General features: G+C 70.5%; 53 protein-coding genes, 1 tRNA gene and 1 pseudogene (1 of these 55 running past the window's edge). 41 read left to right on the top strand and 14 right to left on the bottom strand.

Features of this window, described 5'->3' with window-relative positions; translation table 11 throughout:
* On the bottom strand, positions 1–449 hold the start of the coding sequence (locus EZM51_RS10125; protein ID WP_136708144.1) for an MFS transporter. It extends 1,042 nt beyond the left edge of the window; 449 of the gene's 1,491 nt are visible here — the first part of the coding sequence; the start codon lies at positions 447–449; its stop codon lies off the left edge, out of view.
* A 113-nt stretch (positions 450–562) separates the two neighbouring features.
* Between EZM51_RS10125 and EZM51_RS10120 the strand changes: the two genes are divergently transcribed.
* Both EZM51_RS10120 and EZM51_RS10115 read left to right on the top strand, forming a co-directional pair.
* A complete protein-coding gene (locus tag EZM51_RS10120) occupies positions 563–1,009 on the top strand; it encodes a helix-turn-helix domain-containing protein (RefSeq protein WP_136708143.1) in 447 nt (148 codons plus the stop codon).
* A 66-nt stretch (positions 1,010–1,075) separates the two neighbouring features.
* Positions 1,076–2,065 (top strand): 1,4-dihydroxy-2-naphthoate polyprenyltransferase, encoded by a 990-nt coding sequence (locus EZM51_RS10115; protein ID WP_248305580.1) that lies wholly within the window; start codon positions 1,076–1,078, stop codon positions 2,063–2,065.
* An 84-nt stretch (positions 2,066–2,149) separates the two neighbouring features.
* Here EZM51_RS10115 and EZM51_RS10110 read toward each other — a convergent pair whose 3' ends face one another.
* Positions 2,150–2,440, bottom strand: coding sequence for a DUF4229 domain-containing protein (locus tag EZM51_RS10110; RefSeq protein WP_169053860.1), 291 nt, complete (start codon positions 2,438–2,440; stop codon positions 2,150–2,152).
* Between the two features lie 74 nt (positions 2,441–2,514).
* Here EZM51_RS10110 and EZM51_RS10105 point away from each other — a divergent pair, with 74 nt between their 5' ends.
* From EZM51_RS10105 to EZM51_RS10095, 3 genes are all read left to right on the top strand, one after another.
* Entirely contained in the window at positions 2,515–2,949 is a 435-nt protein-coding gene (locus EZM51_RS10105; RefSeq protein WP_136708141.1) for a PLD nuclease N-terminal domain-containing protein, read from the top strand.
* Positions 2,942–4,780, top strand: a complete 1,839-nt coding sequence (gene menD / locus EZM51_RS10100; RefSeq protein ID WP_136708140.1) for a 2-succinyl-5-enolpyruvyl-6-hydroxy-3-cyclohexene-1-carboxylic-acid synthase — start codon at positions 2,942–2,944, stop codon at positions 4,778–4,780. The genes EZM51_RS10105 and menD overlap by 8 nt, the downstream gene beginning before the upstream one ends.
* Positions 4,781–4,958: 178 nt before the next feature.
* On the top strand, positions 4,959–5,816 hold the full coding sequence (locus tag EZM51_RS10095; RefSeq protein ID WP_248305579.1) for a polyphosphate kinase 2 family protein: 858 nt from the start codon (positions 4,959–4,961) through the stop codon (positions 5,814–5,816).
* 10 nt (positions 5,817–5,826) lie between these two features.
* Here the strand turns inward: EZM51_RS10095 and EZM51_RS10090 are convergent, their stop codons facing one another.
* The 3 genes from EZM51_RS10090 to EZM51_RS20545 form a co-directional block, all read right to left on the bottom strand.
* Positions 5,827–7,155, bottom strand: a complete 1,329-nt coding sequence (locus EZM51_RS10090; protein WP_248305578.1) for a chorismate-binding protein — start codon at positions 7,153–7,155, stop codon at positions 5,827–5,829.
* Between the two features lie 23 nt (positions 7,156–7,178).
* Entirely contained in the window at positions 7,179–7,472 is a 294-nt protein-coding gene (locus EZM51_RS10085) for a DUF427 domain-containing protein (protein WP_136708139.1), read from the bottom strand.
* A 117-nt stretch (positions 7,473–7,589) separates the two neighbouring features.
* On the bottom strand, positions 7,590–7,769 hold the full coding sequence (locus EZM51_RS20545) for a hypothetical protein (RefSeq protein WP_169053857.1): 180 nt from the start codon (positions 7,767–7,769) through the stop codon (positions 7,590–7,592).
* Between the two features lie 15 nt (positions 7,770–7,784).
* Between EZM51_RS20545 and EZM51_RS10075 the strand changes: the two genes are divergently transcribed.
* Positions 7,785–8,489: a class I SAM-dependent methyltransferase gene (locus tag EZM51_RS10075; RefSeq protein ID WP_136708138.1), complete on the top strand. Its 705-nt coding sequence runs from the start codon at positions 7,785–7,787 to the stop codon at positions 8,487–8,489.
* A gap of 96 nt (positions 8,490–8,585) precedes the next feature.
* Here the strand turns inward: EZM51_RS10075 and EZM51_RS10070 are convergent, their stop codons facing one another.
* From EZM51_RS10070 to EZM51_RS10060, 3 genes are read right to left on the bottom strand one after another with little or no spacing between them, the layout of a single operon-like run.
* Complete coding sequence (locus EZM51_RS10070) at positions 8,586–10,256, bottom strand: ABC transporter permease (protein ID WP_136708137.1); 1,671 nt, start codon at positions 10,254–10,256, stop codon at positions 8,586–8,588.
* Positions 10,253–11,224 (bottom strand): ABC transporter ATP-binding protein, encoded by a 972-nt coding sequence (locus EZM51_RS10065; RefSeq protein WP_136708136.1) that lies wholly within the window; start codon positions 11,222–11,224, stop codon positions 10,253–10,255. Before EZM51_RS10065 ends, EZM51_RS10070 begins: the two co-directional genes overlap by 4 nt.
* A gap of 41 nt (positions 11,225–11,265) precedes the next feature.
* Entirely contained in the window at positions 11,266–11,946 is a 681-nt protein-coding gene (locus EZM51_RS10060; RefSeq protein ID WP_136708135.1) for a TetR family transcriptional regulator, read from the bottom strand.
* 125 nt (positions 11,947–12,071) lie between these two features.
* On the opposite strand from EZM51_RS10060, the gene EZM51_RS10055 reads away from it, so the two are divergent.
* The 15 genes from EZM51_RS10055 (at position 12,072) to EZM51_RS09985 (ending at position 24,874) form a co-directional block, all read left to right on the top strand.
* Positions 12,072–13,193 (top strand): polyprenyl synthetase family protein, encoded by a 1,122-nt coding sequence (locus EZM51_RS10055; protein ID WP_136708134.1) that lies wholly within the window; start codon positions 12,072–12,074, stop codon positions 13,191–13,193.
* A gap of 48 nt (positions 13,194–13,241) precedes the next feature.
* Positions 13,242–14,621, top strand: coding sequence for an FAD-dependent oxidoreductase (locus EZM51_RS10050; RefSeq protein ID WP_136708133.1), 1,380 nt, complete (start codon positions 13,242–13,244; stop codon positions 14,619–14,621).
* Between the two features lie 26 nt (positions 14,622–14,647).
* On the top strand, positions 14,648–15,298 hold the full coding sequence (locus tag EZM51_RS10045; RefSeq protein ID WP_136708132.1) for an A24 family peptidase: 651 nt from the start codon (positions 14,648–14,650) through the stop codon (positions 15,296–15,298).
* A gap of 216 nt (positions 15,299–15,514) precedes the next feature.
* A complete protein-coding gene (locus tag EZM51_RS10040) occupies positions 15,515–15,709 on the top strand; it encodes a Flp family type IVb pilin (RefSeq protein WP_136708131.1) in 195 nt (64 codons plus the stop codon).
* A gap of 108 nt (positions 15,710–15,817) precedes the next feature.
* Positions 15,818–16,171 carry a TadE/TadG family type IV pilus assembly protein gene (locus tag EZM51_RS10035; protein WP_248305577.1) on the top strand — a complete coding sequence of 118 codons (354 nt, stop codon included), beginning with the start codon at positions 15,818–15,820 and terminating at the stop codon, positions 16,169–16,171.
* Positions 16,159–17,202, top strand: a complete 1,044-nt coding sequence (locus EZM51_RS10030; protein WP_136708129.1) for a pilus assembly protein TadG-related protein — start codon at positions 16,159–16,161, stop codon at positions 17,200–17,202. Before EZM51_RS10035 ends, EZM51_RS10030 begins: the two co-directional genes overlap by 13 nt.
* 53 nt (positions 17,203–17,255) lie before the next feature.
* The gene (locus EZM51_RS10025; protein ID WP_136708128.1) at positions 17,256–18,011 is read left to right on the top strand and encodes an RcpC/CpaB family pilus assembly protein; all 756 of its coding nucleotides are present in this window, start codon (positions 17,256–17,258) and stop codon (positions 18,009–18,011) included.
* Complete coding sequence (locus EZM51_RS10020; RefSeq protein WP_136708127.1) at positions 18,008–19,348, top strand: AAA family ATPase; 1,341 nt, start codon at positions 18,008–18,010, stop codon at positions 19,346–19,348. The genes EZM51_RS10025 and EZM51_RS10020 overlap by 4 nt, the downstream gene beginning before the upstream one ends.
* Positions 19,345–20,934, top strand: coding sequence for a CpaF family protein (locus tag EZM51_RS10015; protein ID WP_248305576.1), 1,590 nt, complete (start codon positions 19,345–19,347; stop codon positions 20,932–20,934). The genes EZM51_RS10020 and EZM51_RS10015 overlap by 4 nt, the downstream gene beginning before the upstream one ends.
* Complete coding sequence (locus EZM51_RS10010; RefSeq protein WP_136708126.1) at positions 20,931–21,881, top strand: type II secretion system F family protein; 951 nt, start codon at positions 20,931–20,933, stop codon at positions 21,879–21,881. The genes EZM51_RS10015 and EZM51_RS10010 overlap by 4 nt, the downstream gene beginning before the upstream one ends.
* 11 nt (positions 21,882–21,892) lie before the next feature.
* The gene (locus EZM51_RS10005; RefSeq protein ID WP_248305575.1) at positions 21,893–22,762 is read left to right on the top strand and encodes a type II secretion system F family protein; all 870 of its coding nucleotides are present in this window, start codon (positions 21,893–21,895) and stop codon (positions 22,760–22,762) included.
* Between the two features lie 70 nt (positions 22,763–22,832).
* Positions 22,833–23,885, top strand: a complete 1,053-nt coding sequence (locus EZM51_RS10000) for an alpha/beta hydrolase (RefSeq protein ID WP_136708125.1) — start codon at positions 22,833–22,835, stop codon at positions 23,883–23,885.
* Between the two features lie 60 nt (positions 23,886–23,945).
* The gene (locus tag EZM51_RS09995; protein ID WP_136708124.1) at positions 23,946–24,227 is read left to right on the top strand and encodes a type II toxin-antitoxin system RelE/ParE family toxin; all 282 of its coding nucleotides are present in this window, start codon (positions 23,946–23,948) and stop codon (positions 24,225–24,227) included.
* A 12-nt stretch (positions 24,228–24,239) separates the two neighbouring features.
* Positions 24,240–24,539: a HigA family addiction module antitoxin gene (locus EZM51_RS09990; protein ID WP_136708123.1), complete on the top strand. Its 300-nt coding sequence runs from the start codon at positions 24,240–24,242 to the stop codon at positions 24,537–24,539.
* 80 nt (positions 24,540–24,619) lie between these two features.
* A complete protein-coding gene (locus tag EZM51_RS09985) occupies positions 24,620–24,874 on the top strand; it encodes a type II toxin-antitoxin system prevent-host-death family antitoxin (RefSeq protein WP_211195879.1) in 255 nt (84 codons plus the stop codon).
* Between the two features lie 59 nt (positions 24,875–24,933).
* Here the strand turns inward: EZM51_RS09985 and EZM51_RS09980 are convergent, their stop codons facing one another.
* From EZM51_RS09980 to EZM51_RS09970, 3 genes are all read right to left on the bottom strand, one after another.
* Complete coding sequence (locus EZM51_RS09980; protein WP_349236063.1) at positions 24,934–25,659, bottom strand: NUDIX domain-containing protein; 726 nt, start codon at positions 25,657–25,659, stop codon at positions 24,934–24,936.
* An 8-nt stretch (positions 25,660–25,667) separates the two neighbouring features.
* Complete coding sequence (locus EZM51_RS09975; protein WP_136708121.1) at positions 25,668–26,156, bottom strand: YajQ family cyclic di-GMP-binding protein; 489 nt, start codon at positions 26,154–26,156, stop codon at positions 25,668–25,670.
* Between the two features lie 334 nt (positions 26,157–26,490).
* The gene (locus EZM51_RS09970; protein ID WP_136708120.1) at positions 26,491–27,513 is read right to left on the bottom strand and encodes a LacI family DNA-binding transcriptional regulator; all 1,023 of its coding nucleotides are present in this window, start codon (positions 27,511–27,513) and stop codon (positions 26,491–26,493) included.
* 247 nt (positions 27,514–27,760) lie between these two features.
* On the opposite strand from EZM51_RS09970, the gene EZM51_RS20540 reads away from it, so the two are divergent.
* The 6 genes from EZM51_RS20540 (at position 27,761) to EZM51_RS09945 (ending at position 33,478) form a co-directional block, all read left to right on the top strand.
* The gene (locus tag EZM51_RS20540; RefSeq protein WP_169053856.1) at positions 27,761–27,925 is read left to right on the top strand and encodes a hypothetical protein; all 165 of its coding nucleotides are present in this window, start codon (positions 27,761–27,763) and stop codon (positions 27,923–27,925) included.
* Positions 27,926–27,930: 5 nt separating this feature from the next.
* A complete protein-coding gene (locus EZM51_RS09965) occupies positions 27,931–28,749 on the top strand; it encodes a PH domain-containing protein (RefSeq protein ID WP_136708119.1) in 819 nt (272 codons plus the stop codon).
* 151 nt (positions 28,750–28,900) lie between these two features.
* A tRNA-Tyr gene (locus tag EZM51_RS09960) sits at positions 28,901–28,982 on the top strand.
* A 77-nt stretch (positions 28,983–29,059) separates the two neighbouring features.
* Positions 29,060–29,890: an inositol monophosphatase family protein gene (locus EZM51_RS09955; RefSeq protein ID WP_136708118.1), complete on the top strand. Its 831-nt coding sequence runs from the start codon at positions 29,060–29,062 to the stop codon at positions 29,888–29,890.
* A gap of 239 nt (positions 29,891–30,129) precedes the next feature.
* Positions 30,130–32,379: a peptidoglycan DD-metalloendopeptidase family protein gene (locus EZM51_RS09950; protein WP_136708117.1), complete on the top strand. Its 2,250-nt coding sequence runs from the start codon at positions 30,130–30,132 to the stop codon at positions 32,377–32,379.
* Between the two features lie 346 nt (positions 32,380–32,725).
* Positions 32,726–33,478 carry a DUF559 domain-containing protein gene (locus EZM51_RS09945; RefSeq protein ID WP_136708116.1) on the top strand — a complete coding sequence of 251 codons (753 nt, stop codon included), beginning with the start codon at positions 32,726–32,728 and terminating at the stop codon, positions 33,476–33,478.
* A 194-nt stretch (positions 33,479–33,672) separates the two neighbouring features.
* Here the strand turns inward: EZM51_RS09945 and EZM51_RS09940 are convergent, their stop codons facing one another.
* Positions 33,673–35,358, bottom strand: coding sequence for a glycoside hydrolase family 13 protein (locus EZM51_RS09940; RefSeq protein WP_136708115.1), 1,686 nt, complete (start codon positions 35,356–35,358; stop codon positions 33,673–33,675).
* 271 nt (positions 35,359–35,629) lie between these two features.
* Between EZM51_RS09940 and EZM51_RS09935 the strand changes: the two genes are divergently transcribed.
* From EZM51_RS09935 to EZM51_RS09920, 4 genes are all read left to right on the top strand, one after another.
* On the top strand, positions 35,630–36,862 hold the full coding sequence (locus EZM51_RS09935; protein WP_136708114.1) for a maltose ABC transporter substrate-binding protein: 1,233 nt from the start codon (positions 35,630–35,632) through the stop codon (positions 36,860–36,862).
* Between the two features lie 78 nt (positions 36,863–36,940).
* Positions 36,941–38,560, top strand: coding sequence for an ABC transporter permease subunit (locus tag EZM51_RS09930; RefSeq protein WP_169053859.1), 1,620 nt, complete (start codon positions 36,941–36,943; stop codon positions 38,558–38,560).
* Positions 38,560–39,546 carry a sugar ABC transporter permease gene (locus EZM51_RS09925; RefSeq protein ID WP_136708113.1) on the top strand — a complete coding sequence of 329 codons (987 nt, stop codon included), beginning with the start codon at positions 38,560–38,562 and terminating at the stop codon, positions 39,544–39,546. The genes EZM51_RS09930 and EZM51_RS09925 overlap by 1 nt, the downstream gene beginning before the upstream one ends.
* A 315-nt stretch (positions 39,547–39,861) precedes the next feature.
* Entirely contained in the window at positions 39,862–41,772 is a 1,911-nt protein-coding gene (locus EZM51_RS09920; RefSeq protein WP_136708112.1) for a glycoside hydrolase family 13 protein, read from the top strand.
* Positions 41,773–41,813: 41 nt separating this feature from the next.
* Here EZM51_RS09920 and EZM51_RS09915 read toward each other — a convergent pair whose 3' ends face one another.
* Both EZM51_RS09915 and EZM51_RS09910 read right to left on the bottom strand, forming a co-directional pair.
* On the bottom strand, positions 41,814–43,862 hold the full coding sequence (locus tag EZM51_RS09915) for a hypothetical protein (RefSeq protein ID WP_136708111.1): 2,049 nt from the start codon (positions 43,860–43,862) through the stop codon (positions 41,814–41,816).
* A 77-nt stretch (positions 43,863–43,939) separates the two neighbouring features.
* On the bottom strand, positions 43,940–44,257 hold the full coding sequence (locus EZM51_RS09910) for a PAAR domain-containing protein (RefSeq protein ID WP_136708110.1): 318 nt from the start codon (positions 44,255–44,257) through the stop codon (positions 43,940–43,942).
* A 172-nt stretch (positions 44,258–44,429) separates the two neighbouring features.
* Between EZM51_RS09910 and EZM51_RS09905 the strand changes: the two genes are divergently transcribed.
* From EZM51_RS09905 to EZM51_RS09860, 10 genes and pseudogenes are all read left to right on the top strand, one after another.
* A complete protein-coding gene (locus tag EZM51_RS09905) occupies positions 44,430–45,053 on the top strand; it encodes a response regulator transcription factor (RefSeq protein WP_136708109.1) in 624 nt (207 codons plus the stop codon).
* A gap of 141 nt (positions 45,054–45,194) precedes the next feature.
* Positions 45,195–45,845 (top strand): DUF4255 domain-containing protein, encoded by a 651-nt coding sequence (locus tag EZM51_RS09900; protein ID WP_136708108.1) that lies wholly within the window; start codon positions 45,195–45,197, stop codon positions 45,843–45,845.
* Position 45,846: 1 nt separating this feature from the next.
* Positions 45,847–47,898, top strand: coding sequence for an ATP-binding protein (locus tag EZM51_RS09895; RefSeq protein ID WP_136708107.1), 2,052 nt, complete (start codon positions 45,847–45,849; stop codon positions 47,896–47,898).
* Positions 47,899–48,015: 117 nt separating this feature from the next.
* Positions 48,016–48,681 (top strand): DUF4157 domain-containing protein, encoded by a 666-nt coding sequence (locus EZM51_RS09890; protein ID WP_136708106.1) that lies wholly within the window; start codon positions 48,016–48,018, stop codon positions 48,679–48,681.
* Positions 48,682–48,745: 64 nt separating this feature from the next.
* The gene (locus tag EZM51_RS09885; protein WP_211195878.1) at positions 48,746–52,723 is read left to right on the top strand and encodes a hypothetical protein; all 3,978 of its coding nucleotides are present in this window, start codon (positions 48,746–48,748) and stop codon (positions 52,721–52,723) included.
* 156 nt (positions 52,724–52,879) lie between these two features.
* Positions 52,880–54,439, top strand: a complete 1,560-nt coding sequence (locus EZM51_RS09880; RefSeq protein WP_136708105.1) for a phage tail sheath subtilisin-like domain-containing protein — start codon at positions 52,880–52,882, stop codon at positions 54,437–54,439.
* 33 nt (positions 54,440–54,472) lie between these two features.
* Complete coding sequence (locus EZM51_RS09875; RefSeq protein ID WP_136708104.1) at positions 54,473–54,919, top strand: phage tail protein; 447 nt, start codon at positions 54,473–54,475, stop codon at positions 54,917–54,919.
* Entirely contained in the window at positions 54,919–55,398 is a 480-nt protein-coding gene (locus tag EZM51_RS09870; RefSeq protein ID WP_136708103.1) for a hypothetical protein, read from the top strand. The genes EZM51_RS09875 and EZM51_RS09870 overlap by 1 nt, the downstream gene beginning before the upstream one ends.
* On the top strand, positions 55,395–55,553 hold the full coding sequence (locus tag EZM51_RS09865; RefSeq protein ID WP_136708102.1) for a DUF6760 family protein: 159 nt from the start codon (positions 55,395–55,397) through the stop codon (positions 55,551–55,553). The genes EZM51_RS09870 and EZM51_RS09865 overlap by 4 nt, the downstream gene beginning before the upstream one ends.
* Positions 55,554–55,556: 3 nt before the next feature.
* Positions 55,557–56,753 (top strand): annotated as a pseudogene (locus tag EZM51_RS09860) (hypothetical protein); the annotation flags it as partial.

The raw sequence follows: 56,753 nt of genomic DNA, 5'->3' as shown, positions 1-56,753 counted from the left end.
GGTCCGGCGACCGCGGCGAGGCCCGCCACGGCGCCGATGAGGCCGTACATCGGGGCGCGCTCGCGCGGCGTGAACAGCGCCTGCACCGAGGCGAGCAGCTGCGGCACCATGAGCGCCGCGAAGAGCCCCTGCGCGATGCGGGCGACGACGAGCGCGTCGCCCGACCATGCGGCTGCGGCGACGGCCGACGAGAGCGTGAACCCGGCGATGCCGAGGAGGAAGATGCGCCGGCGGCCGTAGAGGTCGCCGAGGCGACCGCCCGTGATGAGGGCAACGGCGAAGGCGAGCATGTAGCCGCTCACGATCCATTCCAGTTGCGCGTCGGATGCCCCGAGGTCGGCGCCGATCGACGGCAGCGCGACCTGCACGATCGTGACGTCGAGCAGGTCCATGAACGAGGCGAAGAGGAGGATGCCGATGGCGAGGCCGCGGCGTGGTGCGGTGGTCATGCCGGCCGCCCTTTCGTATGCTGAGGATGTCTCCGAGGCGGAACTGTCTCGGTATGGGATATTTTCAGTATGGGATAATCCCACAACGGGAACGATAAGGAGTCGGGCGAGGCATGTCAAGCAGGGCCGAGGTCACCGGGCGCATCGTCGGCCTGCTCCAGCTCGTGATCGCGTCATCGGTGATGACGAACGAGCGCATCGCCCGTTCGCTCGGGCTCAACGTCGTCGACCTGCAGGCGCTCGGCTTCATCGCGCGCAACGGCGCGCCGATGACGGCCGGTGAGGTCAGCCAGCAGACCGAGTTGCCCACCAGCACGACGACGCGCGTGCTCGACCGGCTCGAGAAGCACGGATACATCGAGCGCACGACCGATCCCGACGACCGCAGGCGCGTCGTGGTGCGCGTTCGTCCCGAGGCCGCGGCCGGCGTCGGACAGGGCGGCGAGGATGACCCGTACGGCACCATCCTCGAGGCAATGCGCCGCGTGCACGAGCAGTTCACGGTCGACGAACTCGAGGTGGTGGCGCGCTACCTCGACGCGGTGAAGGACGTGCGCTGAGGCATCCGCTCGACCGATCCGGCCCGGACCCACGCCCGCCTCGGGTGGCCTGACTAGCATGTCGGTGTGGCACGCCCGAAACCCCAGCGCATGAACCCCGCCGACGTCCGCGAGCACGCGCACCGGCGCTCCGGAAACCCCGCCAAGCGCTCCGCCGCGCCCACCGTCGCCCGCGGCCCCGCGACGGTCGCCGACTGGGTCGCCGGGGCGCGCCTGCGCACCCTGCCGCTGGCGATCGCGCCGGTCGCGCTCGGCACGGGAGCGGGGGTCGTCGCCATCCCGGACGGCCCGTGGCATCCGGCCCGCGCACTGCTCGCCCTCGTCGTCGCGCTCGCCCTGCAGATCGCGGTGAACTACGCCAACGACTACTCCGACGGCGTTCGCGGCACCGACGACCATCGCGTCGGGCCGGCGCGGCTCACCGGCTCGGGTGCCGCCAAGCCGAAGCACGTGCTGGCGGTCGCCCTCAGCTTCTTCGCGCTCGCCGCGATCGCGGGCCTCGCGCTCACCATCGTGACCGAGCAGTGGTGGCTGCTCGCCGTCGGCGCCGTGGCGATCGTCGCCGCCTGGTTCTACACGGGCGGCCGGCGACCCTACGGGTACTACGGCCTCGGCGAGCTGTTCGTGTTCGTGTTCTTCGGGCTCGTCGCGACCGCGGGCTCCGCGTACGTGCAGGCGCTCACCGTGAACCTCGAGGCCTGGCTCGGCGGCGTCGGCGTCGGGCTCATCGCGTGCGCCGTGCTCATGGCGAACAACCTGCGCGACGTCGAGCAGGACCGGGCGGCCGGCAAGCGCACGCTCGCGGTGCTCGTCGGGCCGCTCGCGGGGCGCATCCTGTTCACGGTCTTCATGCTCGTGCCGTTCGGGATCGCCGGCTTCTTCGCGCTGTTCTATCCCGCGGCCGTGCTCGTGCAGTTCGCACTGTTCATCGCGGTGCCCGCCTGCGCCATCGTGCTCTGGGGGCGGACCCCGCGCGAGCTGCTGCTCGCGCTCCAGCTGGCGAGCATCACGGCCCTGGTCTACGGGCTCGGGATGGGGCTCGTGTTCGCGCTCTGATCCCGAAGCTCGTGCAGGGGAATGGGACCCATCCCCGCCTGAGCCGCGACATCGAGGCGAATCGCCTGCACAAGCTCCAGGGGGCTACGCGGAGTGGTCGCGCCGCTCGGTCGAGGCCGCGTCGACCGCGGCATCCTCCACCTCGTCGTCGACGTGCACGGCCGGGGTCTCCCGGTGACGTGCCTCGTACAGGTCGCTCGCGATCGACTCGCGCTGGCGGCGCAGGAAGATGACCGACGCACTGAACCCGAACACGGCGGCGACGGCCGCTGACACCCACGGGTTCACGCCCGCGATGAGGAGCACGGCGAGCGGCACGGCGAACAGCAGGATGCGCAACGCGGTGTACCAGATCCAGACGGGCACGGACTTCACCCTCACAGTGTAGGTCGGCTTCCCCTGAGTACTCTCACAGCCGCGGGCCGGGCGTACGCGCCTAGACTGGGGGAATGGCCCGGCTGCTCTTCGGACTCGGCGTCGCCGCCGTGATCTTCACGATCTACGCCGTCGCCGACTGCGCGTTCTTCGACCGCACGCGCATCCGAGGCCTGCGTCGTGGCTGGTGGATCGTCGTCATCCTGTTCGTGCCGATCATCGGCGGCGTGCTGTGGTTCCTCATCGGGCGCGGGCGCATCGATCGCATCGGCGCGCGGCGCGGCGGAACGGTCGCCCCCGACGACGACGCGGAGTTCCTCCGCCAGCTCCGGGAGGATGCCGCGCAGAACGAGCGCATCCGCCGCATGGAGCAGGAGCTCGCCGAACTCGACGCCGACGACCAGCCGCGATTCGGCGACGCCGCCGGCACGAGCAAGGGCGAGGAGCGCAAGCGGCCCGACGCCCCCGATGCCGGCGAGACGGGACCTGCCGGACGACCGAATGGCTGATCCGGAGCCCCGAACGGCGCCCGACGCCCGACGGAGCCCCGCGAGCGATGCCGCGATGGCGCTCCTGTGCGCCTTCGTCGAGGCGGGCGTGCGCGATGTCGTCGTCGCGCCCGGTTCGCGGTCGCAGGCGCTCGCGCTCGCCGCGGCCGAACTCGAGCGGGTCGGCGCGATTCGCCTGCACGTGCGCATCGACGAGCGTGGCGGGGCGTTCCTCGCGCTCGGCACCGCCGTGGAGTCCGGTCGTCCGGCGATCGTGGTGACCACCTCCGGCACCGCCGTCGCGAACCTGCACCCCGCCGTGCTCGAGGCGCACCATTCGGGCGTGCCGCTCATCGTATGCACGGCCGACCGCCCGGCGGAGCTCCGGGGCATCCGCTCGAACCAGACGACCATGCAACCCGGCATCTTCGCCGGCGCGGTTCGGCTGGAGCGCGACATCGGCGCGCCCGAGGGCGAACCCCGAGAGACGGATGCCGCGGCCCGCCTCGCCCGCGACGCCGTCGCCGCGGCACTCGGTCGCGACGCGGCGGGCGAGTTCGTGCCGAATCCCGGTCCCGGCCCGGTGCACCTCAACCTGCAGTACCGCGAGCCGCTGTCGGCCGTCATCACGCTCGAAGCCGCACCCGTGGCGCCGGCGGATCTCGAGACGGGTCCGGCTGCGCCGGGCGGTCCTCGATCGGCGGAGGGTGCGGACCCCGCGGCGGCACTCGTCGAGCCCGGCCCGCGCACGGTCGTGGTCGCGGGCGCCGGCGCCGGACCGGTCGCCGAGGAGTTCGCACGCGACGGCGGCTGGCCGCTCATCGCCGAGGTCACGAGCGGCGCGCACTTCGGACCCAACCTCGTCGTGGCCTACCGGGAACTGCTGCGCGAGCCCGGCTTCGGCGACCTCGTCGAGCGCGTCGTGGTGTTCGGGCATCCGACGCTCTCGCGCGAGGTGCCCGCACTCGTGCAGCGCGATGACGTCGAGACCATCGTCGTGGCCCCGTCGGGCATCGAGTGGTTCGATCCGGGGCGGCGCGTCAAGCGCTTCGAGCGCGCGGTGCAGGCCGTGCGGCGGCCCCAGTCGGCCGAGGAGCGCGCCTGGGTCGGGCGCTGGGTGCACGCGAGTCGCGCGATCCTGGCCGAGGGGCTTCCGCCCGCGGCATCCGTGCACAGCGGCATCGACGAGACCGGTCACGTCTCCGACTTCGCGGCGCAGCGCGACTACATGCGAGCGCAGCTCGCGGCCGTGCGCGCGCCGGTGACGCGCCGCGTGCTCGTCGACGCGGTATGGGCGGCGACGTGGCCGCACGACCGACTCGTGCTCGGCGCCTCGAGGCTGATCCGCGACGCCGACCGAGCCGTGCCCGGCCGGCGCATCGCGGCCCATGCGAACCGCGGCCTCGCGGGCATCGACGGCACGGTCGCCACGGCGCTCGGCATCGCGATCGCCACTCAGTCGCCCGCGCCCGGCGAGGATCAGGCGACGGATGTCACGACGCCCCCGAACCCCGCCCGCGCCGGCGTCACTCGCGCCCTCGTCGGCGACCTCACGCTGCTCCACGATGTCGGGTCGCTCCTCCTCGGCGACGCGGAGCCGCGGCCGAGGATCCAGGTCATCGTGGGCAACGACGGCGGCGGAACGATCTTCGATGCGCTCGAGGTCGCGGGCTCGGCGTCGGCGACGGCGTTCGATCGGGTGCAGTTCACGCCGCAGCACGTGGACCTCGCCGCGCTCGCGCGCGCCTACGGCTGGGAGTATGCCCGCGCCGCGACGCGAGGTGAGCTCGACGAGGCGCTCGGAACGGCCGTGACGGGGCCGGCGATCGTCGAGGTCCCGCTCGCCCGGTGACCTCCGCCGGTCGAGGAGCGAGCTAGGGAGTGCAGAGCTGACGCCCGCCGGTCGAGGAGCGAGCGCGGCGTCTCGAGACCCCGCGAGGCATTGACGCGGGGAGGGGGCGTACCGACAGGATGGGGGAGCGGTGAACACCGGCGCGAGCGCGCGGCGGGTCCGCGACGAGGGGAGCAGCGTGGGTCTCGAGAAATACTGGGCGACGGATCCGTCGGACGTGCTGCGCGTGCGGCAGGGGTTCACCCTCGCCGACGTCGACACCCGGAGCACCCCCGGCTTCGACGGTGACAAGGCCGCCGCCGAGACCTCGCTCGCCGAAGGCGCGGTCATCCTCGCGGAACTGCAGGAGAAGCTGTTCGCGGGCAACCAGATGGGTGACGATCCTCGCCGGGTGCTGCTCGTGCTGCAGGCGATGGACACCGCCGGCAAGGGCGGCATCGTGAAGCACGTGATGAGCGCCGTCGACCCGCAGGGTGTGCAGTTCGCGGCGTTCAAGAAGCCCACGGAGGAGGAGCTCGCGCAGGACTTCCTCTGGCGCGTCCGCAAGCGCGTACCTGACGCGGGCATGATCGGCGTCTTCGATCGGTCGCACTACGAGGACGTGCTCATCGCCAAGGTGCGCGAGCTCGCGCCGTCCGAGGAGATCGAGCGTCGCTACGGCGCGATCAACGAGTTCGAGGCCGAACTCGCGGCATCCGGCACGACGATCATCAAGGTGATGCTGCACATCTCGATGGACGAGCAGAAGGATCGCCTGCTCGACCGGCTCGAGCGGCCCGACAAGCACTGGAAGTTCAACCCGGGCGACATCGACGAACGGCTGCTCGCGCCCATGTACCGGGAGGCGTACCAGGTCGCCTTCGAACGCACGACCACGCCGCACGCGCCCTGGTACGTCGTGCCCGCCGACCGCAAGTGGTATGCGCGGCTGGCGGTGCAGCACCTGCTCATCGAGGCGCTCGAGGCGATGCGGCTCGACTGGCCGCTGGCCGACTTCGACGTCGAGGCCGAGAAGGCGCGGCTCGAGGCGAGCTGACGCTCGCGCGCTACTCCACCGCCGGCGAGGGCGGCGAGGCCTCGAACGCCTCCACGATCGGCCGGAACTTGATGGTCGACTCCGCCAGCTCGTCGGCCGGCACCGAGTCATGCACGATGCCGCACCCGGCATATGCCGCCACCGTGCCGTCGGCATCGACCTGTGCGCACCGCAGCGCGATGGCCCATTCGCCGTCGCCGTCGCCGTCGATCCAGCCGACGGGGCCGGCGTAGCGCCCGCGATCGAACCCCTCGAGCTCGGCCAGCGTGCGCAACGCCACGCGACGAGGGGTCCCCGCCACGGCGGCGGTCGGATGCACCGCCTGCACGAGGTCGAGCGAGCTCGACCCGTCGCCGAGGGTGCCCTTGAGGTCGGTCGCGAGGTGCCACAGGTTCGGCAGCTGCAGCGTGAACGGCTCTGGGCTCGCGTCGAGCCTCGCGGTGTGCGGCGCGAGGCGTTTCACGGCGCTCGATACGGCCATGGCGTGCTCGGCGAGGTCCTTCGGCGATGACGCCAGCGCGGCGGCCCGTCCGCGGTCGGATGCCTCGTCCTCACCCCGTGACGTCGTGCCCGCGAGCACGCGTGCCGACACGGTGCCGTGGTCGACACGCACGAGCGTCTCGGGGCTCGCGCCGATGAGGCCGTCGACGGCGAACACCCAGGTGTCGGGATACTCATCGGCGAGCCGGTTGATGACGGCGCGCAGGCCGTCCTCCTCGTGCAACTCGCCCACGAGCTGCCGGGCGAGCACGACCTTCTGGAGTTCGCCGGCGTCGATCCGCCGCACGGCCTCGGCGACGGCCGCCTCGTACGCCTCGGGCGGCACGGCGCCCGGCGTGAAGGTCACGCGCGGCACCCGGCGCTTGGGCGACGGCTCGGGAATCTCGAGGGCGACGGAGGCCGCGGCATCCACTGCCCCGTCGGCGCCGTCGCCGTCCTCGCTCGCGAGCGAGATGCGCGTCACCCACGCGCGCCCCTCGCGACGCCCGAGCACGACCTCGGGCACCACCAGCACGCTCGTCGCGGCGGACTCGTCGGCGAACGCGAACGCGCCGAACGCCACGAGTCCGGTGCCGGGCAGGCCCACGCGGTCGTCGACGTCGGCGTCTGCGGCGAGCGACCGCCACGCGGCTGCGACGTCCTCGATGCGGGTCCGTCCGCTCGTCTCGATGCGGATCGTCTCGCCGAGGCCCACGATGCCCTCGCCGCGCCGCATCCAGAGGAGTGGATGCCGCGGGTCGGCGCGTGAGATGAGCGGGGCGAGTTCGTCGACCGGTTCGGTGCGCACGACGAGCCGCGTGCGAGCGGAGTGCGACGCCGAGGCATCCGTGTGGTTCACCGAACCAGCCTACGTCCGCGGGATCAGGCCGCCAGTCGCTCCCGCACCTCGACGCCGTGCCAGAACGCGACGTAACCGGCGATCTCGTGGGCGGCGATCGAGGGCGTCGGGTAGTACCAGGCGGCGTTCGGGTTGCGCGTGCCGTCGACCTCGACGTGGAAGTAGCTGGCCGTGCCCTTCCAGTGGCACACGGTGTGGTTCTCGCTGGGGACGAAGTAGCGCTCGTCGATCGACTCGCGCGGGAAGTAGTGGTTGCCCTCGACGACGATCGTCTCGTCGGATTCCGCGATCACCGCGCCGTTCCAGATGGCCTGCATGGTTCCTCCTCGTCGGGCGCATGCCCGCTCAGTCGTTGCCATAGGTCAACGGATGCCGCCACGGTTTCATTCCCATGCATACAAATCGAAGGGCATGGTCGCGGCGGGTTGCGGCCGTCATCCCGCGAGTCGGGGCACCTCCCAGCGCAGGCCCGGGAAGCGCGCGAAATCGCGGTCGAGCGTGATCCAGGTCGCACCGTGCTCGATCGCGATCGCTGACAATATGCGGATATGCCGGATGGCATCGTCGAACGCCGTGAGGTCGTCGGTCCCATCGGCTTCGGCCGCGACATCCAACCGTAGACTCGGAGGATGACGCGCGCAGACCTCGGCAAGGACCCGAGCCAGGTGTCGGCCATGTTCGACCGGGTCGCCGCTCGGTACGACCGCACCAACAACGTGCTCTCGGTGGGCAATGCGCCGCTGTGGCGGGTCGCCACGACGCGGGCCGTGGCGCCGAAGCCGGGGGAGCGGATCCTCGACGTCGCGGCGGGCACCGGCACCTCGAGCGCCAGCCTCGCGAAGTCCGGGGCATCCGTCGTCGCCGCCGACTTCTCGCCCGGCATGATCGAGGTCGGCCGCCGACGCCAGGCGGGCGTGCCGAACCTCGTCTTCGTCGAGGCGGATGCCACGAAGCTGCCGTTCGGCGACGACGAGTTCGACGCCGTCACGATCTCGTTCGGCCTGCGCAACGTGAACGAGCCGAAGCAGGCGCTCGCCGAGTTCTTCCGGGTGACCAAGCCCGGAGGGCGGCTCGTGGTGTGCGAATTCTCGCACCCGCCGCTCGGGTTCGTGCGCGCCGGGTACCACGCGTACCAGCGCTACGTCATGCCGCCGCTCGTGAAGCTCTCGAGCTCGAACGACACCGCCTACGAGTACCTCAACGAGTCGATCGAGGCGTGGCCCGACCAGCGCACGCTCGCGTCGTGGCTGCGCGATGCCGGCTGGGTCGACGTCGAGTGGCGCAACCTGACGATGGGCGTCGTCGCGCTGCACCGCGGCCGAAAGCCCGCCTGACAGGCACCGGCCGCGCCGCCGAAACGACGCGGCCGATGCCGACCGATGCTGACCGATGGGCGACCGATGCGACCGGTGCGGACCGATGGCGTCCGCTCAGGCGGTGACGAGATCGCGGTGCCGGAATCCGGCCAGCGCCGCCGCCGTGATCCCCGCGGCGATCGCGGTGAGCACGAGCATCGCGGTGACCGAGAGGTCCTCGGAGGGGTACTCGCCGATGTGCTCGTACGGCGAGGCCTGCACCACAGCGTCGGGGACGTCGAGCATGGGCCCGAAGAACCCGATGAGGAACGCGTACCCGAACACCGCCCACGCGAGCGGCACGAGGCGCGGCGTGACCGCGTAGAGCAGTGCGGCCATCGCGAGTGTCGTCCACACCGCCGGCGCGTGGGCCACATGCCCGAGCAGCACGTCGTTGAACAACTCGCCCTCGCCGGTGCTCGCCGCCGCACCGATCGCCTCGCCGAGGCCGGCGGCGAACAGCAGCCAGACGACGCCGAGCGCCGTGACCGCGGTCCACGAGCCGAGCCAGGCCGGCCGGCTCACCGCGGTCGCCAGCACGGGCTCGGTGCGGCCGTCGAACTCTTCGCTGCGGAGCGACTGCATGGCGAGGATCGCGAACACGGTCGTGAACATCGCGAACATGAGACCCATGAGCCCGAGGTAGCCGGTGAGCAGGTTCTCCTCGCCGCCGAAGAGCACGAGCAGCTCCGGCGGGGCATCCGCGAACCCGTCGATCATCGCCTGGGTGAACCCGCCGTATGCGAGGCCGGCCGCGAACAGCGACAGGCTCCAACCGACGAGGCTCGCCCGCTGCAGCCGGAACGCGAGCGCGAACGGGCTCGACAGCCACGACGGGGCGTACGCAGACCCACGACGAGCCGCCACGAGACCCGCGGCGAGGTCGCGACGAGCCGACAGCGCGTAGCCGAGTCCGGCGCACACCACGAAGCAGGCGACCGAGATCGCGAGCGGCCACCAGCGGTCGTGCACGTACGGCGCGGCCTGCTGCGACCACCCGATCGGGGTGAGCCACGAGATCCAGTCGAGTCCGCCGCCCTGCGCGGCCGACATGTCGCCGAGGCCGCGCAGCAGGAACCCGCCGCCCAGGACGGCCCCGGCGATGCCCGCCGCCGTGCGGGAGAACTCGGTGAGCTGTACGCAGGTCGCGGCGATGCCCGCGAAGGCGAGGCCCGCAGCGCCGACGCTCGCGCCGAACACGATCGAGCCCCCGGCGTCGAAGCCCATGCCGGCGAGCATCCCTCCCATGAGGATGGCGACCACGAGGTCCATGAGCACGGCGACGGCGAGCGCCGCCGTGAGCGGCGCGTACCGGCCGACGACGTTGGCGCGCACGAGTTCGGCGCGACCCGACTGCTCCTCGACGCGGGTGTGCCTCGTGACCGTGAGGATGTTCATGAGCGATGCGCCGATGATGAGGTACATCCCGTAGGTACCGACGAGGAACCGCTCGAGCGTGATCGCCTCGGAGCCGAAGCCGGGCCCCATGAGCAGGGCGGCCGCGGGGTTCGCGGAGAACGCCGCGAAGGCCTGCAGGTCCTCGGCGGTCGGGAAGACGACCTGCAGCACGTTCGCGAAGTACGCGAGCAGGAGCGTCAGCCCGAGCGTCCAGCCGAAGAACCGGATGCGGTCGCGCCGCAGCATGAACCGGAACAGCGAGCGGAACCCGGCGAGCGGGTGGCCGTCGAGTCGTGCGGGCAGCGGCGAGGGCGACGGACGGCGCGTGGGCACCGCGGTCGTGCTCATCGTGCCACCCCCGCAGGAGCCTTCGACCCGTTGCCGTTGCCGTTGCCGACGCCGGCCGCCAGCTCGTCGCCGTAGTGGCGGAGCAGGAGCTGTTCGAGGGTCGGCGGGGTGGCGGTGAGCCCGGTGACGCCGAGCGAGGCGAGCTCGCGCATGACGACGGGCATGGCCTCGCCGTCGACGTCGAAGGTCAGCTGCTCGCCGTCGTGGTGCGCCTCGTGCACGCCGGGCAGGGACGTGATCGCATCGGCCGGGTGCTCGGTCATCACCGACACGCTGGTGCGCGTCAGGTGCCGCAGTTCGCGCAGGCTGCCGCTCTCGACGACGCTGCCCTTGCGGATGATGGAGATGCGGTCGGCGAGCACTTCGACCTGCGCGAGGATGTGGCTCGACAACAGCACGGTGCGCCCGGCGGCGGTCGCCTCGCGGATGCAGGACTGGAAGACCGCTTCCATGAGGGGGTCGAGTCCCGCCGTCGGCTCGTCGAGCAGCAGGAGCTCGACGTCGCTCGCGAGCGCGGCGATCAGGGCGACCTTCTGCCGATTGCCCTTCGAGTAGGTGCGGCCCTTCTTACGCGGGTCGAGGTCGAACCGGTCGCACAGCTCGTCACGCCGGGCGCGATTGATGCCGCCGCGCAGCCGGCCGAGCAGGTCGATCGCCTCGCCGCCGGTGAGGTTCGGCCAGAGCTCGACGTCGCCGGGAACGTAGGCGAGCCGGCGGTGCAGGCCGACGGCCGACGCCCACGGGTCGGCGCCGAGCACGCGGGCCTCGCCGCCGTCGGCGCGCAGCAGGCCGAGGAGGATGCGGATGGTGGTGGACTTGCCGGCGCCGTTCGGGCCGAGGAACCCGTGCACCTCGCCCTGCTCGACGCGGAGGTCGAGCCCGTCGAGCGCCGTCACGGAACCGTAGCGCTTGCGGAGGCCGGAGATCTGGATCGCGGGCACAGCGGTGCCCTGTTTTGCGTTGGTCATGGAAGTCTCGCTCTTTCGATCGTGTCGGAATCGGAGTTCGGTCAGGCGACGACGCCTGAAGAATCCGTCGGCGGATCGGGCACGTAGAGCAGGTAGGCGTCGAGCATCGCCCGGTCGGTGAGGAAGCCCTCGGTGTAGACCTCGAGGGCTGGGAGCGTGAGGGCGTTGAGCGCCCTGTCCCAGAATTCAGCGCGCTCGATCGCGCTCGGGTCGGGCTCGGTGGCGAGTGCGAGGAGGAGATTGCCGAGGGTCGCGCCGATGAGGAACCGGATGCGGGCCTCTTCGTCGCGACTCGGAACGACGAGCCCGGCGGCGACGCCATCGGCGATGTACCCGAGGGCGTCCTCCACCATGTGGTCGATGAAGGACCGGGCCATGTCGCCGCCCGCCTGGATGGCGCGGAGCACGTAGGCGATGAGCGGCCGGTACTCGTCCATGCGCGCGAGCTGGCCGATGAACGCGCCGGGGGCACCCGACTGGGCCGCGATGACGGAACGCTTGCTGTCGCGGATGATCGCGAAGACGTACTCGTCGCACTCGGCGCGCAGCGCCTCCTTCGATCCGAAGGTCTTCACGACGGATGCGGCGCTCACCCCGGCGTCGTGCGCGATCGTGCGCAGGCTCGCGTCGAAGCCGTCGCGCCCGAACCGGGCGACGGCCGCGTGGCGGATCCTCGCGCGGGTCGAGAGGTCGCCCTCGGAGAGCAGTGGTCGCGAACGCATGTTCACCAGAGTAAACAGGCGTTTACCATGGGCGCAAGACCCCATCGGTGGGTTCAGGAGGCTGCTCGCGGCTGTCTCGCGGCCGTCCCGAAACCCGCCAGGACGGCACCGGTAGGCTGGAGGGCGTGAAACCGAGCCACCCGGTCGCCCGTCGAGGCTCCTCGCTCGCCGCGAACCTCGGCCTGAGCGAGCGTGTCTTCGCGACATCCGCCGATCGGGCGATGGCGAAGGCGATCGACGCCGGCATCGAACGGGTCGAAGCCGGGCTGATGCGCGAGGTGAGCTTCGCCGATTCGATCGCGGATGTCTCGACGCGCTACCTGCTCGAAGCGGGCGGCAAGCGCGTGCGGCCGATGCTGACGCTGCTCACCGCCCAGCTCGGCGCGGGCGTGACCGACGACGTGGTCACGGCGGCGGAGGCGATCGAGATCACGCACCTCGGCTCGCTGTACCACGACGACGTCATGGACGACTCCGAGCGCCGTCGTGGCGTGCCGAGCGCGCAGACGGTGTGGGGCAACTCGGTGGCCATCCTCACGGGCGACCTGCTGTTCGCGCGGGCGAGCCAGTTGATGGCGCAACTCGGCGAGCGGGCCATCCGCCTGCAGGCCAACACGTTCGAGCGCCTCGTGCTCGGCCAACTGCACGAGACGGTCGGCCCGGCCCAGGGCGAAGACCCCATCGCCCACTACATCCAGGTGCTCGCCGACAAGACCGGATCGCTCATCGCGGCCGCCGCCCGGTCGGGCGTCGTGTTCTCGGGCGCCGACCCGGGCTTCGAGGACCCCATCGTCGAGTTCGGCGAGAAGATCGGCGTGGCGTTCCAGCTCATCGACGATGTCATCGACCTGTCGCCGCAGCCCGAGGAGACCGGCAAGGTCCCCGGCACCGACCTGCGCGCGGGGGTCGTCACGCTGCCGTTCCTGCGGCTGGCCGAGCTGGCGAAGACGGATGCCGCGTCCGCCGACCTGCTCGCCCGGATCAGGCGCGACGTGATCGTCGCGCAACCCGTCGAGGCCGGCGATCCGCTCGACACGAACACGCTCGCCTCGCGGATCGTGCCGTCGCGCGCGATGGTCGATGCGATCGTCGCCGAGTTGCGGGAACACGAAGCCACGCGCGCTACGCTCGCGGAGGCCCACCGCTGGGCTCGCGACGCCGTCGCGGCGCTCGCCCCGCTACCCGAGGGCAGCGTGAAGAAGGCACTCACGCGATTCGCCGAGACGATCGTGGAGCGGCAGAGTTGACCTGCACAGGTTTGACAGTGACGACGAGTTGATGGAGAGACCACGCACGTGACGAGGAACAGACTGCGACTCGCGATCGTCGGCGCCGGCCCGGCCGGCATCTACGCCGCCGACATCCTGTTGAAGGCCGAACGCAACTTCGACGTGTCGATCGACCTGTTCGATCAGCTCCCCGCGCCGTACGGGCTGGTGCGCTACGGCGTCGCCCCCGACCATCCCCGCATCAAGGGCATCATCACGGCGCTCCGCGAGGTGCTCGACCGTGGCGACATCCGCATCTTCGGCAACGTGCGCTTCGGCACCGACATCACGCTCGCCGACCTCAAGAACCACTACAACGCGGTGATCTTCGCCACCGGCGCCGTGCGCGACGCGTCGCTCCACGTGCCCGGCGTGCACCTCGACGGGTCGTACGGCGCGGCCGACTTCGTGAGCTGGTACGACGGGCACCCCGACTACCCGCGCGAGTGGCCGCTCGACGCGAAGGAGGTGGCGGTCATCGGCAACGGCAACGTGGCGCTCGACGTGTCCCGCATCCTCGCGAAGCACGCCGACGACCTGCTGCCCACCGAGATCCCACAGAACGTCTACGAGGCGCTCAAGCAGTCACCGGTCACCGACGTGCACATCTTCGGACGTCGCGGCCCGACATCCGTCAAGTTCACCCCCCTCGAACTGCGCGAGCTCGGCGAGCTGCGCGACGTCGACATGATCCTCTACGACGAGGACTTCGACTACGACGAGGCCGCTCGCGCTGCAGTGTCGGGCAACAAGCAGGTCTTCGTGATCGACAAGGTGCTGCAGCAGTGGCGACAGCGCGAGGTGGGGAAGGCGTCGCGGCGCCTACACCTGCACTTCTTCGCCAAGCCGCTCGAGATCGTCGACGACGGCAACGGGCACGTCGGCGCCTTCCGCTGGGAGCGCACCGCGCCCGACGGCGAGGGCGGCGTGGTCGGCACCGGGGAGATCCGGGAGCTGCCCGTGCAGGCCGTGTACCGTGCCGTCGGATACTTCGGGTCGCCGCTGCCCGGCATCCCGTTCGACAAGAAGTTCGGCGTCATCCCGAACCACGAGGGCCAGGTGCTCATCCACGACAAGGAGACCGGCGACGCGCGCCAGATGTATGGCGTCTACGCGACCGGCTGGATCAAGCGCGGGCCGGTGGGCCTCATCGGGCACACCAAGTCCGACGCGATGGAGACCATCAAGCACGTCATCAACGACCTCGGCAACTGGTGGCGGCCCGAGGCTCCCTCGGAGGAGTCGGTGATCGAGATGCTCGAGTCGCGGGGCATCGAGTGGACCGACCTCGACGGCTGGCACCGCCTCGACGAGCACGAGCAGGCCCTCGGGTCGGCCGAGGGCCGCAAGCGCATCAAGGTCGTGCCCCGCGACGAGATGGTCACGATCTCGCGCGGCGAGGCGTAGCCGCTCAAGCCGCTACGCTGCACCTCATGCCCGTCGCCCACGTCCTCTTCACCCTGGGCGCGGCGATCGTCGGCGCCGTCCTCGGCTGGTGGCCCCTCGCCGCCTGGACCCAGCGCTCGATGAAGGGCGAGCGGATGCCCCTGCGCACCGTGCGCATCGTCGGCGCCGCGCTCACCGCGCTCACGTTCGGCGTGCTCGCGCTGCGGTTCGGGCTCTCGTGGATCCTCCCCGCGCTGCTCGTCTTCGCGGCATCCGCGACCGTGCTCACCCTCGTCGACCTCGCCGAGAAGCGGCTTCCGAACGCCGTCGTCTTCCCGACGCTCGGCGTCGTCGGCCTGCTGCTCGTGCCGCCGACGTGGGCTGCCGGCACGTGGTGGCCGCTCCTCTGGGCGGTCGCCGGCGCCGGGGGGATGTTCGCGGTGTACTTCCTGCTCGCGTTCATCTCGCCATCGGCGATGGGGATGGGCGACGTGAAGCTCGCCCTCGTGATCGGCCTCGTGCTCGGCTGGTTCGGGCTGAGCGCGTGGCTCGTGGGCCTGCTCGCGGCGTTCCTGGTGGGCGGGGTTCTGGCCATCGTCGCGCTGTTGCTGCGGCGGGTGACGTTGCGCGGGTCGATCCCCTTCGGGCCGTCGATGCTCATGGGGGCGTTGATCGCGGTGCTGTTCGTGGGCGGATAGATGGCCGGTCGGGTACCTGCCCCTACCCCAAAGTGGGTGACAGATGCTCAGTCGAGCCCCGAAATCATGCGGATCCGGTCTCGAATCTGAGGATTCCTGCGGATGCGTCCCCCAAATGGGGGCATGGCCTCAGGGTGGCCCGCGCCGATAGCTTCAAGCAGTCGCTGGCGGTCGCCGGTGGCGTGTCGTTTCCCCCGACCCCCGAAGGATCTACGCATGCTCAAGGCATACACGCGCGCTCGCGCGCTCATCAACTCGCTCCGTGCCGAAGAGGACGGCAACGCCGCTGAATACGGCCTGATCATTGGTATCGTCGCAGTCGGCATCATCGCTGCGCTCGGCTTCCTCGCCGCTGCTCTGGCGGGCGCCTTCAACGAGGTCACCACGGAGCTCGGCGGCGCCACCGAATAGCAGCCCCGGCGAGACCGGACATTGAACGCGAGGTCAGGGTGGCGTCGGACATCTTCCGGCGCCACCCTCGTTGGTAGCCGCCGTTCGAACGAGACGGGTGCGGCGGCGGTGGAGTTCGCCCTCGTCCTCATCCCGCTCATCGTGCTACTGCTCGGCATCATCGAATTCGGCTACATCTTCAACCAGCAGTTGACCGTGACGAATGCCGCCCGTGAGGGCGCGAGAGTTCTTGCAATCACACGCGACGCGGGTGACGCGACGGCTGCTGCCACGAACGCTGCGACGTCGCTCCAGAGCGTGCCGACGGTCACGACTCCGCAAGTCTGCTCAGTTGCCGGCGGTGGCGACGCGGAGGTCGTCGTCACGCTCGCCCTCGAAACGATCACCGGCCTCGAGGCCTGGGTTCCCGGAGTCGGGGCCATCACACTCACCGGAAGAGGAGTCATGCCATGCGGCGGCTGATGCGGCGCTTTCGCGATGAACGGGGGGCGACGGCAACCGTCGTGGCGTTCGCGCTCATCCCGCTGCTCGGGGCCGGTGCCATCGCGATCGACGTTGGCGCGTTGTACGCCGAACGCGCCAAACTTCAGAACGGCGCGGATGCGGCCGCGCTCGCGGTGGCACTCGATTGCGCTGCAGGCGACTGCGGAACCTATGTGGCCACCGCCGGCGGATACGCGAACGCGAACGATGCGAACGATGGTGCGGCCGAAATTCACGAAGTGAGGTTCGCGACGATCGACGGGGCGGATGTCGTTACGGTCACGACCAAGACTCGAGAAGCCGACGGCAGCAACGAACTGCGTCACCCGCTTGCCCAGCTCATCGGCATCGACGCGACGACCGTGGGAGCCACGGCCTCGGCGACCTGGGATGGCGTCGGAGGCGGCTACTCCTTCCCGTTCAGCGTTTCGGCGTGCCAAGCCGACCCGCTCGCCGACCCCGGGATCATCGGTGACGGCGTGCACTACACGATCCGTTTCGACACGGAACCCGAAGGCAAGACGTCGGAGCTCGACTGCGACATCGCGCACAACGGTCACGTCATCGACGGTGGATTCGGGTGGCTCGACCCGATCTCGAAAGACGATTGCCGCGCCTATACGAGCATCGAGGACGGCGCCGTCATCGAGCCGGGCAACGCCGTTCCGAACGGCTGCAAAGACGATCTGGATGCGGCGATCGACGAGGGGCGGATCGTCTACCTGCCCGTGCACTACGGCGAGCTCGCGCACAAGACCTACGACATCAGGGTCTACGTGGGCTTCCGTATCACCGGCTACAGCGTCTCGGGCGGCGAGCGGTTGGACCCCGAGGCGGTAGACCCCGTCCCTGCGTGCAAGGAGAAGGGCAACGACTGCCGCTTCCTTCAGGGAGAGTTCGTCGAGGTCACGACGACCGATCCCGGCGTCGAGACCGGCGGACCCGGCGGCGGCGCCATGGTCGTCAAGCTCACGCTGACGCCTGCGGAGGTCGACGACCTCATCAACTGATCGAGTCCTGCGGGCGCGACCCGCCGGCCTTCCCTACAGAAAGCTCCACCATCTTGAAGACTCGCATCATCGGCGCCGTCGTCGCCGTCATCCTGGCCGCGGCCGGTGGATTCGCCGTGTTGAACTACGTCAGTGGTGCCGATGCTCGTGCGGCCGAGGGCGCTGAGCTCGTCGAGGCGTACGTCGTCACTGAACCGGTGTCGCAAGGCGCCACGCTTGACGCGGTGCAGGCGGTGCTCGAAGTCGGCAATCTCCCGCGCAACGCCGTGCCCGAAGACGCCGTCACCGACCTCGCAGACCTCGAGGGGCTCGTCACCTCCGCCGACCTCTTGCCGGGCGACATCCTTCGTGAGGGTCGTTTCGTCGATCCCGCCGACGCGGCGGCGGGATCGGTCGCAGTGCCCCCGGGCATGCAGCTCGTGTCGTTCACCTTGCCGGCCGACCGAGTGGTCGGCGGCCAGGTCACTGCGGGCGATCGGATCGGGCTCGTGGGCACGGTTGACCCAGATGAGCCGGGTGGCGAAGAGGATGTCATCAATCCCATCACGCGATTCGCGTTCCACGGAGTGCTCGTGACACGCGTGCAGGGTGTGGCTCGTGTCGATCCCGAGACCGGCGAGGAGATCGACCAGAGCTCCGACGCCAACGTGATGGTCACCATCGCGCTCTCGGCACACGACGTCGAGCGCTGGGTGTGGTTCACCGAGGGTGAGTCTGCCGACTACGCGCAGATGTGGCTCACTCTCGAGAACGATGCCACAGACAACAGCGGCACTTCTCCCGTCGACGGAAGCAACGCCTGGCAGTGACGCGTTACCTCCTCGTCAGCAGAAGCGCAGAGTACGAGACCCGGCTCCGCCGGCTCTTCCGCGCCCGCCTGCAGACGCTTCCGGGGGAGTACCTCACCTTCGGCGTCGACGAGGCGGTCGACCGCGTCAGGGAAACCCCAGCGATCGCCCTGCTCGGTCCGCTGCTGACACTCGATGAGACCAAGTCCCTCTCGGTCGCCCTCGGCGAACAGCACCCGGGTATCGGTGTCGTCGTCGTCCGCGAACAGCGCTCCGACCTCGAGGACTGGGTCGAGGAGGTCGGCATGCACGCGGTGCTGAGCCCCGAGGCGACGGATGCCGCGACGGAGTCGCTCATCGGTCGGCTCGACGAATGGCTGGTGACGGCCGGCAGGGCAGTGCCGCCCGAGACGACCGACGACGTGGCCGATCCGTCCGACGGAGAGGCCACCATCTCACTCGTGGACCTGCGCATCGAACCCGAGGCGACATCGGCGGAGCCACCTGCCGCGGAGGCGGTGGTCGAGGCATCCCCCGAAGCGGTTGCCGAGCCGGCCGAACCCGAATGGACACTGCCCGACGTCGAGGGGGTGCGTACCGAGGTCATCGCCGTCGCTGCGCCCAAAGGCGGTCAGGGTAAGACCACGATGGCGGTGAACCTCGCGACAGGACTTGCCGAGGTCGCGCCGCACTCCGTCGTGCTCATCGACGCCGACCTCCAGTTCGGCGACATCGCGAACGTGCTCGATCTGACTGCGACGCGTGGCCTCGTCGAGGCGGTCGACGCGGCCGATGACGAGGTGCTGATCAAGACCCTGCTCATCCGCCACGTCGACGACTTCTTCGTCATCCCCGCGCCGCGTTCGCCCGAGCTCGCCGACACGATCGACCCCCACCGCATGGGCGCACTCATCGACCGCCTTGCGACGATGTTCCGGTACGTGGTGATCGACACGACGCCCGGGCTCGGCGAGCACACCCTGACCGCCTTGGAGCATGCGACCGACGGCATCTTCGTGACATCCCTCACCGTCGCAAGCCTGCGTGCCTTGCGCACCGAGTTCGAGTTGCTCGTGGCACTCGGGCTCCTGCCGCAGAACCGGCACATCGTGCTGAACGCCGTCGAGAAGAACACCGGACTGGTCGTTGCCGACGCGGAGCCGATCATCGGGGCAGCCCCGGACATTGTCGTGCCGAGATCGTCGGGCGTGCTGCTCGCGGCCAACGCCGGGGTTCCCCTCATCCACAACGATCCCCGTGATTCGGCGGCCAAAGCGGTGCGCACGCTCGTGCAGCGAATCGAACCCACGGCGTATCCGACCCGTCGCCGCATCCACAGGAGGAGACGATCCCAATGAGCCTCAGTGATCGCCTGAATCGGCGCGAACGCATCAACGCCACGCACGCTGCGGAGATGCCCGATGAGATCGCCCCGTCGCTGGCGGAGCTCCTCGGGTCCGGCGCGGCCGACGGCTCCGACGGATCGGGGGTCTCGACGCGCCCTCAGGCATTCGATCTTCCGGGAGACCAGGTTGCAGCGATCGCGGCGAAGTCCCACTCGAGCGGCCCCGCCGGGACCGAGGGGCACACGTCCACATGGCAGGCTGTCGCCGGCAGCGGCGTTCCGCACACACCGGCGACGATCGACCCGTTCGCCGAACTCAAGGAGCGCGCCGCGCAGGAGCTCTTCGGCCGGATCGGCGCCCGACTCAACGACCCGACACTCTCCGAGGAGAAACTGCACGGCATCGCCCGCGAGGAACTCGGGCGCATCATCGAAGTCGAGCAGGTCGCACTGACACCGGCCGAGCGCAACCGCCTCATTGCCGAGATCGGGGCCGACGTGCTCGGCTTCGGACCGCTCGAGCCCCTGCTCGACGACCCGGGTGTCAGCGAGATCATGGTCAACCGCCACGACCAGATCTACGTCGAGCGCAACGGCCGACTGTACGAATCGCCGAGCCGATTCTCGGGCGAGGCGCAGCTGCGCCGCGTGATCGAACGGATCGTCTCACGTGTCGGCCGTCGCATCGACGAGTCGTCGCCCCTCGTCGACGCCCGCCTCGAGGACGGATCTCGCGTCAACGCGATCATCCCGCCGCTCGCGGTCGACGGCTCCTCGCTCACCATCCGCAAGTTCGCGCGCACCCCGTTCACGGTCGACGATCTCATCGCCTCGGGCACGATGAGCAGCGAGATCGCGACGGTACTGGATGCCGCGGTGCGGGCGAAACTCAACGTCCTGGTGTCGGGCGGTACCGGCACCGGTAAGACCACGCTCCTCAACGTGCTGTCGGGCTTCATCCCCGGCGACGAGCGCATCATCACTATCGAGGATGCGGTCGAGTTGCAGCTGCAGCAGGAGCACGTGGTACGCCTCGAGTCCAGGCCCGCGAACATCGAGGGCCGTGGCGAGATCACGATCCGCGACCTCGTGCGCAACTCGCTTCGTATGCGGCCCGACCGCATCGTCGTCGGCGAGGTGCGTGGGGGCGAGAGCCTCGACATGCTGCAGGCGATGAACACCGGCCATGAGGGGTCGATCTCGACGATCCACGCGAACTCTCCGCGGGACGCGCTGTCGCGGCTCGAGACGCTCGTGCTCATGGCGGGAATGGACCTGCCGCTGCGGGCGATCCGTGAGCAGGTGTCATCGGCGATCGACCTCATCGTGCAGATCGCACGCCTTCGCGACGGCACTCGCCGGGTCGTCAGCCTCACCGAGATCCACGGCATGGAAGGCGATGTCGTCACCATGCAGGACGTCTTCGCATTCGACTATGGCGCCGGTCTTGATGCAGAGGGCCGCTTCATGGGTCGCGCCGAGCCGACCGGAGTGCGCCCGCGATTCGTCGAGCGCTTCGCGGAGGTGGGTATCTCGGTGCCGACCGAGGTGTTCCGCTACCAGCCGCGGCCGGGATCGCTGCTCGGGGAGATCCGATGACGGTCTTCGCCGTCGGCGCGGTCTGCGTCCTGCTTGCGCTCTTCGCGCTCGTATTCCTCGTGATCGCGCCGCCGCCGAAGCGTGTGGCCGTCGAGCGTCGCATCGCGCCGGGTGCCGAACACGTCTCGGCACTGCAGAAGGCCACCCGCCGCGCGGTCGAGACGATCGAGCAGGCGGCCGGCCAACGCGACCGTCGCATGTTCGGTAGCGAGCGGCTCGAGCTCGCCGGCATTCGCTCCGAGCCGTCGGCCTTCCTCATCATCGTGTTCGCAGTTGCCGCCGTGCTCGGCCTCATCGGCGTGCTCATCGGGTTCGGGACGTTCTGGGCGGTCGTGCTCGGCGTCCTGTTCGCTGCAGCCTCGCCGCTCCTGGTCTCGGCCTACCTGAACATCCGAACCGACCGGCGCCGAGCCCGGTTCGCAGACCAGCTCGACGACACCCTGCAGCTCGTGGCTGGCAACCTCCGGGCGGGCCACGGCCTGCTGCAGGCAGTCGACTCGGTCGCCCAACACGCCGACTCCCCGACGACGGAGGAGTTCGCGCGGGTCGTGAACCAGACACGCATCGGTCGCGATCTGGGCGAGGCGCTCGCCGACACCGCCGAACGGATGCGCTCCGACGACTTCTCGTGGGCGGCTCAAGCCATCCAGATCAACCGCGAGACCGGAGGCAACCTCAGCGAGACGCTCCAGCGCACCGCGGCCACGATCCGCGAGCGCAACCAGATCCGGCGACAGGTGAAGGCACTGAGCGCCGAGGGTCGTCTGTCGGCGACCGTGCTCATCCTGCTGCCCATCGTCGTGGTCGCTGCGGTACTGATTCTTCGGCCCGACTACCTCGCGCCCTTCGTGGAGTCCCCGCTCGGCTGGTTCGCGATCATCATCGCGATCGTGCTCATGGCCGTCGGCACGTTCTGGATGTCCGCCGTCGTCAGAGTGAAGTTCTAAGGAGCCCGCCGGTGACCCTCGTCGTCTACCTCGCCATCGCGGCCGTCGCGGTCGGCATCGGTGTGCTCGTCTTCATCGCGATCAGCGCCATCCCCTCACGGGCGGATGTCGCCGCCGTCGTCGCGCCGCCGACCGAGTCGGAGCGCATCCGCGTCGAACGGCGCACGTTCGCCGAGTCGCTGAACGCCGTCATGCCGCGCGGGTACACGGGATGGATCCAACGGAAGATCATCCACGCGGGCAAGTCGCAGCAGTGGACCGTCGGGGGGTTCCTCGTGCTCCGGCTCGCCCTGGCGGTGGTGGCCGTGTTCGTCATGGTCGCGACGATCGCGCTCTCAAAGGCTCCGCTCCAGACTGCGCTCGGCATCGTGTTCGCCGTGCTGGTGCTCGTCGCGCCCGACGTGATCCTCTCGAGTCGTGCCGACGACCGGCAGAAGGCCATCCTTCTGGCGCTGCCCGACACCCTCGACCAGATGACCATCGCCGTCGAGGCCGGCCTCGGCTTCGAATCGGCGATGGCGAAGGCGGCCCGAAACACCACCGGCCCGCTGTCGGAGGAGCTCGTTCGCACCCTCCAGGACATGTCGATCGGGCGCTCCCGGTTCGACGCCTACGCGGCACTTCTCACCCGCACCGACTGTGACGATCTCAAGCGGTTCATCCGGGCTGTGCAACAGGCCGACCGCTACGGCATCGCGATCGCCGACGTCTTGCGCGTGCAGTCGTCGGAGATGCGTGTGAAGCGTCGGCAGCGCGCCGAGGAGAGCGCGATGAAGGTGCCGATCAAGGTCGTGTTCCCGCTTGTCTTCGCGATCCTGCCGGTCCTGTTCATCGTGCTGCTCTTCCCAGCGGTCCTCGGCATCATCGGGGCGTTCTCCTGAGCTGAGCGACGAGCCCCGCGACTGGGGCGAGCCCCCTTCCGTAGGCTGGGACCACGAGCAGGGGGGTGCCGTGGCCGAGCAGCGCGTCGAGGGATGGCGCCCCGACGTGCTCGGCGACGGATACGAGCAGCTCACGCTTCCGCTCGGCGCCGACGACGAGGGCGAGGTCGTTGCCACGCTCGTGCGGTACCGGCCGAAGCCGCGGCCCTGGTACGAGTGGCCATGGAAGCCACGGCCCGCAGGCGAGGCATCCGGAACCGACGTCCTGTACGTGCACGGCTGGAGCGACTACTTCTTCAACCACGAGCTCGCCGAGTTCTGGGCCGGCGCCGGTGCGCGCTTCTTCGCGCTCGACCTGCGCAAGTACGGCCGCAGTCTCCGACCCGGCCAGACGCCGGGCTACATCACCGACCTCGCCGCCTACGACGCCGACATCGAGGCGGCGCTCGAGGCGATGGGGCACGGGGCACCCGCAACACGCACGTCGACGGATGCCGCAGCGGCGGCATCCACCAGGCCGCTCATCCTGCTCGGTCACTCGACCGGCGGCCTCACGCTGAGCCTCTGGGCCGCCCGGAACCCGGGGCGGGCCGCCGCGCTCGTGCTCAACAGCCCGTGGCTGGAGTTCCAGGGCAGCCGGATCGGTCGCGAGGCGCTCGCGCCGGTGGTCGGCTGGGGCGCTCGCGTGAATCCGATGGGGCCGATGCCGAACGTGGACCTCGGCTTCTACACCCGCACCATCGCGAAGGAGCAGGACGGCGAGTGGGAGTACTCGCACGAGTGGCGGCCGGATCCGAGTTTCCGGGTGTATCCCGCCTGGCTCACCGCCGTGCTGGCCGGCCACGCGACCGTCGCCGCCGGCATCGACGTTGGCGCACCGGTGCTCACGCTGCTGTCGGCGCGCTCGACCATCCAGCCGCGGTGGGATGACGAGATGTTCTCGAGCGATGTCGTACTCGTCGTCGACGACATCGCCGAGCGCACGCTCAGGCTCGGGCCGAACGTCACGGTCGCACGCATCGACGGGGCACTGCACGACGTCTTCCTGTCGCGCCGGCCGGTGCGGGATGCCGCCTACGGGGCAATCACGCGGTGGTTGCGCGGCTATGCGCCCAGTCGCTGACTGTCGGCTCACCGGTCCATAACGCTTGCCGATAATAACGCAGCGCGTTATTATTGCAGGGTGATTCGCTCGTTCGCCGACGATGCCACCAGACGGGTCTTCGAACGCGAGCGCGTGGCCAGGTTCGGCCACGACCTGCAGCGGATGGCACACCGCAGATTGTTGCTCATCGAAGCCGCCGATGAGTTGAACGACTTGCGGATTCCGCCGGGCAACCGGCTGGAGTCACTCAAGGGCGATCGCGCAGGGCAACACAGCATTCGCGTGAACGATCAGTACCGCATCTGCTTCAGATGGACGCCATCGGGAGCCGAAGATGTGGAGATCGTGGACTATCACTGAGGAGGTGCAGGAATGACGAAGGTGCACGATCCCATCCATCCGGGAGAGATCCTGCTCGAGGAGTTCCTCGAGCCGCTCGGCATCAGCCAGTATCGACTGGCGCTGACGATCGGAGTACCGCCTCGGCGCATCAACGAGATCGTCCACGGGAAGCGTGCGATCACGCCCGACAGTGCCCTACGTCTCTCGCGGGCGCTGGGAACGAGCGAGCGGTTCTGGCTCAATCTTCAGAATCGCTACGATCTCGATGTCGAGCTCGCGGCGCACCGACGAGACCTCGACGCGATCACGCCGCTCGTCGCGACAGCCTGAATCGAGACGCCGCGCTGAACGGCCATTCTGGCTAGCAAGGACGGCCAGGATGGCAGCGGGAGGAGGTCAGCATGGAGACGGTGAATGTGCTCGAGACGCGCAACAATCTCTCGCGGCTCGTCGCCGTCGCCGAAGCCGGGGGCGAGGTCGTGATCGCGCGACGGGGTAAGCCCGTCGCCCGCATTGTGCCCGTCGACGAAGATGGAGGCCGCTCGGCAGCGTCCTTTGCCGCGTGGCTGCTGCGCCACCACGTGCCCATCCGTGTGGCGCGGCCGATCGGTGCGATCGACCTGCAGATCGCCGAGGAGCGCGGCGCATGGAATGACCCCCGGTGATCTACCTCGACTCGTGCGTGCTCAGCAACGACGACCGGCCCCTCTGGCGAAACGCCGCGTCAGCGACCTGACGCGAACGGCCCGCGCAGCGCCGCCCACTGCAGCAGCATGATGGTCTTCGCATCGATGATGTCGACGCCGATGCGGTCGAGCGCTTCGTCGAACGGCACCTCGAGCACCTCGATGTCCTCGCCCTCGTCGGCGAGGCCGGTGCGCGAACCGTGCTCGATCGTGCCGCGCAGGTACGGCGCCGCGAAGAAGTGCAGCTTCTCGGTGACCGAGCCGGGACTCATGTACACGTCGAAGACGTGCTCGACCTCGCCGACCGGATGCCCCGTCTCCTCCTCGGCCTCGCGGCGGATCGCGGTCTCGGGGTCGTCCTCGTCGAGGAGTCCCGCCGCGGTCTCGATGAACATGCCGTCGGGGTGGTCGTTCACGTACACGGGGAAGCGGAATTGCCGTGTGAGCAGCACCGTGCGCGCGTCGACGTCGTAGAGCAGGATCGTGGCGCCGTCGCCGCGGTCGTACGTCTCGCGCTCCTCGGTCGTCCATCGGCCGTCAGCGTGCTGGAAGTCGAACGTCGTGGCCCGTGTCACGTACCAGTTCGAGGTGAGCACGCGCACATCGCGCACGCGCACGCGCGGGTTGCGGTCGAGGTCGCGTCCGACGAGGTCGAGGCCCGTGCGCCCGCGGCGGTCGGGCACGTCGACGCCGGGCTGCGCCGGCTGCGGCATCCGCTCGCTCGTCGGCGCGCCCGATTGCCCGAGCTCGGGCGCGTCGATCATGCCGTCGCTCAGCGGAAGTTCACGAACTGCAGCGCGACGTCGAGATCCTTGCCCTTGAGCAGCGCCATCGTGGCCTGCAGGTCGTCGCGGCTCTTCGAGGAGACCCGCAGCTCGTCGCCCTGGATCTGGCTCTTCACGCTCTTGGGCGCCTCGTCGCGGATGATCTTCGAGATCTTCTTCGCGTTCTCGCTGTCGATGCCGTTCTTGAGGCCCACCTCGAGGCGGAACTCCTTGCCCGACGCGTACGGCTCGCCCTCGTCGAGCGACCGCAGCGTGATGCCGCGCTTGATGAACTTCGACTCGAGCACCTCGAGCACGGCCTTCACCCGCTCCTCGGTGTTCGCCTTGAGGAGCACCTTCTCGCCCGACCACTCGACCGACGCGCCCACGTTCTTGAAGTCGTAGCGCTGCTCGACCTCCTTGCGCGCCTGGTTGACGGCGTTGTCGGCCTCCATCTTGTCGACCTTGCTCACGATGTCGAAGGTTGCATCTGCCATGCGCGCCAGTCTATCGAGGGGGCGGATGTCGCGGGCCGGCGGGTTTCAGCGGCGCAGTGGACGCCCCGGGCCGACGGGTTGCAGTGCAGCGGATGTCGCGACTCGACCCGCGAACGGCGCCTCGCGCCGGGGGCCGCGGATCGAGCGGGCGCGTCTGCAGGGTGCAACCCTGCATTCGCGACTTCTCGATTCCTCGACGATGGCGCGGGGGTGGCGGGGCCCCGCCCGCCCGGGGTGCCGTGGATCGAACGGGCGCGTTTGCAGGGTGCCACCGTGCATTCGCGACTTCTCGATTCCGAGCCACGGCGCACGGAACGCGGCAGCCTGCGCCGGCTCAGCCCGCGGGGGCCGGGCGTGCCGTCGACGATCGCACGATGAGCTCGTAGGGCAGCGGGGTCGCGGCGGGCGCGGCGGCATCCGCCTCGGGCTCCAGTTGCTCCATCAGGATCTCGACCGCCTTCTCGCCCTGCAAACGCGGGAACTGCGCCACGGTCGAGAGCCCGAAGAAGTCGGCGAGGTCGTGGTCGTCGATGCCGATGATCGAGACGTCGCGCGGCACGACGAGGCCGAGGTCGCGCGCCGCCAGGATGGATCCGATCGCCATCTCGTCGGATGCCGCGAAGATCGCGGTCGGGCGGTCGTGCGGCACGCCCAGCAGCTGCTTCGCGGCGTGGTATCCGCCCTTGATCGTGAAGTCGGCCGGAGCGAACAACCGGGGGTCGACCTCGATGCCGGCGTCGCGGAGCGCGGCCTCGTAGCCGAGCCGGCGGTTCGTGGGGAGGTGGAAGTCGAGGTCGAACTCGTGCTGGCCGCCGATGTGCGCGATGCGGGTGTGGCCGAGGCCGATGAGGTGCTCCGTCGCGAGACGCGCCACCGCGACGTCGTCGATCGTGAGCGTGCGGACGCCGGGAATGGGGCCGCCGACGCCGACGAGCGGCTTGCCGAGGTCGTGCAGCCGGGTGACCTCGCGCTCGGTGAGCTCGAGCGAGACGGCGATCACCGCGTCGACGCGCTGCCGCAGCAGGAAGTGCTCGAAGACGCTCACCCGCTCCTTGCCGTCGCCCGAGAGGTTGTAGAGCGTCAGGTCGTATCCCTTGCGGAGCAGCGCCTGCTGCGCACCCTCGAGCACCGAGGAGAAGAACCAGCGGTTCAGGAACGGGATCACGACGCCGACGTTGCGGGTGCGGCCCGACGCGAGGCTCGACGCGTTGGAGGAGACCACGTAGCCGAGCTGGGCGGCGGCCTCGACGACCTTCACCTTCGTCGCGGGCGACACGTGCCCCCGGCCGCTGAGCGCGCGCGAGACCGTCGCGGTCGAGACACCCGCGAGTTTCGCCACCTCTTCGATGCCGGCCATGTGCTCCCAATCGGTCGCACGCGCCGCGGAAATGCGGCCGCGGGCGACGTTCGATCCTATCGTTCGGGGCGTTACGGGACGGGGCCGGGGGCGCTCGGCGCTTCAGAATCGGCGGGCGGATGTCGCGGCATCCGTGGATTCGGCGAGTTGCCGCGCATTCGGGGGTCATCGTGGGGTAAAAAGGATGGTCAGGGTTGGCCCGAGGGGGCAGGCTGCCCGCCATCGCCGTAACGAAAGGAACGTTCGCGTGAAGTGGGTCAAGCGAATCGCAATCGGCTTGGTGGTGGTCTTCGCCCTGTTCTACATGATCACCCGGCCTGAGGATGCGGCGAACGCCGTGCAGGGAGCGGTCGGCGCCGTGTTCAACGCCGCCGAATCGGTGGGACGCTTCTTCACGTCGCTCGCGGCGTAGTCCTCATGTGGCGGCTGTTCGATCCCCGGGTCGAGCGCTTCCTCATCGCCGATGAGGGCGAGGTCGTGATCGACGAGGTGACCAAGCACTGGGCCGCGATGGTCAAGCCCTTCCTCGAACTCATGGTCGTGGTTCCGCTGCTCGCCCTCGTCTTCTGGCTGCCGCCGGCGCTGTACTGGGTCCCGCTGCTCGGCGCGCCGGTGCTCATCGGGCACGCGCTCTGGCGCATCATCGGCGTGCGCATGGACCGATTCGTCATCACCAACATGCGCGTGTTCCGCGTGCACGGCATCCTGTCGCAGCACATCGCGACGATGCCGATCTCGCGGATCCTCGACGTGTCGGTGCTGAAGCCGTTCGTCGGCCGCATCTTCGGCTTCGGGCACTTCATCTTCGAGTCGGCCGCCCAGGACCAGGGCCTGAAGGAGATCCGATACGTCGGCGATCCGAACGGACGCGGGCTGACCATCCAGCGGGTCATCCAGCGGTCGGGTGTGCGCGGTACGACCGTGCGGGAGCCGACGCGACCGACGTTCCTTCCCAAGGCGACCACGACGGGCGCGATGGCGGCGGTCTCGCTGCCCCCGACTTCGGGCGAATCGGGTGCCGCGCCCGGCGCCTCGGGCGAGCCGCACGCACACGTCGACCAGGACGACGTGCGAACCGGGCCCATCGAGACGGTTCTCCCGTCGGGTGGAAGGGCGGACACCTGGCCGGGGGCGGAATCCGTGGGCGTTCCGCCGGCGTCGTTCCATCCGAACCGGGTCTGGCCGCGGCCGCGGCGCGACATCCCCCAGCCGCCGGAGGATCCCGACGGCACGTAGCCGAGGGGTGGGCCGAGGCATCCGTCTCCTGCCGTGTTCCGGTCTCGGGATGCCGCGACATCCGCGACCCGGCGGCGATTTCTCGACACGCCGCAACGCGGGTATCCTTGACAGGCCCCCGGTTGTGTGAGGAACGCGGTCGGGTGCGATTGGCGAGTTACCCAAGCGGCCAAAGGGATCTGACTGTAAATCAGCTGTCTACGACTTCGGGGGTTCGAATCCCTCACTCGCCACGTTCGGGCCCCGGTTCAGCCGGGGCCCTCGTCGTTCGCCCCGACGGCGAGTTCGTGAGCGACGGTAGCGTGAGGGGATGACCCAGCACGAGACATCCGTCGCATCCGTCGCCCTGCTCGACCTGGCCCGCGATATCTCCGTACGGGCTGCGGAGTACTCGCTCGAGGCGCGACGCGCCGGAGTGAGCGTCGCCGCCACCAAGTCGACGCCGACCGACATCGTCACCGCCGTCGACCGCGACACCGAGACGCTCATCCGCTCGCTCATCCTCGACGCGCGACCCGACGACGGCATCGTCGGGGAGGAGGATGTCGCGCACATCGGCACGAGCGGCATCGACTGGGTCGTCGACCCGATCGACGGCACCGTGAACTTCCTCTATGGGATCCCGGCCTGGGCCGTGAGCATCGCGGTCGTCGAGGGAGCGGCGAGCGGCGACGTCGGCGGCACCACGCTCGCGGGCGTCGTGGTGAATCCGGTGAACGGCGAGCTCTTCGAGGCCAGCGCCGGGGGAGGGGCCCGACTCGCCGGTCGCGAGCTGGCCGTCAACGCGAACGTGCCGCTCGCGTCGGCGCTGATCGGCACGGGCTTCGGGTACGCGCCCGAGTGGCGCCGGGAGCAGGCGGCAGTGCTGCTCGAGTTGATGCCGCACATCCGCGACATCCGCCGGATCGGCTCGGCCGCGCTAGACCTGTGCGCGCTGGCCGCCGGACGGCTCGACGGGTTCTATGAGCGCGGACTCAACGTGTGGGACCACGCCGCGGGCGCGCTCATCGCTCGCGAGGCGGGCGCACGCGTCGGCGGGCCCGCGGGAGGGCGGGAGAACGCCGAGCTGCTCGTCGCTGCGGAGCCCGGCCTGTACGAGGAACTCGCGGGTGCACTGCGGGCGGCGGGCGTCGACGCGTGAGGCGAATGCCCGACCATCGGTGGAAAACGGCGATGCGCATGGCGCACGCCGACGAGAACGGTTAGTCTTTACCAACCTGTTATCTCGACAAGCCGGTCGAGATGCCCACCTCCCGGTCCGAAGCCCGTCCCCCAACGCCGAAGGTCCCATACGTGCTCGAGTCCCCCCTCGTGCCCGACGGTTCTGCGCCAGGCACCCAGGTCCCATTGCGGCCTGAGCGACCCCTGACCCGACGCGAGATGCGTGAGCGCGAGGCGGCCGCACTCCGGCTCGACGGTGAGCGGGCGGGAGCTCCCCAGGGCGGGGCCGCACACGGGGTGGCGCCGACAGGGGTTCCGCCGCAGGGCGGGGCGCAGTACGGCACGGCCTCGCACGAATCGGCCACGCAGGGCGTGACGCCGCAGAGCGTGGCGCCGCAGAGCGTGAGCCAACGCGGCGTGGCCACGCAGGGCGTCGACCGCCCCGTCACGTCCGAACCCGCGCGCGACGTGTTCGGCTCCGACCAGCCGAGGGCGCAGCGGCCGGGGTTCGACGACCTGTTCGCTGCGGCCGTCCCCCCGACGCCCGCCTCGGCCCCGAGCGCCGCGTATCCGACGCCCGCCGCGCATCAGCCGTTCGCCGCCCCTTCGCGTCAACCGACAGCCCCGTCGCATCAACCGACCGCCCCGTCGCATCCGGCCGTCGCCCCGTCGCATCCGATTCCCGGCACCGCTGCCGCCTCGCCTGCTCCCCTCCGGCGCACCGCCCACCAGACCCCGCTCCCGACCCCCGAGGCCGAGCAGACCGACCGCCCCGTCGGCCGCAGCTCGGCCTCCGCCGTTTCCCCCCGGCACGATTCCGATCCCGGCTTCGACGCGCTCTTCGCCGGCCTCGACGATGACGAGCCCGACGAGGCGCCCCGCGGCAACGGCAGCCGTCCGCCCCGTTCCGGGCGACCGAGCCGCGCCGACCGCAAGGCGGCGAAGGCCGAGAAGGGCATGAAGGCCGCCAAGTCGGCGAAGGACTCCAAGTCGGCCAAGCCCGCCAAGGGCGGCGCGGTCGGACCGCGTCGGACCGGCGCGATGCCGACCCCGCCCGTCGCGCCCGCGGCCGACCTCGCGGCACTCGTGGGCGGTGCCGCGACATCCGGTTCCGCCGCGTCGACGGCGGCGGTTCAGGCGACCGGTGCCGCCGCCGAATTCGCCGCGGCACTCTCCGCGGCGGCCGGCGTGCGCACCTCCGCGCCCACGCCCCCGTCGCCATCCGTGCCGCCAGTGGCGTCGGCCTCTCCCGCCAGGTTGCCGTCGGCCTCTCCCGTCTCGTTGCCGTCGGCCGCGCCCCCGCCGACGGAGTCGCGTCCACCCGCGCCGGCCCCGCTGACCTTCGACCTGCCGGCCCGCCGCGAAGCCGCCTCCGGGCAGATCGGTTCGACGACGGATGCCGCATCGGATCTGTTCGGCTTCACGGTCGAGCCGGCGGATGCCGCTGCCGATCTCTTCGGCTTCGCGACCGATCCCGCCGTCGAGCGAGACGGCGTCGAGCGTGCCGCCTCGACCGCGACCGCCGCCCCGACCGCGACCGCCGCCCCGACCGCGACCGCCGCCCCGGCCCCGGCCCGGCGGGCCGGCGCATCGCGCGCGCCGCGCGATCCGGGTTCCGCGCCGCAGAGTCCGTCCCGCGACGCGCGCAGCCTGCAGCGCGCCGCACGCGACGCCGCCAGGTCGGCGGGGCCGCGTACCAAGAAGGTGCGGGTGCGGATGCCTCGCCCGCAGTCGCGCCCCGCGACATCCGCCCCCGTTCGCCGCAGGGGAGGCCGCTTCCTGGGAAGCGTGGTCGCGATGAGCTTCGCCGCGCTGCTCGCCGTCGCGACGACGATCCCGTCGTTGTCGCTTCTGACGCCGGCCGATGTGCAGGCGCTCGCGATGTCGAGCACGTACGCGCCCGGGCCTGACGGCCAGCGCGTCGAGCTGAACGGCGACATCGTCGCGCAGAACGTGCAGCGCGAGGGCTACGCGTCGCAGACCATTGAGGAATACGCCAGGGCTGCCGGCATCCGCCCCGAGGCGACCTTCACGAACAACCCTGCGGGCACCATCCAGTGGCCGTTCGCGGTCGGCGTGCACATCGGCGACCAGTTCGGATACCGCGACTGCTGGGGCTGCTCCTCGAACCACGGCGGCCAGGACTTCAACCCCGGCCTCGGGGCCGAGATCCAGGCGATCGCCGACGGCGTCGTCTCCGTCTCGACCGACGCCGGCGGTTCCCTGGGCGTCGTGATGATGATCGACCACATCATCGACGGCGAGCTCATCACCAGCGTCTACGCGCACATGGAGTACGACTCCCGGCGCTTCGAGGTGGGCGACACCGTGTACGTCGGCGACGTCATCGGCACCACGGGCGACACGGGCATGTCCACCGGGCCGCACCTGCACTTCGAGATCCGCGTCGGCGGGGTCGACGGCACCAAGGTCGACCCGCTCGAGTGGCTCTACGCCAACACGAACTGATCGCCCGCCGGGCTTTCGGCGCACTGACGAAAACACATGAGAATCCGGTGTTCGAGCGCTGTGGCGACCCCATGACCCGGATTCTCATGTAGTTCTGCAGCGGAGTTCTCCACAGATCGCTCCACGCCGACGGGTGGATGCCTCGGCGGCGGCACACTCGACTCGTGCCATCGGTAGCCGACCACCTCCGCGCGAACGGCGGCGCACTGCCGTACGCGGTACTCGAACGCGCCGGCTGCACGCGGCAGGACGTGAGGGCCGAAGTCCGTCGCGGCCTGATCCTGCGCGTCCGAAGCGGCTGGTTCGCCGTGACGGCGCGAACACCGATGTCGTCCGCGCCGTCCGCGTGGGCGGAACGGCGACCGCCACGACGGTCGCACGCCTGCACGACCTCTGGGTTCACGACGACGGCCTGCTGCACGTGCGCGTGCCCCACACGACCGGGCGCCTTGCCGCGCCGCACGACCGCCACGTTCCCCTCGACCGTGAACAGCATGCCGTGTGCGTGCACTACAGCTCACGCGGCGGCTTCGATCGCGCCCGCGACCCGCTGACCATGGCGCTCGCGGAGATGTTCGCGTGTTCCAAGCCCTCCGAGGTGATGTCGGCCATCGACTCGGCGATCGAGAAGGGGGTGCTGCAGCTCGGCCATCTCGACCTCATCCGACGGAAGATGCCGCGATCCCGACACGGTTTCCTCGCCACCGTTGACCCCGACAGCCAGTCGGGGCTCGAGACGAGGATTCGACTACTGCTGCGGTCGCGCCGCATCCGCTTCCGCACCCAGGTCGAGATCGGCGGCGTGGGCCGCATCGACTTCCTCGTCGGGGAGCGCCTGGTCATCGAAGCCGACGGCCGGGCGTTCCATACGGGGGAGGCGTTCGAGGAGGACCGACGCCGCGACTTCGAGCTCGTCACGCGCGGGTTTGTCGTGCTCCGCCTCAGCTACCGCCAGATCATGAAGGACTGGGAGCGCACCCGGGCAGGAATCCTCGCGCTGGTCGAGCGGGGCGCGCACCGTTGGGCCGGGCGTGGGCCGTATGCGCCCGAACTCCCCGAATCAGCCCTCGTCCCAGCGGCCCGTGGCGAAAACACATGAAGATCCGGGTCATGGGTCGCGCACGGGCCGCATGATGCGGATTCTCATGTGTTTTCGCGCGCAGGCGTGTGTTTTCGCGCGCAGGCGGCGGCAGGCGGGCGGATGCCGCGGCGCGAGGCAGTGACGGCGGGCGGATGCCGCGGCGCGAGGCAGTGACGCTGGGCGGATGTCGCGACATCCGCCCGCCCGAAGCATTACGCGCGGAGCCACACCGTCGTGTCGGTGGGGAGCGTGCGGCCCTCGAGGTCGCCGCTCGCGAGGAGCACGTCGCCCGCGGGCAGCTCGACCGGCGAGGCACCCGTGTTCGCCACCACGACCACGGAGCCGTTGCGGAACGCGACCACCGCATCATCGAACCCGGGCAGCCACTCGAGCGTGCCGGCGCCGAGCGCGTGCTCGCGCCGCAGGCCGAGCGCCAAGCGGTACATCGACAGGGTCGAGCCGGGCACGCCGCGCTGGCGGTCGCGGGCGAGCTCACGCCACTCGTCGGGCTGCGGCAGCCACGGGTCGCCGGCGGGGCCGAAGCCGTAGTTCGGCGCGTCGGCCTCCCACGGCAGCGGCACGCGGCATCCGTCGCGTCCGTAGCGCTCGCCGCCGGTGCGGAACCACGTCGGGTCCTGACGGGCGTCGTCGGGCAGGTGGATGACCTCGGGCAGCCCGAGCTCCTCGCCCTGGTACACGTAGGCGGAACCGGGCAGCGCGAGCATGAGCGCCGTCGCGGCACGCGCCCGCCGCAGACCCGCTTCGAACGACGGCAGTCCCTTCGACTCCGGCCCGAGACCGTGGCCCTGGGGGTTCGCCTCGGTCACCGAGAGCCGAGTGGCGTGACGCACCACGTCGTGGTTCGACAGCACCCACGTCGACGGTGCGCCGACGTCGCCGAAGGCCTCGAGCGAGGCGTCGATCACGGTGCGCAGCGCCGCGGCATCCCACGGCGTCTCGAGGTAGGCGAAGTTGAACGCCTGGTGCATCTCGTCGGGTCGCACCCACTTGGCCACCCGGGGCAGTGGGTCGACCCAGGCCTCGGCGGCGAGGATGCGCTCGCCGGGGTACTCGTCGAGCACCGCCCGCCAGTCGCGGTAGATCTCGTGCACGCCGTCCTGGCCCCAGTACGGCGCATGGTCGCCGGGCTCATCGCTGATCTCGGGCTCCAGGGTGACGCCGGATGCCCCGGTGCCGCCGGCACCGCCCATGCTGCCCGCGTCGGCCGGGGGCGTCCAGTCGGGCAGGCCCTCGGCCTTGACGAGGCCGTGCGCCACGTCGACGCGGAACCCGTCGACGCCGCGGTCGAGCCAGAAGCGCAGGATGCGGCGGAACTCCTCGCGCACCTCCTCGTTCGTCCAGTCGAAGTCGGGCTGCGAGCTGTCGAAGAGGTGCAGGTACCACTGGCCGGGCGTGCCGTCCGCCTCGGTGACGCGCGTCCACGCGGGGCCGCCGAACACCGACTCCCAGTTGTTCGGCGGCACGTCGCCGTCTGGCCCGAGCCCGTCCCGGAACAGGTAGCGGGCGCGCTCGGCGCTGCCCGGCGCGGCGGCCAGGGCGGCCTGGAACCACTCGTGCCGGTCGGACGAGTGGTTCGGGACGAGGTCGATGATGACGCGGATGCCGCGGGCGTGCGCCTCGGCGAGCATGGCGTCGAAATCGGCGAGCGTGCCGAACCGCGGGTCGACGTCGCAGTAGTCGGCCACGTCGTATCCGGCGTCGCGCTGCGGCGACGTGAAGAACGGGGAGAGCCAGATCGCGTCGATGCCGAGCTCCTGCAGGTCGCCGAGCCGGCTCGTGATGCCGGCGAGGTCGCCCATGCCGTCGCCGTTCGCATCCGCGAAGGACCGGGGGTAGATCTGGTAGATCGCGGCGGTGCGCCACCACTCGGAAGTCATGACGAGAACTGTACGTCATCTCGACACATGATGGAAACGCTTGCAGTAGCAACTCGTCATGTCATGGTCACGAACCGGTATCGATACGAATCTTCCGGTTTGGCATTGCCGGTCTCGCAGGGTATACCTGTAATCGCTTGCACAACTGCGAGCACTCCACACGGAAGAACGGCCTTTCGGGCACGGTGCTCGGTTCCGCGATCCGGAACAGGAACCACAGCTCCCGCACCTGGCGAAGGCGTCGATCTCACACACTGGGAAGGGCACACCAATGAGGGTGAACAGGAAGAGCGTCCTCGCAGCCGGAGCCGTCGCGGTTGTCGCGACGCTCGGCCTCGCGAGCTGCGCGAGCGGCGGAGACAGCGGCTCCGACGGGGATGCCTCGGCGAGCGGCACGCTCACCGTCTGGGTCGACGCCGAGCGCGTCGACGCGCTGAAGGGGGCGGCCGAGTCGTACACCGAGAAGACCGGTGTCGAGGTCGAGCTCGTCGGCAAGGACAACGCCGACATCAAGGACGACTTCATCCAGCAGGTTCCGACGGGCAAGGGCCCCGACATCACCATGGGCGCGCACGACTGGCTCGGCGAGCTGTCGACGAACGGCGTGGTCGCGCCGATCGAGCTCGGCGACTCCGCGGGCGACTACCTCCCCGTGGCGATCGACGCGTCGACCTACGAGGGCACCGTCTACATGCTCCCCTACGCGGTCGAGAACATCGCCGTGCTGCGCAACGCCGACCTCGTCCCCGAGGCGGCCACGAGCTGGGACGACATGATCAAGAAGGGCAACGACGCGGGCCTCACCCAGCCGTTCGTGGTGGAGCAGGGCGCCGAGGGCAACCCCTACCACCTCTACCCCTTCCAGACCGCGTTCGGCGCCCCCGTCTTCGGCACGACCGACGAGGGCTACGACCCCACCGACCTCCAGCTCGGCAACGAGGGCGGCATCGAGTTCGCCAAGTGGCTCGGCGCGCACGGCAAGACCGGCACCGGCCACTTCAACACCGACGTCGACGCCGACATCGCCAAGCAGGCCTTCCTCGACGGCACGGCCGCCTTCTGGCTCACCGGCCCGTGGAACGTCGGCTCCGCGATCGACGGCGGCATCAACGTCGCCATCGACACGGTGCCCAGCCCCACGGCCGACCCCGCCTCGCCGTTCGCCGGCGTGAAGGGCTTCTTCGTCTCGGCCGAGTCGGAGAACAAGGTCGCCGCGAACGACTTCCTCGTGAACTACCTCGGCACCGAGGAGGTGCAGCTCGATCTGTTCGAGGCCGGCAACATCCTGCCCGCGCTGGAGGCCGCCGCCGAGACCGCGTCGAGCGACCCGATCATCGAGGGCTTCGCCGCGGTGGGCGCCGAGGCCGTGCCGATGCCGGCGATCCCGGCCATGGGTTCGGTGTGGCAGTACTGGGGCATCGCCGAGGCCGACATCATCAACGGTGCCGACCCCGTCGCCACCTGGGAGAAGCTGGCCGCCGACGTGCAGGCAGCGATCCAGTAGCGACCGAGCGAGACCGGGCCGGATGCCCCAGCGGCATCCGGCCCGGTTCCCTCACGTTCGACGGGAAGAGCGGGCAATATGAGCACCATGATCGACGACGAGGTCGGCACGGCACCGCCGAAGCGACCGACCAAACGGCAACGACAGGCCGCGAACATCGCGGACGCGGCATCCGGCGGCGTCAAGATGCTCCTCGTCAAGCTGCTCCTCCTCGGCATCCTCGACGCGGTCGCCGTCTACGCGGTATTCGTCCTCGTGACCGGCGGGCAGTGGCTGATCGCGGCGATCGTCGCCCTCGTGGCCGCCGTCGTGAACTGGATCTACTTCTCGCGACGCAAGCTGCCGGCGAAGTACCTGACGCCCGGCATCATCTTCCTCGTCGTCTTCCAGGTGTTCGTGCTCGTCTACACCGGGTACATCGCCTTCACCAACTACGGCACCGGCCACAACGGCTCCAAGGAGCAGGCGGTGTCGTCGCTCATGGCGTCGTCGCTCCAGCGCGTCGAGGACTCGCCCACCTACCCGGTCACCGTCGTCGACCAGTTCGGCACGCTCGGGCTGCTCGTCACCGACCCCGACGGCGACGCGTTCGTCGGCACCAACGACCAGCCGCTGCAGGAGGTCGACGCCGAGATGGAGGGCGGCAAGGCCGTCGCCGTCGACGGCTGGACGAGCCTGAGCTTCGCCGACGTGCTCGCCCGCACCGGCGAGATCACCGAACTCGCGGTGCCGTTCTCCGACGATCCGAACGACGGCGCCATCCGAACCCCCGACGGCTCGAACGCGTACCTCTACGTCTCGACGCTCGAGTACGACGAGGCCGCGGGGACGATGACGAACCTCAACACCGGCACCGTGTACTCCGACATCGGCACGGGCGCGTTCACGTCCGAGGACGGCGACGAACTCCTGCCCGGCTGGCAGATCACCGTCGGCTTCGACAACTTCGTGCGCGCCGTGACCGACCAGCGCCTCGCCGAACCGCTCATCTACGTCACGCTGTGGACCTTCGCGTTCGCCCTCATCTCGGTGGCGTCGACGTTCTTCCTCGGACTCTTCCTCGCCATCGTCTTCAACGACATGCGCATGCGGGGCCGCCGCTACTACCGCGTGCTCATGATCCTGCCGTACGCGATTCCGTCGTTCCTCTCGGCGCTGATCTGGGCGGGCATGATGAACGAGAGCTTCGGGTTCATCAACCAGGTGCTGCTGGGCGGGGCATCCGTGCCCTGGCTCACGGACCCGTGGATGGCGAAGGTCTCGGTGCTCCTCGTGAACCTGTGGCTCGGGTTCCCGTACATGTTCCTCGTGACCACCGGCGCACTGCAGTCCATTCCCGACGAGCTGCAGGAGGCCGCCACGGTCGACGGCGCGAGGCCGTGGGCGGTGTTCCGGCTCATCAAGCTGCCGCTCCTGCTCGTGAGCGTCGCCCCGTTGCTCATCGCGTCGTTCGCGTTCAACTTCAACAACTTCAACGTGATCTACATGTTGACCGACGGCGGCCCGCGCGACTCCAGCGCGCCGATCCCCGTCGGGTTCACCGACATCCTGATCTCGATGGTCTACAAGGTGGCGTTCACCGGCCAATCGCGTGACTACGGCCTCGCCAGCGCGTACTCGATCATCATCTTCATCGTGGTCGCCGTGATCTCGATCATCGCGTTCCGTCGCACCAAGTCCCTCGAGGAGCTGAACTGATGGCCACGCAGCAGCCCGTGCCCGGCAGCGAGACCGGCCTCGTGGCCGGCGAGATCGACGAGACGGCGGATGCCTCGGCGCGGGTGACGACGGCAGAACGCGAGGTGCCCCGAATTCGGGCGCGGCGCCCCTTCAACCTCCGTCGCTGGTTCTTCGCGACCGGCTGGCGCCACATCGTCGGCATCATCATGGTGGCGTTCGCGCTGCTGCCGATCGTGTTCGTGATCTCCTCGTCGCTCAACCCCCGCGGCACGCTCACCGGGTCGAACGCCCTGTTCTCGGCGATCGGCTTCGACAGCTACGTGCGCATCCTCACCGACCCGCAGGTGCCGTACCCGATGTGGTTCGCCAACACGATCCTGGTGGCGAGCGTCACCGCGATCGGCACCGTCTTCCTCGGCGCGCTCGCCGCGTACTCGTTCTCGCGCATGCGCTTCACGGGCCGGCGCGTGGGCCTGATCACCATCGTCGTGGTGCAGATGTTCCCGCAGCTGCTCGCGGTCGTCGCGATCTTCCTGCTCATGAGCGCGATCGGCGACTGGTTCCCCGCGATCGGCCTGAACTCCCACATCGGCCTCATCATGGTGTACCTCGGCGGCGCGCTCGGCGTGAACACGTACCTCATGTACGGCTTCTTCAACACCGTGCCGGCCTCGATCGACGAGGCGGCGAAGATCGACGGCGCGGGGCACGCGCGCATCTTCTTCACGATCATCCTCCGGCTCACGGCGCCGATCCTCGCGGTGGTCGCCCTGCTGTCGTTCATCTTCACGGTGAACGAGTTCGTCGTGGCATCCGTGCTGCTCATCGACAACGACAAGCAGACGCTCGCGGTCGGCCTCACGAAGCTCGTGTCGAACCCGCGCTACGCCGACTGGAGCGCGTTCTCGGCCGGCGCCGTGATGGCGGCGCTGCCGGTCGTCGCGCTGTTCCTCTTCCTGCAGAAGTACATCGTCGGCGGGCTGACCGCGGGCGCCGTCAAGTAGCCTCGGCGGAGGCCTCGTGCCTCATGCCGCGTGCCGCGTGCCGCGTGCCGCGTGCCTCGTGCCTCATGCCGCGTGCCTCATGCCGCGTGCCGCGTGCCGTCGGTGATGTCGTTCAGAATTCAGGAACGACGCCGTGAAGGCACGCTCATCGACCAGCCTGCTCGTTCGGAATTCAGGAACGGATGCGACGACAGCGTGCGTCACGCCGCCATTCGAGCCCATATCGTGATCTGAACCGCTCCGTGGTCCTGAATTCTGCGCAGAAACGCTCCTGAATTCTGCACCGGGTCGGAGGGGTGAGGGAATGGAGAGACCATGCTGAACCCGCACCACGACGGATCGCCGCTGCACGTCTCGACGCAGACGCCCGCGCTCGGCGAGACGGTGCGCGTGCGCCTGCGCGTGCCCGAGGCGTTCGGTCCGCTCGCGTGGGTGGGCACGCGATCGAACCCGAACCGGGAACCGCGGTTCAGCGAGGCATCCGTCGTCGGTTCGTCCGACGGCTGGAGCTGGTGGGAGGCGGCCGTCGAGGTCGAGAACCCCGTGCACGGATACCGGTGGCTGCTCGTCGGCGAGGACGGCCGCCAGCACTGGCTGAACCAGCTCGGGCTCTCGGCGACCGAGACGCGCGACCACGACGACTTCAAGCTCGTCGCCCATGAGCCTGCGCCGGAGTGGGCCGCCGACAGCGTGCTGTACCAGGTGTTCCCCGACCGGTTCGCGAAGTCGACGGGTTCCGTCGGGCTCGGCGCGCCCTTCGACCGGCTCAGGGAACGGGGCGAAGCGCCCGAGTGGGCGATCCCGGCCGAGTGGGGCGACCCGCTCGACCCCGTGCCGCCGGGCCGGTCGGCGCAGGTCTTCGGCGGCGACCTCGACGGCGTGCGCGAGCGGCTCGACCACCTCGAGCGCCTCGGCGTCAACCTGCTCTACCTCACGCCGGTGTTCCCGGCCCGATCGAACCACCGCTACGACGCGTCGACGTTCGATCACGTCGACGAGCTGCTCGGCGGCGACGACGCGCTCGTGCGGCTCGTCGAGGAGGCGCACCGCCGCGGCATCCGCGTGATCGGCGACCTCACGAGCAACCATTCGGGCGACGCGCACGAGTGGTTCCGCACGGCGCAGTCCGACCCGGCATCGCCCGAGCGTTCCTTCTACCACTTCCGCCCTTCGACAGGCTCAGGGACCCCTTCGACAGGCTCAGGGACCGAAGCGTACGAGTCGTGGCTCGGCGTGCCGAGCCTCCCGAAGTTCGACTGGAGCTCGGCCGAGCTGCGCCGGCGCTTCATCGAGGGCCCCGACTCGGTGGTCGCCCGCTACCTGAAGGCGCCCTTCTCGCTCGACGGCTGGCGCATCGACGTCGCCAACATGACCGGGCGCCTGGGCGCCGACGACCTCAACGCCGAGGTGCGCCGGACGATCCGCCGCACCATGCTCGACGTGAACCCCGACACGATCCTGCTCGCCGAGTCGACGAACGACGCGGCCGACGACTTCCAGGGCGACGCGTGGCACGGCGCCATGACGTACGCGCCGTTCACCCGGCCGGTCTGGAGCTGGCTGCAGGAGCCCGGCAGCGACGCGGGCGGCGGCATCGGGTTCGCGCTCGGACGCGTGCCGAGCTACGACGGCCACGCCTTCCACGAGGCGCACGTGCGGTTCGCCGCCGGCTTCCCGTGGCGCACCCGACTCGCGACCATGAACGCGCTCGACACGCACGACACGCCGCGCTTCGGCACGTCGGCCCGGCCCGGCACGGTGCCCGTGGCGTTCGGCCTCGCGGTGACGCTGCCCGGCATCCCCGTCGTCTGGGCGGGCGACGAGTTCGGGCTCACCGGCGTCGACGGCGAGGCATCCCGCACCCCGATTCCGTGGGGGAGCGAGACGGATGCCGCGGTCGCGGCCGTGCTCGACACGTACGCGTCGCTCATCGCGCTGCGTCGGGCGCACCCCGTGCTCGCGACCGGTGGCATCCGCTGGCTCGCGGTGGGCGAGGACGCGGTCGCGTTCGTGCGGGAGTCCGCTTCCGAGTCCGTGCTGGTGTTCGCGGCGCGGGCGGCCGCGACCCTCGAGATGGCGGAGGCTGCGATCGGGGCAACGGATGCCGCGGCGCGACGCATCGGCGATGCCCGGCTCGAGGCATCCGACGGTCTCGTGCGGCTCACCGCCGACGGACCGAGCTTCACCGCGTGGCGGCTGCCGGGGGTGGATGCGCCCGCCTGGTGAAGTGACGTGAACGGACGTGACCGGGCGCGACCGCGCGCTCGTCAGAACGGGAAGAACGTCTCCTCGTCGCTTCCGATCCACTCCCGCGGAAGCTCGACCTGAGGTTGCTCGCGGCCGTCGCGCCCGTCGGCCTCGCTCGTCGGGTCGTAGACGAGTGAGGCGCCGCTCGCCGCCACGTCGCCGTTCTGGAACGCGTCGTCGGCGACCGTGAACGCGAGCGTGATGACCGCGCGGTCGCCGTCGGCCGGGCCGGGCAGCCGGCAGATGCCGCGGTCGAAGGAGGCGCAGCCGCTGGGGTCGCCGTTGAGGACCAGTGCCTCCGGCCACGACAGCTCCACGCCCAGCTCCCACGAGCCGTCGCGGAACTCGTCGACATCGCTCGGCAGCGGCGTGTAGGTGATCGCGACGGTCGCGGTCACCGCCTCGCCGGCCTGTGCCTCGTCGGTGTCCAGCTCGACGTCGACCGGGAACAGGTCGGCGGCCGAGATGAGCAGGGCGTCGGCGCCGCGGATCATCTCGCCGACCTCCGACGGCGGCACGGGCACGCCGCCGAACGAGAGCTCGACGCCCGCTGCGCTCACCGGACCGGCGTCGGGCGGATCCTCGAGGGCCTCGAACGTCGCCGTGACCGCCCAGAACTCGAGGTCCGACGGGAAGAACAGCACGCAGGTCGCCGCGTTCGCGCCGATCCCGTCGCAGCCCTCCATAAAGCTCAGCTCGGCGAAGCCCGGCAGGAGGAGCTCGAAGGCCATCCGGGCCGATTCGTCGGTTCCGTCGCGGGCGAGCGTCCGGTGCACGCCGATCGTGGCCTGCCGCGGAGCGCCGTCGAACTCCGGCTCGTCGGCGATCACGACCTCCAGCCAGAACGGGTACGGCTGCAGCTCGATGGCGAGGTCGGTCTCGCCGAAGTCCGATCCGGCGTCGGTCTCGAGCTCCTCCACCTCGCCGCCATCGAGCTTGACGAGCCGGGTCGCCGTTGCGGCGATCTCCCCGCCGAACCCGGCGGGAGGCGTCGCGAAGGCCAGCTCGGCGCGGCTGCGCGAGCGCGTCGGGTCGATGAGGCACTCGTCGCCCGATTGCGGCCGCCCCTCCAGCTCGCGGTCGCTCTCCGCTGCGGCCCAGGCCTCGCACGTCGACTCGGCCAGGCCGAGCTCGTCGGGCCACTCCACCTCGACCGCGAGCAGCGCGCCGTCGGGGACCTCGTCGACCTCGACCTCGGCGTCGAGCACGACGACCGCGGCATCCCCCGCCTGGCCGAGCTCGTCGGCCACGAGTTCCACGGCGACGTCGACGACGGGCGGCACGAAGGTCTCGGTCGGAGACGGTGACGGGCTTGCGGCGACCGGCGAGACCGCGTTGCTCCAGGCGAGGGCGGCGAGCCAGACGGCGACGACCACGACGAGCACCCCGGCGGCGCCGAGTGCCGCGATGAACGCCCACCGGGAGAACACCGGCACCTGGGTGAAGGTCCCCTCGAGGGGGACGGCCGGCGATTCCTCCGGCGTGACCGTGACGAAGAACGGATGCGCCACCGGGTCGCCGCGCCACAGGAGCTTGGGCGCGCGAAGGCCGAGCTCGACGCTCTCGGTGCTGCCGGCCGGAATCGTGACGCGTGGTCGGTCCATCGCCACCGTGAGCTCGCCGGCGGAGACGACGATGTCGGCGTAGGCGTGCGTGTTGCCGGAGTTCGCGATCGAGATCTCGGTCGCGTCGCCGCGGCGTCCCTCGAGGGCCGTCGGCGAGAGCACCGCGTCCACCTCGCTGAACGACCGGATCGAGACGATGGCCTCGACGGCCACGAGATCGTCGGGGCGCGTCGCGGGCACGACCTCGAACCGGAGGACGAGGTCGCCGACCGGCCATCCGCCCCCGTGCGCGAGCGTGATCGACGCGGTGGCGGTGCCGGTCTCGCCGGGGTGGACGAGCAGCGTCTCGGGTTCGATGGCGACCTGGTCGGCCGCGTCGCCCACGGCGGAGAGGTGGTAGGCCTCCACGTCGTCGCCGTCGTTGCGGACGGTCAGGGTGAACGTATCCGCCTGACCGGGAGTCAACGCGAGCGACGCGGGGTCGATATCGACGACCGTGACCATGGTTCGACGCTACGACGGTCGGCGCGTTTCGGCGAGTCCGCCGAACCGACTTCCGGGCAGATCGGCTGCCCTTTGGGTCACCCGCCGATGATCACGTTGAGCGCGCCCGGCCCCGGCGCGATCGGCAGGCCGTGCAGCGTGAGGTCGCCGACCCGCGCGGCCGGGAACCCGCCGATCATCACGGTCAGGCTGCCCTGCGCGATGCCGTTCGGTGCGGGCGAGACGCACACGATGCCGCCGGGCGTGAGGTTGGCGACGGCGGCCGGCATGCCGCCGATGAGCACCGTCGGCACCGCGGCGGCCGGCGTGATGGGGCCGCCGCCGTGCGGCTTCACGCCGTCGACGAGCGCGCAGAGCGCGACGTCGCCGACACGCAGGGCCGGTCCGGTGGGCATGCGCACACGGTACGACGCGGTTCGCCCCGGCGGCCCGTCCGCCCGGGCGGACGACCGCGCACGGTCGTTGCCTGTTGAGGGTGCGTTGAGTGCGCGAAGAGCGCCGCGCGGCAGACTGTGCACATCCCTCCCTGCGGAAGTCGTTCAGCCACATCGCCACCAGGAGGATGCCATGACCCGCACCACCGTCCGCGTGTTCGCACGCGACCCCATCTCGGAGGCGGGCGTCGCCAGCGCGTTGCGCCCCCGCCCCGAGGTGCGCGTCGTCGGACCCGACGAGGACGAGCCGCCCGACGTCGTGCTCGTCATCGTCGACGCCGTCGACGAGGAGGCACTCAACACGCTGCGCTTCGTGCGCCGCAACGGCGAGGCCCGGGTCATCCTCATCGCCTCGCACCTCGACGACCAGGACCTCGTGCGCGCCGTCGAGAGCGGCGTGGTCGGTCTCGTCAGGCGGGCGGATGCCACGACCGACCGCCTGCTCTCGGTGATCGCCTCGGCGGCGGCGGGCGAGGGCACGGTTCCGCCCGACCTGCTGGGCCGGCTGCTCGACCAGGTCGGCCGGCTGCAGCGCACCGTGCTCGACCCGCGGGGGATCACCTTCACCGGGCTCGCCTCCCGCGAGATCGAGGTGCTGAGGCTCGTGGCCGAGGGCTGGGACACCGCGCAGATCGCCGCGAAGCTGTCGTACTCCGAGCGCACCGTGAAGAACGTGCTGCACGACGTGACCACCAGGCTGCAGCTGCGGAACCGATCGCACGCGGTCGCGTACGCCATGCGCGAGGGGCTCATCTGAGCGGATGCCGCGGCGGCTGCCCGAGGAGGAACCCACGGCTGCCCGCACGGATGCCCCGGACCCTGGGCCGCGTCGCCGACCCGCGTTCCACACTGAACGCGTGACGAGAGCCCATCGTGACCACGGCATCGGGAGGGGCGGATGATCGGCGAGATCGACGACGCCATCCGCGCGCTCGTCAAGGCGTCCGACGGCATCGCCGCCGACATCGACATCGCGCTCGACGCGCCCACCAAGGACTGGGCGGCGCGGCGCAACGCGCCCACGGTCGACCTCTTCCTCTACGACATCCGCGAGGACACCAAGCGCCGCGAGTACGGGTTCTCGGAGCACCGCGACGAACGGGGCATCATCGTCGAGCGGACGCCGGCGCCGCGCTACTTCAAGCTCTCGTACCTGGTGACCGCCTGGACGCAACGGCCCGACGACGAGCACCGGCTCCTGGACGCGCTCCTGCGGTGCTTCCTGCGCTACGACGCGATCCCCGATTCGTTCGTCATCGCGACCCTCGCCGAGACGGGGCTGCCGTGCTCGATCAGCGTGGCCTTGCCGCCGCCCGAGGATCGTGCCTTCGCCGACGTGTGGTCGTCGCTCGGCGGCGAGCTCAAGCCGTCGCTCGACCTGGTGATCACCGCACCGATGGCGAGGGGACTGCGGTACGCGGCCGGCCCGCCCGTCACCGCGGGCGTCGAGGCGCGGTTCAGCGCCGACGAATTCGGCATCGACGAGCACGTGGTGCGTGCGGCGCCGGCAGCCGGCCCGGGATCCGACGCCGAATCTCCGGAGGCCTGAGATGTTCGACGACCCCAGCATCGTGCACCTGCTGGGGCGGGTCGGGGCGATCGAGGATCGCATCCGGCGGCTGGTGGCGGCGCGCCGCGCGGTGGACCCGCAACCCGACGACCCGTTCCGGGGCCTCTACCTCAGCGACGAGATGGTGGACCGGCTGCTCGCCGGCGTTCCCGGCGTGCCGGACTGGTCGGATGCCTCGGCCCGCCTCGCCGAGACGGAGCAGGGCGCCGACATCGCCGAGGCCGCGGGGCATCCGCTTCGCCTCCGCCGCCTGGCCGACGCGTTCGGGCTGAGCCCGATCGACGTGGACCTGCTCGTGATCGCGCTCGCGGCCGACCTCGACCCGCGCTTCGAGCGGTTCTTCGGCTACCTCAACGACGACGTCGGACGGCGCCGCCCGTCGGTCTCCGTCGCCCTCGAACTCTGCGGCGTGCCGCTGACGTCGGCCGCCGACCGGGCCAGGCTCATCTCGGGACCGCTCGTGGCGGGCGGGCTCGTCATCGTCGAGGACGAGGACCGCCCGCTGCCGGGACGCGCGGTGCGGGTACCCGATCGCGTCGTCGGTCACCTGCTCGGCGACGACACCCCCGACCGGGCACTCGACGGGGTGCTGCGCGAACCGTCGGCGGTGGAGTGGGGCGACGCGGGCCGGGTGACGCAGGCGCTCGCCGCGGGCATCCGGCTCATCTACCTCAGGGAGTCGGCCACCGGGTCGGGGGAGACCATCGCCGTCCGCGGCATCCGGGCACAGGGCCTCGGTGCCCTGCATCTCGACCTGGCCAGGCTCGGCGCCGACCACGACGCGGTCGCCCTCGCGCGGCTCGCCGTGCGCGAGGCGCGGTTGCGCGGATCCGGCCTGATCGCGGCGCCGGTGACCGCCGACACCCCGGCCGCGCTCATCGAGACGCTCGCGGATTCGCCGCAGCCGACCATCTTCGTCGGCGACTCGACGTGGGAACCCGACTGGTTCCGGGAGCTGCCGGCGACGGCCGACGTGGAGCCGACCACGACGCAGGAGCGGGCCCAGCTGTGGCGACGCTGGCTCGGCCCGACGGCCGACGGGCTCGACATCGCCGAGGCGACGGGTCCGTTCCGCCTCCGGCCCGAGCAGGTGCAGCGGGCGGCCGCGACCGCCCGCACCCAGGCGGCGCTGTCGGCGACGGGGGTCGTCACCGTCGAGCACCTCGCGGCGGGCGCGCGCGCCGAGAACGCGTCGGCGCTCGACCGGCTCGCCCGCCGGGTGTCGCCGCGCGTCGGGTGGGACGACCTCGTACTGCCGCCCGGGCCGCTCGATGCGTTGCATGAGATCGAACTGCGAGCAAGGCACCGCGAGCAGGTGCTCGGCGACTGGGACATGCGCCCGGGCGGCGGGCGCGGCCACGGCGTGGTCGCCCTGTTCGCCGGCGACTCGGGCACGGGCAAGACCATGTCCGCCGAGGTCGTCGCCGGCGGGCTGGGGCTCGACCTCTACGTGGTCGACCTGTCGACCGTGGTCGACAAGTACATCGGCGAGACCGAGAAGAACCTCGAGCGCATCTTCCGTGCGGCGGCCGGCACGAACGCGGTGCTGCTCTTCGACGAGGCCGACGCGGTCTTCGGCAAGCGCAGCGACGTCAAGGACTCGCACGACCGCTACGCGAACGTCGAGAGCGCCTACCTGCTGCAGCGCATGGAGACGTTCGACGGGCTCGCGATCCTCGCCACGAACCTGCGCGCCAACATCGACGAGGCGTTCACGCGCCGCCTCGACGTCATCGTCGACTTCCCGATGCCGGATGCCGCGCAGCGCGCCAGCCTCTGGGACCGCAGCCTCGGCCGCCACCTCAGGCGGGCCGACGACATCGACCTCGAGTTCCTCGGGCGATCGTTCGAACTCGCCGGCGGCGGCATCCGCTCGGCCGCGGTGACCGCCGCGTACCTCGCGGCCGCCGACCAGGGCATCGTGCTCATGCGGCACTGCGTGATCGCCGTGCACCGCGAGTACCGCAAGCTGGGCCGGCTGCTCGTTCAGAGCGAGTTCGGGCGGTTCTGGCCGGAGGTGGTCGGGGGATGACCGCTGCTGCCCCGACCGCTGCCCGAGCGTGCACGACTCGATGCCCGATGGGGCGGATCGGTGCCGATCCTGCCGTCGTCGCGGTGCAATGGAATCGGTCGATCCCGGAGGTGGACCATGCACGCACATGACTGGGAGAGCGCCGACGTCGAGAGCGGGCGCCGGGGAACCGAGGCCGCACGCGACCAGGAGGCCGGCCTGCACGGACTCGCCGAGCGGCGGCCCGACGTCATGAGCAGTTCCGCGCTGCTCCGGTTGCAGCGGGAGGCGGGCAACGGCGCGGTGAGCGACCTCGTCGAGGAGCAGCGCTCGCCGGTGCTCGACGTCGTCTCGTCGGGTGGGTCGGCGCTCGAGCCGGCCGTGCGCACCGACATGGAGTCGAGACTCGGCCACGACTTCGGCGACGTTCGGGTGCACACGGATGCCGCGGCGCACGACTCGGCGAGGTCGGTGGGCGCGCACGCCTACACGGTCGGCAACAACGTGGTGTTCCAACGCGACGCGTACGACCCGGGCTCCCACGCCGGACGCACCACCCTCGCGCACGAGCTGACCCACGTCGTGCAGCAGCGCTCGGGTCCCGTCGACGGCACGCCGACCGGCGGCGGCGTGAGCATCAGCGACCCCGGCGACCGCTTCGAGCGCGCCGCCGCCGACACCGCGGCGCGCGCGATGAGCGAGCCCGCGCCCGTGCAGCGGCAGGAGGAGGAGGAAGAGGAGGTGCAGGCGTCGTTCGTGCAGCGCCAGGAGGAGCCCGAGGAGGAAGAGGAAGCGGCCACCTGAGCCGTGGTCGCCGCCATGGCGCGCCGCCCGGGCAGCTGGGCTCGACCGGGAAGGACGGGACACGGTGAGCATCACGTCACCATCGAACCTCGATCCCGCCCGAGCCGAACGGCGCTCGGTCGCTCGAGGCACGATCAGGGACGCCCTCGCCGCCGGAAGGCACCGCGCGATCGACAGTCCCGGTGACGCGCCCGGCCACGCCGGAGCCCTCCTCGCCCTGCAGCGCGACGCCGGGAACGCGGCCGTCAGCGCCCTCCTCGCCGCGAAGGTCAGGAGGCCGAGCGAGCGGGCCGGTGTCGAGATCGATGCGGCGCTCCGGCAGCTCAGGCGCGACGAGCCCGACGTCGATGAGGTCGAGCGGGGCTTGAAGCAGGCCAAGGCCGTCGGTATCCCGGTCGATCTCGAGGGGCGTAGACCCCCGGCTTCCGCGCTCGCGGTGACGCGAACCGGTTTCGGCCCAGGCTCGGTCGCTCCCAAGAAGCCGGTGCCGCCGGCGAAGCAGGTGGCGGCGGTCTCACCGCTCGGAAAGGTCGCCGCAGCGAAGCCGAAGGGCGCCCTGCCGCCGAAGGCCGGGATCGAATCGGCCGCCGCGAAGGCGGCCACGGCCATCGGTGCGGGCGCGGCGCCGGCCGCGGCGAAGCTCGGCGCGGAGAAGCTGCTGCAGCCCCCGGTGCCGCCAGCCGGCGTGACCCCAGCGCAGGACCCGGCGTTCGCCAAGGTCAAGGGCGGTGTGAAGAAATTCGCCGCCGCGAAGCGCGCGCATCCGCCCGCCGTCGCGAAGGCCAAGGAGGCGCAGGCTGCTGCGCTGCCGCCCACTGACGACCTCGCCGGCCAGGCGAGGGCGGCCAAGGTCGACGTGATGGATGCCCAGCAGCCCGGCACCTTCGACAAGAAGGCGTTCATCGCCGCGGTGAAGTCCGCGATCGAAGCCAAGTCGCCGAAGACGCTGAAGGAGGCCGACGAGGCCGCGAAGTCGGGCAAGGCCGTCGATGTCAAGGGCGAGGTCAAGGGCCTCGTGACCCAGGGCAAGGAGGAGTCGACGCGCGACATCGACGCGGCGACCGCGGCACCGCCCGACCAGTCGAAGGCCGTGGCCAAGCCCGTCGTCCCGATGGGGCAGGAGAATCCGGGCCCGACCGCCTCGATCCCGGCGGCGGGGGCGGTGCCGAAGCCCGCCCCGGCCGAGCAGCTCAACCTGGAGGCAGGTCGGCACGAGGTCGATCAGGAGATGGCCGACGCGAACGTCACCGACGAGCAGCTCGCGACGTCGGGCGAACCCGAGTTCCAGGGAGCGCTCGCCGACAAGCGCACCGCGGCCGCCCATGCCGCGACCGCGCCGGCGGAGTACCGTCGGCAGGAGCAGGCGACCCTCGCCCAGGGGAAGGCGCACGCGGGCGCGGTGACCGCGACGGGCGTGCAGGGCATGCAGGGCGCGAAGGGCGCCGCGCTCGCCCGGCTCGTCGCGGACAAGGGGCGGGCGAAGACCAAGGATGAGCAGAAGCGCGCCGAGGTCACCACGAGGATCCAGAGCATCTTCACCGCCACCGAGGCCGACGTCAGGAAGATCCTCGACGGCATCGACCCGAAGGTGGAGGCCGAGTTCGAGCGGGGCGAGGCGAAGGCGAAGGCCGCGTTCGAGCGGTACGTCGCGGCCAAGATGTCGGCCTACAAGAAGGACCGGTACGGTGGATGGCTCGGCGGCCTGCGCTGGGCCAAGGACAAGCTGTTCGGCATGCCCGACAAGGTCAACGAGTTCTACGAGGCCGGTCGTGAGCTCTACCTCACGCAGATGGAGGGCGTGATCTCCCGCGTCGCGGACATCGTCGGCGGCGACCTCAAGGCCGCCAAGCTGCGCATCGCCAAGGGTCGGGCCGAGATCGCGACGTACGTGAAATCGCTCCCCAGAGACCTGCAGAAGGTCGGGTCGGAGGCCGCCACCGAGATCGGCGAACGCTTCGAGCAGCTCGAGGGCGAGGTCACGGACAAGGAGAACCAGGTCGTCGACACCCTCGCGACGAAGTACGTCGAGGCTCGGAAGGGACTCGACGAACGGATCGAGGCGCTCCAGGCCGAGAACCGGGGCCTCGTCGACAAGGCGATCGGCGCGATCAAGGCCGTGATCAACACCATCCGGGAGCTCGCGGCGATGCTCTCGAACGCGCTCGCGCGCGCGGCATCCGTCGTCGGGGACATCCTGAGCGACCCGGTCGGATTCCTCGGCAACCTCATCGCGGGGATCAAGGGCGGCATCGAGAGGTTCTTCGCCAACATCACCGCCCACCTGAAGAAGGGGCTCCTGGGCTGGCTCTTCGGGCAGCTCGGCGACGCGGGCATCGAGCTTCCCGACACCTTCGACCTCAAGGGCGTGGTCAAGCTGCTCGCCTCGGTGTTCGGACTCACCTGGGCGAACATCCGGAGCCGGATCGTGCGCCGGATCGGCGAGAGGGCGATGGCGGCGGTCGAGAAGGGCGTCGAGATCTTCCAGGTGATCGCCACGCAGGGCGTCGCGGGGCTCTGGGAGATGCTCGTCGAGAAGATCGGCGACATCAAGGCGATGATCCAGCAGCAGATCGAGGACTTCGTCATCACGCGGATCATCACCGCGGGCATCACCTGGCTGATCAGCCTGCTGAACCCGGCCGCCGCGTTCATCAAGGCCTGCAAGCTCATCTACGACGTCGTCATGTTCTTCGTGACCAACGCCGAGCGCATCGCGCGGTTCGTGAACACCGTCATCGACGGGGTCGTCGACATCGCCAAGGGCAACGTCTCGGCCGTCGTCGGCAGGATCGAGAACGCACTCGGACAGATGGTGCCGATCCTCATCGGGTTCATCGCGAGCGTGCTCGGCATCGGCGGCATCGGCGAGAAGATCCGCTCGATCATCCAGGCGCTGCAGAAGCCCGTGCACAAGGCGCTAGATTTCGTCATCACGACCGGGCTGAAGCTCGCGGGGCCGATCATCCGAGGCATCAAGGGCATCTCGACCAGGGTCAAGGCGAAGGTCGCGGCGGGCAAGGCGTGGGTGAAGGGGAAGGCCGAAGCGGGCAAGGCGAAGCTGCTCGACCTGGCGGCTGCCATTCCACGGGCCTTCGGCTTCAGGGCCGGCGGAGCATCGCACCGGGTCTGGATCGAGAAGGCCGGGGCGAGACGGGTCATGGTCGCCAGCGCGCCGACCGAGGCGAGCATCCTGCTGCGACACTACGTGGCGCAGATCGACGAGTTCCCGGCCAGGACGCCCAAGGAACAGAAGGAGAAGGCATATCTGCGCACTCGCGTCGGTGTCGCCCAAGCCAGGTATGAGGCCGTCCGCGACGACGTGGCCCTGCTCGACAACGTCAGGGACCTGACGGTCGCGAAGAACGCGCTGAAGAGCAGGCAGAGGCGGTTCGCCGAGAGTCTCATCGAACTCTTCGACGCGGTGCACACCCAGCGCATGAAGCTCGCGGGGCAGGTTCCGAAGTACACCACGCCCGGCGGCAAGGTCGCGGCAGGAAGCGTGAGGTGCGTCGCGCGCTTCGAGGTCGATTGCCTGCCAGGACAGCGGGCGTATCCGACGCAGGGCGGGAGCGCACCGGTCGGGTCCGTGGGGGTCGTCGGAACCACGAAGGGAGTCGACACGCGTGCCGTCCACGGCCTGGACTCGAGCGAGAGCGAACTCACCGGGCAGACGGGTGCTCATGCCTTCGAGAGCCCGGAGGCCGAACGGCACACGGAGCAACGGGCGGAGTTCGTCACTCGCGCCACGGGTGACGAGGCTCCCGCAACGCACGCCGAAGCTCGTCTGGTCACGCAGGTTCGACGCATGCTGGCTCAGGACCCGGGCTGGACGCAGCGGATCCGCACCATCGAGATCAACGTGACGCACAGCCCGTGTCCCAGCTGCACCGGCCAGCTGGTCATGCTCCACGGAATGCTCCAGAACCCCGACCTCCGACTGGCGATCGTCCAATGGGGCAGGAGATACGACAGGGGGCCGTATCCGACCACGGCGCAGTCGATCGGTGAGCTTCGCAGCAGGTACTCCGTGATCGGACCATGACGGACGGCGACGCTGATCGGTGAGCGCGGGCCGGGCCGGAACCCCCAGTGCCCGATCGCGCAGCCACGGCTACCCACCCGCACGCACCGAAAGACTGCCCGTCGCGACATCCCGCGACCGACGCTGGAGAGACGTGATCCAGCGAAGGAGTCCGGGATGCCCACCTACCTTTCACCCGGTGTGTACGTGCAGGAGATCGACGCCGCGACGCGGCCGATCGAGGGCGTCGGCACCGCGGTCGCCGCATTCATCGGCATCGCGCCGAAGGGACCCGAGAACCAGCCGACGCTCGTGTCGAACTGGACCCAGTTCGTCGAGAAGTTCGGCGGGCTGTACGAGGGCGCCTACCTGGCCTACGCCGTCTACGGGTACTTCCTGAACGGCGGCGGCAACTGCTACGTCGTGCGCATCGGCACCGCGCCCGCCACCAGGCGGGGCGGCAAGCGCGAGCCGAAGCAGCTCGCGGCCGGCCCGCAGACCGCCCAGATCGGCAACTACGTGTTCACGGCGAAGAACGCCTCGCCGAACGCGAAGCCGATCAAGGTCGAGATCGGCGACCCCGAGACGGAGTCGCCCGAGGAGGGCGCGTTCAAGGTCACCGTCAGGGTCGAGGGCCGTTCGCCCGAGGTGTACGACAACGTCTCGGCGAAGCCCGACAGCCCGCAGTTCGTGCTGACCAAGCTCGCCGAGTCGAAGCTCGTGACGGTCGAGGAGGCCGACCCGGCGTCGTCCGGGCTGAAGCCCCGAAACGGCACGTTCGACCTCGTGGTGCCCGAGCCCGAGGAGCAGCCCATCGTGCTCGACGACATCGGGGCGGAGAACTACATCGGCGACTCCGCCGATCGCACCGGATTCAGCGGCCTCGAGGAGGTCGAGGAGGTGACGATGGTCGCCGTGCCCGACCTGATGGCGGCGTTCGAGCAGGGCGCGATCGACCTCGAGACGGTGAAGGCCGTGCAGCTCGCGGTCATCGCGCACTGCGAGCTCATGGGCGACCGGATGGCCGTGCTCGACGCGCCGCCCCAGCTTTCGGCGCAGGACGTCGCGCAGTGGCGGCGGGTCGAGGCCGGGTACGACTCGAAGTTCGCGGCGCTCTACTACCCGTGGATCAAGGTGCTCGACCCGGTGTCGGGCACGAACCGGTTCATCCCGCCGTCGGGTCACATGGCCGGGGTGTGGGCACGCAACGACAACGAGCGCGGCGTGCACAAGGCGCCCGCGAACGAGGTCGTGCGCGGTGCGGTCGAGCCGCAGACGCAGCTCACCCGCACCGAGCAGGAGCTGCTCAACCCGATCGGCGTCAACGCCATCCGGAGCTTCCCGGGTCGCGGGGTGCGGGTCTGGGGCGCCCGCACGCTCTCGAGCGACCCGGCGTGGCGGTACATCAACATCCGCCGGCTCTTCAACTACCTCGAGAAGTCGATCCTGAACGCGACGCAGTTCGCGGTCTTCGAGCCGAACGACCCCGCGCTGTGGGGCAAGCTCAGCCGGTCGATCTCGGCCTTCCTCATCGGCGAGTGGCGCAAGGGCGCCCTGTTCGGGCGCTCGCCCGACGAGGCCTTCTACGTGAAGTGCGACGAGGAGACGAACCCCGCCGACGTGATCGACGCGGGCCAGGTCGTCTGCCAGATCGGCGTCGCCCCCGTGAAGCCGGCCGAGTTCGTGGTCTTCCAGCTGTCGCAGTTCTCGGGCGGCACGAGCCTCGTCACCGAATGATCCGGATCCAACCCACGAGAACAGGAGCTTGACATGGCACTCGCAGATGCCTTCGATTCCTCACCGGCATACGCGTTCAAGGTCACCATCGACGGCATCGAGATCCCGAAGGTCACCGAGGTCTCGGGCCTGAAGAACGAGGTCGACAAGATCGAACTGAAACAGCAGCTCGCCGACGGCAAGTACGTCGCCCGGCAGCTCATCGGCCGCGCGAAGACGGGCGAGTTCACCGTGACGCGCGGACTCACCGACTCCAAGACCGTCTCCGACTGGCTCAAGGTCGTCATGAAGGGGGATGTCGCGGGGGCCCGCAAGAACGCCTCGGTCGAGCTCCTCGACTACGAGGGCGGCACCATCAAGAAGTACGAGTTCCGCAACTGCTGGGTGCGCTCGGTCGAGATCAACTCGCTGAAGGCCGGCGCGACCGAGCAGGCGACCGAGAAGTTCACGGTCTGCTTCGACGAGTCCGAGGTGACGTGATGCAGCGGGTGCTCGCCACGCGGCCGAGCGGGCAGCCCGATCCGGCGGCGGGAGCGGCGGGCTCGGCGGGCGCGCCCGGCGCGGAGGCATCCGCCGCCGACGACGGCGTCATGCGCACCGAGTTCGCCTTCGAGCTGCCGCGCGGCTACGTCGGCCCCGACGGCACGGTGCACCGGCGGGGCGTCATGCGCCTCGCCACGGCGCGCGACGAGTTGCTGCCGCTCTACGACGCCCGAGTGCAGGAGAACCCCGCGTTCACGACGGTCGTGCTGCTCGGCCGGGTGATCACCTCGCTCGGCACCCTCGGCACCATCGACGGTTCGGTGATCGAGAACATGTTCGCGTCGGATGTCGCGTTCCTGCAGGACTTCTACCGCCGCATCAACGCCGAGGGCCACACCCGCATCGCGGTGACCTGCCCCGAGTGCTCGCACCGGTTCACCGCCGACCTCGCCGGCGGGCGCCTGGGGGAATCATGACGTACTCGGCCGACCGCATCCATGAGGAGGTCGCGTACGTCGCCTACCACTTCCACTGGTCGCTCGACGACATCCTCGACATGGAGCACGCGCAGCGCCTGCGGTACGTGCACGAGATCGCGGCGATCAACACCCGGCTCAGCGAAGGACGGTGAGCCATGCGCTGGCCGTGGCAGCGATCGGAGGAGCGGCGGTCGGATGCCGCGGCTCCCCGTGAGTCGCCGTCGACGGCCGCAGCTCCGGATGTCCCGCCGCCGGTGCCGCCCGCGGGCTGGGCGTTCCTGCCGCCGCTGCAGCGACAGGTCTCGGATGCCCCGCCGGCCGTGTTGCGGCCGGCGTTCGTCTCGACGCTGCCGACGCGCACGGTGCCGTCGTCGCTCGGCAGCATGGGCCACCTCGTCGACGACGGGGCGCCGGCGGGCACGGTCGCGGTCGACGGCGGTGCGCTCGGAGCGCCCGTGCAGCGCGCGGTCGCCGCGGACCTGGCGCTGCGACCGGGTCGCGCCGCGGCGTCGACGGGAGCTCGGGTGCAGCGGGCGACGGATGCCGCGGGCCCGGCGTCGTTCGAGAGGCCGGACGTGTCCGAGGAGTCGCCGGTCGAGGAGCGCCCGGTGGTCGAGGAGGGCCCGGTCGGGGAGGGCCCGGTCGGGGAGGGGCCGGCGGTCGCCGGGGTCGCCGGTGAGGACGCGTTCGTTCCCGACGGCGACGAGGCACCGCACGGCGGGCCGGTGGACGAGCCTGCGTCGGCGGCCGTGGAGGCCGTATCGGCCACGCCGGAGACGAACGCGTCCCGGCCCGCGAACCCGCCGCACCCGTCGGCGCCGGCGGGTTCACCGGCGCCGCTCGTGCGGCCGACCCTGCAGCGCTCCACCTCGCCGACGGTCGGGAGCGACGGCGCGGGCGGCGCGACACCGGGTCGGGCCGACGCGGCGCCCGCCGCGCCGACGCCGAGACGCGTCGGACTCGGCGCCCCGCTCCCGTCGCACCCGCTGCAGCGCACCGCGTCGACGGATGGGGTCGATGCCGTCCGCCGAGCGACGTCGGGTCGGACGCCGACCGTTGCGCCGGCCGGGACGTCGGCGGCGATGCCGACCGCGGCGTCGTCCGCGGCGCCCGACGCGGGCGGGGCGGCCCCTCCGGCGGGCGACGCGTCCGGCTCGCCCGAGCCCGCGTCGATGCAGCGGCACGTCGCCGACGAGCCGCCGATCGAGCAGCCGCCGCCGAGCGCGGCGTCGGAGCCGCCCGGGGCCGCGCCGCTCATCGGCGAGACCCCGCTCGCGACACCGCGCGACGCCGCGCCCGACACGGCGGCACCGGGCGGCGATTCGATGGCGGGCCACATCGGCGACCCGCCC

It is taken from the genome of Agromyces sp. H66 (assembly GCF_004959775.1).
Taxonomy (GTDB): Bacteria; Actinomycetota; Actinomycetes; order Actinomycetales; family Microbacteriaceae; genus Agromyces.
Note: the sequence above shows the minus strand (reverse complement) of the source record. Positions and strands in the feature narration are given on the sequence as shown.

Excerpts from the sequence above, each read along its gene's own strand:
- EZM51_RS10120 (WP_136708143.1), top strand. The coding sequence starts at position 563 with ATGTCAAGCAGGGCCGAGGTCACCGGGCGCATCGTCGGCCTGCTCCAG.
- EZM51_RS10105 (WP_136708141.1), top strand. The coding sequence starts at position 2,515 with ATGGCCCGGCTGCTCTTCGGACTCGGCGTCGCCGCCGTGATCTTCACG.
- menD (WP_136708140.1), top strand. The coding sequence starts at position 2,942 with ATGGCTGATCCGGAGCCCCGAACGGCGCCCGACGCCCGACGGAGCCCC.
- EZM51_RS10085 (WP_136708139.1), bottom strand. The coding sequence starts at position 7,472 with ATGCAGGCCATCTGGAACGGCGCGGTGATCGCGGAATCCGACGAGACG.
- EZM51_RS10075 (WP_136708138.1), top strand. The coding sequence starts at position 7,785 with ATGACGCGCGCAGACCTCGGCAAGGACCCGAGCCAGGTGTCGGCCATG.
- EZM51_RS10070 (WP_136708137.1), bottom strand. The coding sequence starts at position 10,256 with ATGAGCACGACCGCGGTGCCCACGCGCCGTCCGTCGCCCTCGCCGCTG.
- EZM51_RS10065 (WP_136708136.1), bottom strand. The coding sequence starts at position 11,224 with ATGACCAACGCAAAACAGGGCACCGCTGTGCCCGCGATCCAGATCTCC.
- EZM51_RS10060 (WP_136708135.1), bottom strand. The coding sequence starts at position 11,946 with ATGCGTTCGCGACCACTGCTCTCCGAGGGCGACCTCTCGACCCGCGCG.
- EZM51_RS10045 (WP_136708132.1), top strand. The coding sequence starts at position 14,648 with ATGCCCGTCGCCCACGTCCTCTTCACCCTGGGCGCGGCGATCGTCGGC.
- EZM51_RS10040 (WP_136708131.1), top strand. The coding sequence starts at position 15,515 with ATGCTCAAGGCATACACGCGCGCTCGCGCGCTCATCAACTCGCTCCGT.
- EZM51_RS10030 (WP_136708129.1), top strand. The coding sequence starts at position 16,159 with ATGCGGCGGCTGATGCGGCGCTTTCGCGATGAACGGGGGGCGACGGCA.
- EZM51_RS10015 (WP_248305576.1), top strand. The coding sequence starts at position 19,345 with ATGAGCCTCAGTGATCGCCTGAATCGGCGCGAACGCATCAACGCCACG.
- EZM51_RS10010 (WP_136708126.1), top strand. The coding sequence starts at position 20,931 with ATGACGGTCTTCGCCGTCGGCGCGGTCTGCGTCCTGCTTGCGCTCTTC.
- EZM51_RS09990 (WP_136708123.1), top strand. The coding sequence starts at position 24,240 with ATGACGAAGGTGCACGATCCCATCCATCCGGGAGAGATCCTGCTCGAG.
- EZM51_RS09980 (WP_349236063.1), bottom strand. The coding sequence starts at position 25,659 with ATGATCGACGCGCCCGAGCTCGGGCAATCGGGCGCGCCGACGAGCGAG.
- EZM51_RS09975 (WP_136708121.1), bottom strand. The coding sequence starts at position 26,156 with ATGGCAGATGCAACCTTCGACATCGTGAGCAAGGTCGACAAGATGGAG.
- EZM51_RS09970 (WP_136708120.1), bottom strand. The coding sequence starts at position 27,513 with ATGGCCGGCATCGAAGAGGTGGCGAAACTCGCGGGTGTCTCGACCGCG.
- EZM51_RS09965 (WP_136708119.1), top strand. The coding sequence starts at position 27,931 with ATGTGGCGGCTGTTCGATCCCCGGGTCGAGCGCTTCCTCATCGCCGAT.
- EZM51_RS09955 (WP_136708118.1), top strand. The coding sequence starts at position 29,060 with ATGACCCAGCACGAGACATCCGTCGCATCCGTCGCCCTGCTCGACCTG.
- EZM51_RS09950 (WP_136708117.1), top strand. The coding sequence starts at position 30,130 with ATGCGTGAGCGCGAGGCGGCCGCACTCCGGCTCGACGGTGAGCGGGCG.
- EZM51_RS09940 (WP_136708115.1), bottom strand. The coding sequence starts at position 35,358 with ATGACTTCCGAGTGGTGGCGCACCGCCGCGATCTACCAGATCTACCCC.
- EZM51_RS09935 (WP_136708114.1), top strand. The coding sequence starts at position 35,630 with ATGAGGGTGAACAGGAAGAGCGTCCTCGCAGCCGGAGCCGTCGCGGTT.
- EZM51_RS09930 (WP_169053859.1), top strand. The coding sequence starts at position 36,941 with ATGAGCACCATGATCGACGACGAGGTCGGCACGGCACCGCCGAAGCGA.
- EZM51_RS09925 (WP_136708113.1), top strand. The coding sequence starts at position 38,560 with ATGGCCACGCAGCAGCCCGTGCCCGGCAGCGAGACCGGCCTCGTGGCC.
- EZM51_RS09920 (WP_136708112.1), top strand. The coding sequence starts at position 39,862 with ATGCTGAACCCGCACCACGACGGATCGCCGCTGCACGTCTCGACGCAG.
- EZM51_RS09915 (WP_136708111.1), bottom strand. The coding sequence starts at position 43,862 with ATGGTCACGGTCGTCGATATCGACCCCGCGTCGCTCGCGTTGACTCCC.
- EZM51_RS09910 (WP_136708110.1), bottom strand. The coding sequence starts at position 44,257 with ATGCCCACCGGACCGGCCCTGCGTGTCGGCGACGTCGCGCTCTGCGCG.
- EZM51_RS09905 (WP_136708109.1), top strand. The coding sequence starts at position 44,430 with ATGACCCGCACCACCGTCCGCGTGTTCGCACGCGACCCCATCTCGGAG.
- EZM51_RS09900 (WP_136708108.1), top strand. The coding sequence starts at position 45,195 with ATGATCGGCGAGATCGACGACGCCATCCGCGCGCTCGTCAAGGCGTCC.
- EZM51_RS09895 (WP_136708107.1), top strand. The coding sequence starts at position 45,847 with ATGTTCGACGACCCCAGCATCGTGCACCTGCTGGGGCGGGTCGGGGCG.
- EZM51_RS09890 (WP_136708106.1), top strand. The coding sequence starts at position 48,016 with ATGCACGCACATGACTGGGAGAGCGCCGACGTCGAGAGCGGGCGCCGG.
- EZM51_RS09880 (WP_136708105.1), top strand. The coding sequence starts at position 52,880 with ATGCCCACCTACCTTTCACCCGGTGTGTACGTGCAGGAGATCGACGCC.
- EZM51_RS09875 (WP_136708104.1), top strand. The coding sequence starts at position 54,473 with ATGGCACTCGCAGATGCCTTCGATTCCTCACCGGCATACGCGTTCAAG.
- EZM51_RS09870 (WP_136708103.1), top strand. The coding sequence starts at position 54,919 with ATGCAGCGGGTGCTCGCCACGCGGCCGAGCGGGCAGCCCGATCCGGCG.
- EZM51_RS09865 (WP_136708102.1), top strand. The coding sequence starts at position 55,395 with ATGACGTACTCGGCCGACCGCATCCATGAGGAGGTCGCGTACGTCGCC.